We start from the raw sequence: 56,677 nt of genomic DNA, 5'->3' as shown, positions 1-56,677 counted from the left end.
TCTTTGTAATATAGGAGGTACGTAAATAATGTTGTATACAGTAATCTTACCTGCCGCGGGAAGTGGAAAAAGGATGGGAGCAGGTCACAACAAACTTTTTATCGAATTAAGTAATATACCAGTTTTAATACATACGCTTAGAGTTTTTGAACAAGACCCTGACTGCGCTCATATTGTTTTAGCGATAAAAAAAGAAGAAAAATCATATATAGAACAGCTGCTTCAGCAATATTCCATCCAAAAGGTGTCAGCCATTGTAGAAGGCGGTTCTGAAAGACAGCATAGTGTATATGCGGGCTTGAAGGCTAGTCCTGCTAAAGGGATTGTATTGGTGCATGATGCTGCTAGACCGTTCATTCAGCAGGAAATCATTCATCAGCTAGTCCAAGCAGCTGAAAAATTTGGCGCAGCAGTTGCTGCAGTACGGGCAAAGGATACGATGAAAAAGGTTCACAATGGTATAATACAGGAAACGGTTGATCGAGAGAGTCTTTGGATTATCCAAACACCTCAAGCTTTTCAATATGATGTATTGGAGAAAGCCGAAAGACTCGCTGAGCAGGAATCCTTTTTAGGGACAGACGAGGCTATGCTAGTAGAGAAGCAAGGTGGAAATGTTCACATCGTGGAGAGTACCTATGATAACGTAAAGGTAACCACTCAAGAGGACTTATTGTTAGGAGAAGTAATTTTAAATAAACGAAAGCAGGAGGAAAAATAAATTGTTAAGAATAGGACAAGGCTTTGATGTACATGAATTTGCAGATAACCGCCCATTAATCATAGGTGGGATAACGATCCCTTATGAAAGAGGTTTAATAGGTCACTCGGATGCAGATGTGTTACTCCATACCATTACAGATGCAGCGCTAGGAGCAATTGGAGAAGGAGATATTGGAAGACATTTCCCTGATACGGATCCTGAATTTAAAGATGCAGATTCAGCGAAATTACTCGAGTATATTTGGAAGCTAGTAGATGCAAAAGGCTATAAGCTTGGAAATATAGATTGCACGATAATAGCTCAGATGCCTAAAATGGCCCCGTACATAGAGCAAATCCGCTCAAAAGTAGCAGAGCTTCTGCAAGCTGATGTCTCTCAGGTCAATGTAAAGGCAACAACTACCGAAAAGCTAGGGTTTACTGGGCGTGGGGAAGGGATTGCTTCGATGGCAACTATCCTTTTAATGAAAAAAGACTAGCTTTAAAAATGCTACACGCAGTGGTAGAATAGATAAAGTTTACTACTTTAGCGAAACAGGCAACAATCACGTTGTCTATCAACGGTTTAATTCCACTTTCCAGATAACGGTTTAATTTAAACGTAAGATAATTAGGAGGATTTATAATGACACAAGAAGTTCGCGTACGCTATGCACCAAGTCCTACAGGAAATCTTCATATTGGAGGAGCACGTACTGCATTATTCAATTATTTATATGCTCGCCACCATAATGGGAAATTTATCGTTCGTATTGAAGACACAGATATTGAGCGAAATATTGAAGGCGGAGAATTATCACAGCTGGATAACTTAAAGTGGCTAGGAATGGAATACGATGAATCAGTAGATATCGGTGGACCTTATGCACCTTATCGCCAAATGGAGCGATTAGATATTTACACGAAATACGCAGAGGAAATGCTAGAAAAAGGCCATGCTTATAAATGTTTCTGTACTTCTGAGGAATTAGAAGCTGACCGTGAGCAACAAAAAGAAAATGGTGTAGCTGCTCCGATGTATAACGGAAAATGCCGACATCTATCCAAAGAAGAAGTACAAGAGAAGGAAGCGGCAGGAACACCTTATACGATTCGTATGCGTGTGCCTGAGAATGTAACGTATAAGTTTGACGATTTAGTTCGTGGAACTGTGTCCTTTGAATCCAAAGACGTTGGTGACTGGGTTCTTGTCAAAGCAAATGGCATTCCAACCTATAACTACGCAGTAGTATTAGATGATCACTTAATGGAGATTACGCATGTATTCCGAGGTGAAGAGCATTTATCCAATACTCCAAAACAATTAATGGTATTTGACGTTTTCGGCTGGGAATATCCTAAGTACGGGCACATGACGTTAATCATCAACGAAAGCCGTAAAAAATTATCTAAACGTGATGAATCAATCATACAATTTGTAGCACAATATAAAGACCTAGGGTATCTTCCAGAAGCAATGTTCAACTTCTTTGCTCTATTAGGCTGGTCTCCTGAAGGAGAAGAAGAAATCTTCTCTAAAGAGGAATTCATTAAACAATTTGATGTAGCTCGTCTTTCCAAATCACCGTCAATGTTCGATAAGCAAAAACTAACTTGGATGAACAATCAATACATTAAGCAACTTCCACTAGAAAAAGTAGTAGAGCTTGCGTTGCCACATCTACAAAAAGAAGGACTTCTTCCAGAGGAATTATCTGAGGAGCAACAAGTATGGGCTACAAATTTAATAGGGCTTTACCATGATCAAATGAGCTTTGGAGCAGAAATTATTGAGTTGTCATCATTGTTCTTTAACGACGATGTTGCATATAATGAAGAAGCTCTTGAAGTATTGACTGGTGAACAAGTACCAGAGGTTATGGCTGCCTTTAAAGCACAGTTAGAGGCTCTAGAAACATTTGAACCAGCAGAAATTAAAGCATCGATTAAAGCAGTGCAAAAGGAAACGGGTCATAAGGGGAAAAACCTATTTATGCCTATCCGTGTCGTAACTACTGGCCAAACACATGGTCCGGAATTAGCGGATGCAATTAGCTTAATCGGTAAAGAAAAAGTAATTGCAAGAGTTTCCAAATACGCTAAACAATAAAATTGACTTTTCCACTACAAGGTGTGAAAATGAGTGTAATTCATGAACGAAGTAAAGAAAGCTAAGAAGAGGAGAAGTACGTAACGCAAGTTCCTTAGAGAGGACCATCACCGGCTGAAAGTGGTCTGAACCTATGAGTTATGGAAATGCACCTCGGAGCGCCAAGCCGAACGATTAGTAGGCTGGACGTATCATCTGCGTTAAAGATGTGAAGCGGGAAAGATAAACATCTTTCCAATCAGAGTGGAACCGCGCAAAACAGCGTCTCTGTCTATATTTATAGACAGAGACTTTTTTTATGGAAAAAAGGAGTGATTAACGTGTTTGAGCGGATGAAAGAAGATATAGAGGTAGTGTTTGAACAGGATCCCGCTGCTACTAGTAAGTTGGAGGTTATATTAACCTATGCAGGTTTACATGCAGTTTGGAGCCATAGGTTAGCACATGTCTTTTATAAGAGGAAATGGTTTTTCCTTGCAAGGCTAATCTCCCAAATCAGCAGGTTCTTTACAGGTATAGAAATCCATCCTGGAGCGGTGATAGGCAGACGCTTCTTCATCGACCATGGTTCAGGGGTGGTTATTGGAGAAACCTGTGAGATAGGAGACGATTGTACGATCTATCAAGGTGTTACCTTAGGGGGAACTGGTAAAGAAAAAGGAAAGCGTCACCCTACTCTTAAGAATAATGTCTTAGTAGCTACTGGAGCTAAGGTGTTGGGGTCTATCACAATCGGCGACAACAGTAAGGTAGGAGCAGGCTCCGTCGTCCTAAAGGATGTACCAGAAGATTCTACGGTAGTTGGCATACCTGGTGTAGTCGTTATTCAAAATGGTAAAAAGGTAAAAAGAAACTTAGATCATCAAGATCTTCCTGATCCATTTGCAGATCGGTGCAAGGAAATGGAAGATAAGATTAAGCAGCTACAGGAAGAAATAGTTCGATTGCTAGAGGAAAAGGAGAGAGCCAAACGCCATGACAATTCAAATCTTTAATTCACTAAAACGTGAGAAGGAACCATTTGTGCCAATAGAAGAAGGAAAGGTAAAAATGTATGTATGCGGTCCAACGGTATACAATTACATTCATATCGGTAATGCACGACCGGTTATCGTATATGACACGGTCCGAAAGTATTTGCAATATCGTGGATACGATGTGACATTCGTAAGTAACTTTACTGATGTAGACGACAAGATTATTAAAGCGGCCAACGAACTCGGTGAAGATGTATCAGAGCTTACGGATCGCTTTATTAAAGCTTATTATGCAGACGTAGAGGCACTAGGGTGCACAAAGGCAGACTCCCATCCTCGTGTAACGGAACATATGGATGAAATTATAGATTTTATTAAAGTGCTAGTAGAAAAAGGCTATGCTTATGAATCACAAGGTGACGTTTACTACCGTACGAGAAAGTTTGAAGGGTACGGAAAGCTTTCACATCAGTCCGTAGATGACTTAAAGGTAGGAGCACGCATTGAGCGTGGAGAGAAGAAAGAAGACGCATTAGACTTCGCTCTATGGAAAGCTGCAAAGCCAGGTGAGATATTCTGGGAAAGTCCATGGGGGCAAGGTCGACCAGGTTGGCATATTGAGTGCTCTGTTATGGCACGTGAGATTTTAGGAGACACAATTGATATACACGCTGGTGGTCAGGATTTAACTTTCCCTCACCATGAAAACGAGATTGCTCAATCTGAGGCTAGAACTGGAAAAACCTTTGCTAGGTATTGGATGCATAACGGTTATATCAATATAGACAATGAAAAAATGTCTAAGTCACTTGGTAACTTTGTATTGGTGAATGACATTCGCAAGCAAATTAACCCGCAGGTGCTCCGATTCTTTATGCTAAGTGTTCATTACCGTAACCCAATTAACTATTCTCAAGAGCTTGTAGAGCAGGCAGAGGCAGGATTAGAACGTATTCGTACTTCATATGAAAATGTACTTCACCGTTTGAATACAACAGCGGATTTAGGTGACCAGCATGATATATGGCTGCACAAAATACAAGAGGTTAAGCAACAATTTGAAATGGCAATGGATGATGATTTTAATACTGCCAATGGGATAGCTGCATTATTTGAATTATCTAAGCTAGCGAATACTTATCTATTAGAAAAGCAAACATCTGAAGAAGTATTAAATCAATTTATATCCGTTTTGGATTTATTAACTGCAGTTCTTGGAATTACTCTTTCAAAGGAGCAAGAGGTGTTGGATGAAGAAATTGATGCGCTGATCGAAGAACGTAACCAAGCGAGAAAAGATCGAAATTTTGCTCGTGCGGATGAAATTAGAGATCAGCTGAAGGAAATGAATATTATTTTAGAAGATACTGCCCAAGGTATCCGATGGAAGCGTGGGTGACCCTCGTGGAATTTAAATTATCTGATGTAAAGCAACTTAACTCTTTAGCCTTAGCTTATATGGGTGATGCGGTGTTCGAACAAGTAGTTCGAGAACACCTCATCCGCTCAGGGCGGGTTAGACCAAACATCCTTCACAAAGAAGCAACAAATTACGTGTCTGCCAAGGCACAAGCAACAATCGTTAAAGAAATGTTAAACACTAATTTCTTAACTGAGGAAGAAGAGGCTGTCTTAAGAAGAGGAAGAAATGCCAAATCTGGAACGGTTCCTAAAAATACAGATGTTTTGACGTATCATTACAGTACAGCGTTTGAAGCTGTTATTGGTAGCTTATACTTAAGTGAGCAAGCAGATCGTTTGCAAGAGGTGCTGCGATTTTCCATTGAATTTATCGATGGGCAAAAGGGAGAGAAAAAATAATGATAGAGAAATCCGAACAAACTGGTGAAATTATTGCTGGTAAAAATCCAGTCGTAGAAGCACTGCGCTCTGGAAGAGACATGAATAAGGTCTGGATAGCTGAAGGTATTCAAAAAAGTGGCGTTACAGAAATCATACAATTGGCGAAGGAAGCAGGAATTATCGTTCAGTTTGTCCCAAAGAAAAAGCTGGATAATCTAACCGATGCAAATCATCAAGGGATTGTAGCTTCAGTTGCTGCTTACAAATATGCAGAATTAGATGATTTATTTAATCTAGCTGCAAGTAAAAAAGAGGATCCACTTTTTATCATTTTAGATGAAATTGAGGACCCACATAACCTAGGTTCTATTATGCGTACTGCGGATGCAGTAGGAGCACATGGTATTATCATTCCGAAGAGAAGAGCTGTTGGGTTAACAGCAGTAGTAGCCAAAGCATCTACAGGTGCAATTGAGCATGTGCCAGTTTATCGTGCCGGGAACTTGGCTCAAACAGTGGACGAGCTTAAAGAGCGCGGAGTGTGGATTGCAGGAACAGATGCTGCGAAGTCAACAGATTATAGAAATATGGATGCTACCCTCCCGTTAGCACTCATTATTGGAAGTGAAGGAAAAGGGATGAGTCGATTATTAAAAGATAAATGCGACTTTCTTTACCATTTGCCGATGGTTGGTCATGTAACTAGCTTGAATGCGTCCGTTGCTACGTCAATCCTTCTATACGAAGTTTTGCGCGTAAGAAACCCGCTTAAACAATAAAATCATGCAGATTCTACTTGTCGATGGTTATAATATCATCGGCGCATGGAGCGAGTTAAGAAAACTAAAAAATGATAAATTACTAGATGCTAGAGATAGACTAATCGAGCAAATGGCAGAATATAAAGCATTTACTGGTATACGAGTAATTGTAGTGTTTGATGCCCACCTAGTACCGGGTATAGAAAACAAAAAGAAACAGTATGATGTGGAAATTATCTTTACAAGAAAAAATGAAACAGCAGACGAGCGAATTGAAAAGATGACTCGGGAGTTAAGTGGTAGACGCGTACAAATTTATGTTGCTACCTCTGATATGACAGAGCAACGAGTCATATTTGGACAAGGTGCGCTAAGAAAATCTGCAAGAGAGTTAGAAATTGAAATGATTTCTATTTCCTCGAATATTACGAAAAAAGTGAAGGATATCCAAGAAGCTAAGCCGTCTTCGACCATTGATTTATCAGAAGAAGTAGCGGAAATTTTCGAAAAATGGCGAAGAGGAATGAAATGACTCATTGACGCTATAAATTTGAATCCTGTATACTGATGGTAAATATGTCTAATTTAGCTGAGGTGACTTCATTGGAAAAGACAGAGCTGAATCTACAACAATTGGATAGTTTACTAGATGAAGAGCTTGTAGAAATGGTTCATCAAGGAAACACCGAAGCGCTAGATTATTTAATAACGAAATACCGTTCATTTGTGAGAATGAAAGGTAGATCCTATTTTTTAATAGGTGCGGATAAGGAAGATATACTTCAAGAAGGAATGATTGGACTATATAAGGCGATTCGTGATTTCAAAGAGGAAAAGCTTTCTTCTTTTAGGGCATTTGCTGAATTATGTATTACAAGGCAGATTATTACTGCTATTAAAACAGCTACCAGGCAAAAGCATATTCCGCTCAATTCATATATTTCCTTGGACAAGCCGATCTATGATGAAGAATCGGACCGTACACTTATGGATATTATCGCAGGATCTGTGGTAGACGACCCAGAGGAGTTAATCATAAACAGAGAAAACTATGATTACATGGAAGGTAAAATGGGTGAAATTTTAAGCGAGCTTGAGCAGCAGGTGCTCTCCTTATATCTAGATGGCCAATCCTATCAAGAGATATCCGAGGAATTGAATAGACATGTTAAGTCTATCGATAATGCCTTGCAAAGAGTAAAGCGTAAGCTAGAGCGTTATATGGAGATTGGAAGTAATTATGCATAATTTGGGATTTTGTTGACACAGTAAGTCTAAGGTGATAATCTTGAAAAAGACTTATACACCAAAAAGGTGAGATTATGACTAAAAAAATCGTCTTGAGTTGCGTAGAATGTGGTAATCGCAATTATACAGTTCCAGCGTCTAAAGAGAGCGGTTCTGTTCGTATAGAGAGAAAAATATACTGCACGCATTGTAATGCTCATACAGTACACAAACAAACATTATGAGTATGTAAGAAGATAGATATTCATGTGGAGGTTCAACTAAATGGCTAATATTAGTGGGTTTTTTAAAAACGTAGGGTCAGAAATGAGAAAAGTAAGTTGGCCAAAACGCAAAGAGCTAACACGGTACACAATCATTGTGCTTGCAACAGTAGCGGTAATGGCTGTATTCTTTGCAGTAGTGGACTTAGGTATTTCTGAATTGTTCCGTTGGTACTTGGAGTTATAAGTTTGTAGCATGTAAATATCTGAAAATAGCCCGTCTTAGTCAACGAACGGGTTTTTTCATTTGTCTTAGAAAAGGAGGGAAGGACGTCTAGTCCTGACACTATGGAAAAAAATTGGTATGTCGTTCATACGTACTCTGGGTATGAAAATAAAGTAAAAGCAAATTTAGAAAAGCGTGTAGAAACAATGGGGATGTCTGACAAGATATTCCGAGTGTTCATCCCGGAACAAGAAGAAACAGATTTTAAAGATGGAAAAAAACGTGTGGTTACAAGAAAAACATTCCCTGGGTATGTTTTTGTAGAGTTAATCATGACTGACGACGCTTGGTATGTAGTACGTAACACACCAGGAGTAACTGGATTCCTAGGTTCATCAGGTGGAGGGACAAAGCCTACACCGCTTGCTCCAGAAGAGGTTCAATCTATGCTGAAGCAAATGGGTATGAACGATCGCAAAGTCGAGGTAGATTTCTCAGTTGGAGAATTAGTAGAAGTACTAGAAGGGCCATTTGCTCATTTCCAAGGTAAAGTAGAAGCAATCGAGGCAGAAAAAGGAAAAGTTACTGTTTCTATAGATATGTTCGGACGCGAAACGAATATGGAGCTAGATTTCGAACAAGTAATTAAAGTATAATTTATACTTGCTAAAAAAATGGATAAGTGGTATCATTTCAAAGGTCAGACTGAAAAAAAGTCTGCATGAATTTTCTAAATGTTATCAGCGCAGAGCTGAGAGACAGATATTTGAGTGGGAGGGGCAACCCAATTACCACATCACGGACTTAAGGAGGTGTGTCTCGTGGCTAAAAAAGTGATTAAAGTTGTTAAATTACAAATTCCTGCTGGTAAAGCTAATCCAGCTCCACCGGTTGGTCCTGCATTAGGACAAGCAGGTGTTAATATCATGGGATTCTGTAAGGAGTTCAACGCACGTACTGCTGATCAAGCAGGTCTAATCATTCCGGTTGAAATTTCTGTATTTGAAGATCGTTCTTTTACATTCATTACAAAAACTCCGCCGGCAGCAGTGTTACTTAAAGTAGCAGCAGGAATTCAATCTGGATCAGGTGAACCGAACCGCGTTAAAGTGGCGACAGTTAAACGTGAAAAAGTTCGCGAAATCGCTGAACAAAAAATGCCAGATCTAAACGCTGCATCTGTTGAAACAGCTATGTTGATGGTTGAAGGTACAGCACGTAGCATGGGTATTACGATCGAAGACTAATACTTTATGTGATTTTGATATGAAGCAATTGTTTTTTGGAAGGTTGTAGTTGTTCCTTAGAATAACTGCAACCTTTACACGTGGGAGGTTTATTCCGCTAAAACCACTATCAAGGAGGACATTTTAAAATGGCTAACAAAGGTAAAAAGTTACAAGAAGCTGCTAAATTAGTTGACAAAAATACTACGTATTCAGCTAAAGAAGCAATTGAACTTGCTAAAAAAACTAGCACAGTTAATTTTGATGCAACAGTTGAAGTTGCTTTCCGTCTAGGAATTGATACTCGTAAAAACGACCAACAAATCCGTGGAGCAGTAGTACTTCCAAACGGAACTGGTAAAACTCAACGCGTATTAGTTTTTGCTAAAGGTGAAAAACTTAAAGAAGCTGAAGCTGCAGGTGCAGACTATGTAGGTGACGTGGAATATATCAACAAAATCCAACAAGGATGGTTTGACTTCGATGTAATCGTAGCTACTCCTGACATGATGGGTGAAGTTGGTAAAATCGGTCGAGTACTTGGACCAAAAGGTTTAATGCCAAACCCTAAAACTGGTACTGTTACATTTGATGTTACTAAAGCGATTGAAGAAATTAAAGCTGGTAAAGTAGAATACCGTGCTGACAAAGCAGGGATTATTCATGCACCTATCGGAAAAGTTTCTTTCGAAGACGACAAATTAGTAGAAAACTTCATGGCAGTATTTGAAGTAATTCAAAAAGCTAAACCAGCTGCATCAAAAGGTGTTTACATGAAATCTGTAAATGTAACAACTACAATGGGCCCAGCTATTAAAGTTGATGCTCAATCAGTAAAATAATAATTGACAACCTATAGTCTATCTGATAAGATGACTTTTGTTGTGTAATATACATTTGTACCGAAGACAGTAGGAGTGACTTGTCACTTAATATCCTACCGAGGACACGTAAATTCAGATTCTAATTAGATGATGACTTTCTGCCTCTGTGTCTATCCGTAGATCAGAGGCTTTTCTTTTGTCGGTATAAATGGCCAATTCTTATAGGAGGTGCCAAGATGAGCAAAGCAATCGAAACAAAAAAAGTAATTGTAGACGATATCGCTGGTAAATTTAAAGCTGCTGCTTCAGTAGTAGTTGTTGATTACCGTGGTTTAAACGTTGCACAAGTTACGGAATTACGTAAACAACTTCGTGAAGCTGGCGTTGAGTTCAAAGTTTATAAAAACTCACTTACACGTCGTGCTACTGAAATCGCGGGTGTTGATGCGATCAACGAATTCTTAGTTGGACCAAATGCTGTTGCATTCTCTAACGAAGACGTAGTTGCTCCTGCAAAAATCATCAACGATTTTGCTAAAAAGAACGAACAATTAGAAATTAAAGCAGGGATCATCGAAGGTAACGTATCTTCAGCTGAAGATGTAAAAGCACTTGCAGAACTTCCATCACGCGAAGGACTTCTTTCAATGCTTTTATCTGTACTTCAAGCTCCAGTGCGCAATTTCGCACTTGCAACAAAAGCTGTTGCAGAACAAAAAGAAGAACAAGGCGCATAATTCATTATGCAACTCTTCGACAAAAAACCGGCTAATAGCCTAACATACCCAATAATAGGAGGAAAATAAAATGAATAATGAGCAAATCTTAGAAGCTATCAAATCAATGACAGTTCTTGAATTAAACGACTTAGTAAAAGCAATCGAAGAAGAATTCGGTGTTACTGCTGCTGCACCTGTAGCTGCTGCAGCTGGTGGCGGTGCTGCTGCTGCTGAAGAGCAAACTGAATTTGACGTAATCCTTGCATCTGCAGGCGACCAAAAAATCAAAGTAATCAAAGTAGTTCGTGAAATCACTGGTCTTGGCTTGAAAGAAGCTAAAGAAGTAGTAGATAACGCTCCTAAAGCTATTAAAGAAGGCGTATCTAAAGAAGATGCAGAAGCTATGAAAGCTCAACTTGAAGAAGTAGGCGCTAACGTAGAAGTTAAGTAATTTCTGGTACAACTCGGGGAAAAAGCTCGTCTATATACGACGGGCTTTTCTTCGTATGTATGATGGAGGGTTAAACGGTGTCTGAACATTATTATTCTAGAAAACCTCAAACGGAAAGTAAGCCTCAACATTGGAATTTTAAATTACTTGGTCATAATTTTCGGTTTGAAACAGATGCTGGTGTATTTAGTAAGAGCGAAGTAGATTTTGGCTCCCGTGTATTAATTGATGCTTTTAGTGCCCCAGATCTCGAAGGAGATATATTGGATGTGGGCTGTGGGTACGGTCCAATTGGACTTGCCGTTGCAAAAGCAAATGAAGAAAGAACAGTTCATTTAGTAGATGTTAACACACGTGCAATCCAACTTGCAGTAAAAAATGCGGCTGCTAACGGGGTACAAAATGTGCGAATCTATGAAAGTGATGGGTTGTCAGCAGTGGAAACTGCAAACTTTGCGGCTATTATAACTAATCCACCTATTCGCGCTGGAAAAGAGACTATATTTCGTTTCTATAAGGATTCCTATGAAAAATTAGTTTCAGGGGGAGAATTGTGGGTTGTAATTCAAAAGAAACAAGGGGCACCATCTACTTTTAGTTTTTTAGAAGAGATTTTTGGTCAAGTAGAAGTTGTGAACAAAGAAAAAGGTTATTGGATTATAAAAGGTACAAAAGATTGACTTGACAAAATCGCTATGATATTATAATAAAATGCAAAAATATTATTTTGAGGACTTATGCCCTTTTGTATAAAAGCTATACTTTATGGGTATACTGGCCGAGAAAAGTTTGGTGAATCAAAAATGAGCTCTTATTAAGAACTCGTTTTCTTTTTGTCTTTCGATATCATACACCAAAATGTCTATATCGAAAAGACCTAATATCGCTTTAATTGAGGGGTGAATGAGTTGACAGGTCAACTAGTTCAGTACGGACAACACCGCCAGCGTAGAAGTTTTGCGCGTATTAGTGAGGTGCTAGAGTTACCGAATCTTATTGAGATTCAAACAGCATCTTATGAATGGTTCCTTGAAGAAGGTTTACGTGAAATGTTTAAAGATATTTCACCAATCGAGGATTTTACAGGCAATCTATCATTGGAATTTGTCGACTATAGTTTGAATGAACCAAAGTATTCAGTCGATGAATCAAAAGAACGTGACGCAACATACGCAGCACCACTACGCGTAAAAGTACGTCTTCATAACAAAGAAACGGATGAAGTGAAGGAACAGGATGTCTTTATGGGTGATTTCCCACTAATGACAGAAACCGGAACTTTCGTAATTAATGGTGCAGAGCGAGTAATCGTATCTCAGCTAGTCCGTTCACCAAGTGTGTACTTCCATGACAAAACTGACAAAAATGGTAAAAAAGGCTTTGGTGCTACAGTTATTCCTAACCGTGGTGCATGGCTGGAATACGAGATTGATGCAAAGGACGTAGTCTATGTTCGTATTGATAGAACTCGTAAATTACCAGTAACTGTTTTACTTCGTGCTTTAGGTTTCGGTTCAGATCAAGAAATCATTGATTTAATCGGTGACAATGAGTATTTACGTAACACGCTTGAAAAGGACAATACAGAAACTACTGAAAAAGCGTTATTAGAAATCTATGAACGCTTACGTCCTGGTGAGCCACCAACAGTGGAAAGTGCAAAGAGCTTGCTATACTCTCGCTTCTTTGACCCAAAACGCTATGACTTAGCTAATGTTGGTCGTTACAAAATGAACAAAAAATTGCATATTAAAAATCGTTTATTTAACCAAACGGTAGCAGAAACGCTAGTGGATCCTGAAACAGGTGAAATCTTAGTTGAAGCTGGTACGCTGATTGATCGTCGTGTATTAGACAGACTGATTCCACATCTGGAAAACGGAATTGGCTTTAAAACATTCTCTCAAGTAGGTGGAGTGTTAGAAGACGATATTACGGTTCAATCGATTAAAATTTATGCGCCAAATGATGAAGAGCAAAAAGAAATTAACGTAATTAGTAATGCGTATGTGGAAACAGAAGTTAAAAACATTACGCCTGCTGACATCGTTTCATCTATTGGTTACTTCTTTAACCTATTATTCAACGTTGGAAACACAGATGATATTGACCATCTTGGTAACCGTCGTTTACGTTCAGTTGGAGAGTTACTGCAAAACCAATTCCGTATTGGTCTTTCTCGTATGGAACGTGTAGTTCGTGAGCGTATGTCTATTAACGATACACAAGCAATTGTTCCACAACAGCTGATAAATATTCGTCCAGTTATTGCATCTATCAAGGAATTCTTTGGTAGCTCGCAGTTATCTCAGTTCATGGACCAAACAAACCCACTTGCAGAGTTGACTCATAAGCGTCGTCTATCTGCTTTAGGACCCGGTGGTTTAACGCGTGAGCGTGCAGGGTTCGAAGTACGTGACGTTCACTACTCTCACTATGGTCGTATGTGTCCGATTGAAACTCCTGAGGGACCAAACATTGGATTAATTAACTCACTTTCCAGTTTTGCGAAAGTAAATAAATTTGGATTTATCGAAACACCATACCGTCGTGTGGATCCTGAAACAGGTCTTGTGACTTCTCGTATTGACTACCTAACAGCTGATGAAGAGGACAACTACGTTGTTGCGCAAGCAAACTCGCCATTATCTGAAGATGGTGCTTTCAAAAACGAAGAAGTAGTTGGTCGTTTCCGTGGAGATAACACGGTATTTAGAAGAGATCAAATCGATTACATGGACGTTTCGCCGAAGCAAGTAGTTTCTGCAGCGACAGCATGTATTCCTTTCTTAGAAAATGATGACTCTAACCGTGCCCTAATGGGAGCGAACATGCAACGTCAAGCGGTTCCTCTTTTAAACCCAGAAGCTCCGTTTGTCGGAACTGGTATGGAACACGTCAATGCACGTGACTCTGGTGCAGCGGTTATTGCGAAATATCACGGAATTGTAGAACACGTAGAAGCGAAGGAAATTCGCGTGCGTCGAATTGAAGAAGTGGACGGAAAAGAAGTTAAAGGTGACTTAACAACTTATAAAGTACACAAATTTGAGCGTTCCAACCATGGTACATCTATTAACCAACGTCCAATTGTTAAAGTTGGAGATCGTGTTAAACCTTTAGATATTCTTGCAGATGGTCCATCTATGGAACAAGGAGAGCTTGCACTAGGACGTAACGTACTAGTAGCCTTCATGACATGGGACGGATACAACTACGAGGATGCTGTAATTATGAGTGAACGTCTTGTGAAAGATGATGTCTATACTTCTGTGCATATAGAAGAATACGAATCAGAATCACGTGACACGAAGCTTGGGCCAGAAGAAATCACTAGAGATATTCCAAACGTCGGAGAAGATGCATTACGTAACTTAGATGACCGTGGGATTATCCGTGTTGGTGCAGAAGTAAGAGACGGAGATATTTTAGTTGGTAAAGTAACACCTAAAGGGGTTACAGAACTTACTGCTGAAGAACGTTTACTTCATGCTATTTTCGGGGAAAAAGCGCGTGAAGTTCGCGATACATCTCTACGTGTACCTCATGGTGCAGGCGGAATTGTATTAGACGTTAAAGTCTTCAATCGTGAAGATGGCGATGAGTTATCACCTGGCGTTAACCAATTAGTACGTGCTTATATCGTTCAAAAACGTAAAATCTCTGTAGGGGATAAAATGGCCGGACGACATGGTAACAAAGGGGTAATCTCTCGTATACTACCGGAAGAAGATATGCCTTTCCTTCCAGACGGAACACCAGTAGATATTATGTTAAATCCACTAGGGGTACCTTCTCGTATGAATATCGGGCAAGTATTAGAGCTTCACTTAGGTATGGCTTCTAGACTTCTTGGTGTACACATGGCTTCACCAGTATTTGATGGTGCCAACGAGGAAGATGTTTGGAACACAATGGAAGAAGCAGGCTTAAACCGTGATGGTAAAACGACTCTATATGATGGTCGTTCAGGTGAACCATTTGATAACCGCGTATCTGTAGGGGTTATGTATATGATCAAACTTGCCCACATGGTTGATGATAAGCTTCATGCTCGTTCAACAGGACCTTATTCACTTGTTACGCAACAGCCTCTTGGAGGTAAAGCGCAATTCGGTGGACAACGTTTTGGTGAGATGGAAGTATGGGCACTAGAAGCTTATGGTGCTGCTTATACATTACAAGAAATCTTAACAGTTAAATCTGATGACGTGGTTGGACGTGTGAAAACATATGAAGCGATCGTTAAAGGAGAAAGCGTTCCTGAACCAGGTGTTCCTGAATCATTCAAAGTATTGATTAAAGAACTTCAAAGTTTAGGTATGGATGTTAAGATGTTAACAATTGACGAAGAAGAAATTGAACTTCGCGATTTAGATGAAGATGACGATATTCCGGCAGCTGATGCGCTTGGTTTATTACCACTAGCTAATGAAGAAGAGCCAGTTGGAAACTTAGAGTAAGGCAAAGCAGGAATAATTGATTAGATAAAAAATCGGACAGGTGATGCCTGTCCGTATTTCCGTATTAAATTGCATGATGCAGAGCTACTTGGAAGGTCTTTCTAAAGACTCAAGACTAAAGGGAGGTAGGCTCCTTGATAGACGTTAATAATTTTGAGTATATGAAAATTGGTTTAGCTTCACCAGATAAAATTCGTTCATGGTCTTATGGAGAAGTAAAAAAACCTGAAACAATTAACTATCGTACACTAAAACCTGAAAAAGATGGGTTATTCTGTGAGCGTATTTTCGGTCCAACTAAAGACTGGGAATGTCATTGTGGTAAATACAAACGTGTTCGTTATAAAGGCGTAGTTTGTGATCGATGTGGAGTTGAGGTTACGCGTTCGAAAGTCCGTCGTGAGCGTATGGGACACATTGAATTGGCAGCTCCTGTATCACATATTTGGTATTTCAAAGGTATTCCAAGCCGTATGGGTCTGATTTTGGATATGTCTCCAAGATCACTTGAGGAAGTAATTTACTTTGCTTCGTACGTAGTAATCGAACCAGCGGATACACCTCTTGAAAAGAAACAATTACTTTCTGAAAAAGAATACCGTGCATACCGAGATAAGTTTGGCAGCAAATTCCAAGCAGCTATGGGTGCAGAGGCTATTAAGCGTCTATTATCAGAAATAGATCTAGAAAGTGAAACTGAACACCTAAAAGAAGAGTTGAAAACAGCTCAAGGTCAACGTCGTACACGTGCGATTAAACGTTTAGAAGTAGTTGAATCATTCCGTAACTCAGGGAATAAGCCAGATTGGATGATCTTAGATGTTCTTCCGGTAATTCCACCAGAATTACGTCCGATGGTTCAATTAGATGGTGGACGCTTTGCTACATCTGATTTAAATGATCTATACCGTCGTGTAATCAACCGTAATAACCGTTTAAAACGCTTATTAGACTTAGGTGCTCCAAGCATCATCGTTCAAAATGAAAAGCGTATGCTACAAGAAGCAGTAGATGCATTGATTGATAATGGTCGTCGTGGCCGTCCGGTAACAGGACCAGGTAACCGTCCGTTGAAATCACTTTCTCACATGCTTAAAGGGAAACAAGGTCGTTTCCGTCAAAACTTACTTGGTAAACGTGTAGACTATTCTGGTCGTTCGGTTATCGTAGTAGGACCAAACTTAAAAATGTACCAATGTGGTCTTCCAAAAGAGATGGCAATCGAGTTATTTAAACCGTTTGTTATGAAAGAGCTAGTGGAACGCGGCTTGGCACATAATATTAAGAGTGCAAAACGCAAAATCGAGCGCATGCATCCAGAGGTTTGGGATGTACTAGAAGATGTAATCAAGGAGCATCCGGTTTTATTAAACCGCGCACCTACTCTTCACCGTCTAGGTATCCAGGCATTTGAACCAACATTAGTAGAAGGCCGTGCAATTCGTCTTCACCCTCTAGTATGTACAGCATATAACGCTGACTTTGATGGTGACCAAATGGCTGTTCACGTTCCTTTATCAGCAGAAGCACAAGCGGAAGCTCGTCTATTAATGCTTGCAGCACAAAACATTTTGAACCCTAAAGATGGTAAACCAGTTGTTACACCTTCTCAAGATATGGTATTAGGTAACTATTACTTAACACTAGAGCGTAAAGGTGCAATGGGTGAAGGTTCTACATTCTACGGTCCAGAAGAAGTGTTAATCGCTTATAACACTGGTCATGTACATTTGCATACTCGTATTGCAATTGCTGCATCATCATTAAAAAATCCGACGTTTACGGAAGAACAAAACAAGATGTTGTTATTAACTACTGTAGGTAAAGTTATTTTTAACGAAATACTTCCTGAAACGTTCCCGTACATTAACGAACCAACGGATTATAATTTACAAATTGAAACACCTGAAAAATATTTCATCTCTACTACAACAGATGTGAAAAAACATATTGAATCTATGGAACTTGTTCAACCATTCAAGAAGAAAATTTTAGGTAATATCATCGCTGAAGTATTTACACGTTTCCATATTACAGAAACTTCTAAAATGCTTGACCGTATGAAAGCACTTGGATTTAAGTACTCCACTAAGGCTGGTATAACTATCGGTATCTCTGATATCGTCGTACTTCCAGACAAAGGTGAGATTCTTGAAGAAGCACAAGGAAAAGTAGATAAAGTATTGAAACAATTCCGTCGTGGTCTAATAACAGAAGAAGAGCGTTATGCAAGCGTTATTGGACATTGGAGTAGAGCAAAAGAAGTTATTCAAGAAAAACTAATGAAATCATTAGATAATATGAACCCGATCTTCATGATGAGTGACTCTGGTGCCCGTGGTAACGCGTCCAACTTTACTCAACTTGCAGGTATGCGTGGTCTGATGGCCAATCCGGCTGGTCGAATTATCGAACTTCCGATCAAGTCATCGTTCCGTGAAGGTTTAACAGTACTTGAATATTTCATCTCTACACATGGTGCCCGTAAAGGTCTTGCCGATACAGCACTTAAAACAGCCGATTCAGGTTACCTGACTCGTCGTCTTGTTGATGTAGCGCAAGATGTAATCGTACGTGAGGATGACTGTGGTACTGACCGTGGCTTACTAATAGGTTCTCTTATGGAAGGAACGGAAGTTATTGAAGAGTTTGGCGAACGTATTGTTGGTCGTCATACGAAGAAAACAATTTTCCATCCTGAAAAAGGGCATGTTATTTTAGAAAGAGACGGCTTAATTACTAATGAAATCGCGCGTTTGATTGAAGATGCTGGAATTACTCAATTAACTATCCGCTCAGCATTTACTTGTAATACGAAACATGGTGTATGTAAAAAATGTTACGGCTTAAACTTAGCTACAGGTGACAAGGTAGAAGTAGGGGAAGCGGTAGGTATTATCGCTGCTCAATCTATCGGGGAACCAGGTACTCAGTTAACAATGCGTACATTCCATACAGGTGGGGTTGCCGGTGATGATATCACACAAGGTCTTCCACGTATTCAAGAGATCTTCGAAGCTCGTAATCCAAAAGGGCAAGCGGTTATTTCAGAGATTACAGGTACAGTTACTGAAATCGAAGAGATTAGAGAAGGACAAAAAGAAATTACAATTCAAGGTAATGTAGAGACTCGTAAATACTTAGCTCCATACAATGCTCGTCTAAAAGTTCAAGTTAATGACGTTATTCATCGTGGGCAAGTATTAACTGAAGGTTCTATTGATCCTAAAGAATTGTTAAAAGTAAAAGATGTTTCAACTGTTCAAGAGTACTTGTTAAAAGAAGTACAAAAAGTTTATCGTATGCAAGGGGTAGAAATTGGTGATAAGCATATCGAAGTAATGGTTCGCCAAATGCTTCGTAAAGTGCGCGTAATTGAAGCGGGAGAAACTGACTTGCTTCCTGGCTCACTATTAGATATTCATCAATTTGCTGAAGCGAACAAAGAAGCAGTACTACAAGGTAAGATTCCTGCAACTTGTCGCCCAGTTATCCTTGGTATTACAAAAGCTTCTCTTGAAACAGAATCATTCTTATCAGCAGCGTCATTCCAAGAAACGACTCGTGTCTTAACAGATGCAGCGATTAAAGGAAAACGTGATGAGTTACTTGGATTGAAAGAAAACGTAATTATTGGTAAACTAGTTCCTGCTGGTACTGGTATGCAACGTTACCGTCAAATCCAAATAACTAAAAACGAATCAGATGCACAAAAAGAAGCAGTAAACGCAGAGTAACTTTATATTAGGGAGAGTTAATAATAATTCTCCCTAATATTTTCTTGTTAAGTGTTGACACTTTTTGCAGGGAATGATAATATATTTAAGGTTGATAGTTATCGGACTTGTAGCTTTGGAGGATATGTAAATGTCTTATGAAAAAGTAAAACAAGCAGACAAAACGATCATAGGTACAAAGCAAGCAGTAAAAGCAATGAAAAAAGGGCTTGTCAAAGAAGTATATATTGCACTTGATGTAGAATTGAGAATCATTGAATTAGCACGTCAGACAGCAACAGAAAATGATGTACCAATTACCTATGTCGAGTCTAAAATAGACCTTGGTAGAGCCTGTGGATTGCGTTTAGGCGCTTCCGTTGTGGCTATTACTGTGTAACAGTTTTTGTGTGAAGCACAAAGACTTTGTTTTTACCCAAAAAATGAACCACCTGGATGTGTGGTATTAAAAGAACAAATGAAGGGAGGAATAATCGATGCCTACAATTAACCAATTGGTACGTAAGCCTCGTAAATCCAACATCACGAAATCAAAGTCTCCAGCATTAGGAAAAGGCTACAATAGCTTTAAAAAATCTGCTACAGATCTAAACTCGCCACAAAAGCGTGGGGTTTGTACTCGTGTTGGGACAATGACGCCGAAAAAACCAAACTCAGCACTTCGTAAATACGCTCGTGTACGTTTAACAAATACGTTAGAGGTAACAGCTTATATTCCAGGAGAAGGGCACAACCTACAAGAACATAGTGTTGTACTTATCCGCGGAGGACGTGTAAAAGATTTACCAGGGGTACGTTACCATATCGTACGTGGTGCTCTTGACACAGCTGGTGTTACTGGTCGTATGCAAAGCCGTTCTCTATACGGTGCAAAACGCCCTAAAGTTAAAAAATAATCTATTTAATAAATTGACATTCGTCGAAAGGAGGAAAACACATGCCTCGTAAAGGTCCTGTTTCCAAACGTGACGTGTTACCAGATCCAATATATAATTCGAAACTAGTAACTCGTTTAATTAATAAAATGATGATTGACGGTAAAAGAGGTACTTCTCAAAAAATTCTATACGGTGCGTTTGATCTTGTGAAAGAACGTTCTGGTAAAGATGCATTAGAAGTATTTGAAGCTGCATTAACTAACATTATGCCAGTTCTTGAAGTTCGTGCTCGTCGTGTTGGTGGTGCTAACTACCAAGTACCGGTTGAAGTACGTCCTGACCGTCGTTATACTTTAGGTCTTCGCTACCTAGTAAACTATTCACGTCTTCGTGGAGAAAAAACTATGGAAGAGCGTTTAGCTAATGAAATTCTTGATGCATCTAACAACACTGGTGCTTCTGTTAAGAAACGTGAAGATATGCATAAAATGGCGGAAGCTAACAAAGCATTTGCTCACTATCGTTGGTAAGATTCTAATACAATCATACTCTAATCCGAAATTGAAAGGAGAAATACAATATGGCTAGAGAGTTCTCCTTAGAAAAAACACGTAATATCGGTATCATGGCTCACATCGATGCTGGTAAAACGACTACTACGGAGCGTATTCTATACTACACTGGTAAAATCCACAAAATTGGGGAAACTCATGAGGGTGCTTCACAAATGGACTGGATGGAGCAAGAGCAAGAACGTGGTATCACTATCACTTCTGCTGCGACAACAGCTGCTTGGGATAATCACCGTGTAAATATTATCGATACACCTGGACACGTAGACTTCACTGTTGAAGTTGAACGTTCACTTCGTGTACTTGATGGTGCGGTTACAGTACTAGATGCTCAATCTGGTGTTGAACCACAAACTGAAACAGTATGGCGTCAAGCTACAACTTATGGCGTACCACGTATTGTTTTCGTAAACAAAATGGACAAAACAGGTGCGGATTTCTTATATTCTGTAGGAACTCTTCGTGACCGTTTACAAGCTAACGCTCACCCAATTCAGTTACCAATTGGTGCTGAAGATGAATTCAGCGGAATCATCGACCTAGTGTCAATGAAAGCTACTTTATACGGAAACGACTTAGGTACTGATATCCAAGAAGTTGAAATTCCAGAAGAATATAAAGCACAAGCTGAAGAATACCGTGAAAAACTAGTTGAAGCGGTAGCTGAGCTTGATGAAGATCTAATGGAAAAATATCTTGGTGGAGAAGAAATTACGAACGAAGAATTAGTTGCTGGTATCCGTAAAGGTACCCTTAACGTAGAATTCTACCCAGTAGTATGTGGTACAGCATTCAAAAACAAAGGTGTTCAAAAAGTTCTTGATGCAGTAGTTGCTTACCTTCCATCACCACTTGATATTCCAGCTATGAAAGGTATCGATCCAGATAGCGAAGAAGAAGTAGAACGTCACTCTGACGATTCTGAACCATTCTCTGCGTTAGCGTTTAAAGTTATGACTGACCCTTACGTTGGTAAATTAACTTTCTTCCGCGTATACTCTGGTACTCTTCAATCTGGTTCTTATGTACAAAACTCTACTAAAGGTAAGCGTGAGCGCGTAGGACGTATCCTACAAATGCATGCTAACTCTCGTGAAGAGATCTCACAAGTTTATGCTGGAGATATCGCTGCAGCAGTAGGCTTAAAAGATACAACAACTGGTGACACACTTTGTGATGAAAAATCTCTAGTAATTCTTGAGTCTATGGAATTCCCAGAGCCAGTTATCTCACTTTCAGTAGAACCTAAAACAAAAGCTGACCAAGATAAAATGGGTCAAGCTCTACAAAAATTAGCTGAAGAAGATCCAACATTCCGCGTACACACTGACCAAGAAACTGGTCAAGTAATCATCGCTGGTATGGGTGAACTTCACCTTGATATTCTAGTTGACCGTATGCGTCGCGAATTCAAAGTAGAAGCTAACGTAGGTGCTCCTCAAGTATCTTACCGTGAAACTTTCCGTTCATCGGCACAAGTTGAAGGTAAATTCGTTCGCCAATCTGGTGGACGTGGTCAATTCGGACACGTTTGGATTGAATTCTCACCAAACGAAGAAGGAAAAGGCTTTGAATTTGAAAATGCTATCGTTGGTGGGGTAGTACCACGTGAATATATCCCAGCTGTTGAAGCAGGTCTTCGTGACTCTCTTGACAACGGGGTAATCGCTGGATTCCCATTAATCGATATCAAAGCTAAATTATTCGACGGATCATACCATGATGTTGACTCGAATGAGATGGCATTTAAAATTGCAGCATCTATGGCATTGAAAAATGCTGTATCTAAAGTAAACCCTGCACTTCTTGAGCCAATCATGAAGGTAGAAGTTGTTATTCCTGAAGAATATTTAGGAGACATCATGGGTGATATCACATCTCGTCGTGGACGCGTTGAAGGTATGGACGCTCGTGGTAACGCACAAGTAGTACGTGCAATGGTTCCACTTGCTGAAATGTTTGGATATGCAACGTCATTACGTTCAAATACACAAGGTCGAGGAGTATTCTCGATGGTATTTGACCACTATGAAGATGTTCCAAAATCAATTGCTGAAGAAATTATCAAAAAACATAAAGGTGAATAATTAATTTTTCATCTTGATTCAAGCATAACTTTCTTGTAGTGTATGAATTATAGGGACTACTTGTCCCTATCTTTTATCATAAAAAAAACTAACAATTACTGAGGAGGATTTCTCTAATGGCTAAAGAAAAATTTGACCGTTCCAAAACACATGCTAACGTTGGTACAATCGGACACGTTGACCATGGTAAAACAACTTTAACTGCTGCAATCGCTACAGTTCTTTCTAAAAAAATGGGTGGAGTAGCGAAATCTTACGCTGACATCGATAACGCTCCTGAAGAAAAAGAGCGCGGAATTACAATCAACACTTCTCACGTTGAATATGAAACTGACACTCGTCACTACGCTCACGTAGACTGCCCAGGGCATGCTGACTATGTTAAAAACATGATCACAGGTGCAGCTCAAATGGACGGCGGGATCTTAGTAGTATCTGCTGCTGATGGCCCAATGCCACAAACTCGTGAACACATTCTTTTATCTAAACAAGTAGGTGTTCCATACCTAGTTGTATTCATGAACAAATGTGACATGGTAGACGACGAAGAATTACTTGAATTAGTTGAAATGGAAGTTCGTGACCTTCTTTCTGAATACGATTTCCCAGGCGACGACATTCCAGTAATCAAAGGTTCTGCTCTTAAAGCTCTTGAAGGAGAGCCAGAATGGGAAGAAAAAATCGTTGAATTAATGGACGCTGTAGATAGCTACATTCCAACACCAGAACGTCAAACTGACAAACCATTCATGATGCCAGTTGAGGATGTATTCTCAATCACTGGTCGTGGTACAGTTGCTACTGGACGTGTTGAGCGTGGACAAGTTAAAATCGGTGACGTTGTAGACATCATCGGTATTTCTGAAGAAGCGAAATCAACTACTGTAACAGGTGTTGAAATGTTCCGTAAACTTCTTGACTATGCAGAAGCTGGCGACAACATTGGTGCTCTTCTTCGTGGGGTTTCTCGTGAAGAGATCCAACGTGGTCAAGTATTAGCTAAACCAGGTTCAATTACACCACACACAGACTTCAAAGCTGAAGTTTATGTTCTTTCTAAAGAAGAGGGTGGACGTCATACTCCATTCTTCTCAAACTACCGTCCTCAGTTCTACTTCCGTACAACTGACGTAACAGGTGTTTGTAACTTACCAGAAGGCGTAGAAATGGTTATGCCTGGAGATAACATCGAAATGACTGTTTCTCTAATCTCTCCAATCGCTATCGAAGAAGGTACTAAATTCTCTATCCGTGAGGGTGGACGTACTGTAGGCGCTGGTGTAGTTGCTACTATCACTAAGTAATCTTATTTAAACTGTTAAAACCATCTCGTGACGACGAGATGGTTTTTTTTATGTGTATAATTGTGTACACTGGGTTTAGGAGGTAATTATATGCGAAAAATTATGCTAATAGAAGATGATGTTTCTATATTTAATTTATTAAAGGAAAAATTTCATCTATGGTCATTTGAAGTTATAGGCCCTACTGATTTTCAACAAGTACTTCCTAGTTTTTTAGAACAGAAACCCGAGTTAGTTATGATAGATATACAGCTGCCAGCATATGATGGTTTCCATTGGTGCCGAGAAATTCGAAGACATTCTAAAGTACCTATTATATTTCTTTCCTCACGAGATCACCCAATGGATATGGTCATGGCCATGCAGATGGGGGCGGATGACTTTGTTCAAAAGCCTTTCAATATGGAGGTTTTATTAGCAAAGGTTCAAGCTATTTTAAGAAGAACGTATGATTATGGAGAGGAACAGTCAGATATCGTTCATTGGAATGGTGCAATTATTGATTACTCTAGAAGTACAATTTCCAAAGAGGAACAAGAGGCTGAACTTACAAAGAATGAGTTATTTATCCTTAGAGTATTAGTCCAATCTGTAGATAAAATAGTATCGAGAGATGAACTCATGAGAAAGCTATGGGACGATGAAAAGTTTGTAAATGATAATACTCTTTCTGTAAATGTTAATAGATTGCGGTTAAAGTTAGAACAAATTGGATTAGATGAGGTTATTGTAACGAAGAAGGGATTAGGCTATCTAGCTGTTACTAAGGAGGAGCTATGAGGTTACTGTTATATTATATTAGAGAGCGAATTGCCTGGATTTTATTTTTTGGCTTTTTCCAGCTTTGGCTCAATATTCTCCTGACGGTTGACGTTGCCTTTACCAATACTTCGATTGTGTACTTGAATGGTACCAACCTACTTTTATTTTTAGTATTCTTTTTATGGCGATACTTTAGGGAAACAAAGTTTATAAAAAGTATTTTAAAGATTAATCAGGGTGACCCGACTTTCGATGAGCTTATAGCAAGACTACCAGAAGGACAATCACTTTTTGATAAAATGATTATAGAAGAGGTAGAAGTACTAATTTTAACCGGAAAACAAGAACTGAATGATTCCAATACCAGTTCTCTTGAAGAGAAGGATCAAACTCTTTCCTGGATACATGAGATGAAGACACCGCTAACCAGTATGAAACTAATGATAGACAATGTAGAAGATCCAACACTTAAGAAGCAATTAGAAGTAGAATGGCTTCGACTGCATATGCTCTTAGATCAACAGCTTCATAAAACACGACTTCCTTCAATTGAAAAGGATAATGTAATCGAGGAAGTAACTATACAAAGAGTAGTATTTCAGGAAATTAAAGAGTTGATGCCATGGTGTATACAACGAAATATAGGGTTTGAGGTTAGCGACTTGGAAAACGTCATACTAACAGATCAGAAATGGCTAGCGTTTATTCTAAGGCAGCTAATATCGAATGCAGTGAAATATAGTAATGAAAATAGTGAAATTCGAATTTTTACTTCTACAGATGATTTAGGCCACCTAATCCTTTCTATTCAAGATGAAGGAGTAGGAATCGCGCAATCGGATTTGCCAAGAATTTTTGAAAAGTCTTTTACTGGTAGGGTTGGCCGAGAGAGTGCTGCTTCAACTGGAATGGGTCTATACTTAGCAAAGAATTCCGCTGAAAAGCTAGGGATCAGGATCAACGTTGTTTCTGATATCGGTCAGGGTTCTACCTTCTCCTTACACTTTCCACTACAAAATGAGATGCAACAAATACTAGGTAGGTGACGAAAATGTCATCTACTTTCTTTGATTGTCACCTAAAACGAACGATTTTACTTAAATTAATGGGTAAAATGAAGTTAATAAAAGGTAGGAGGTAGACCATGGTAATTTTAAGAGGTCGCAAGATTAAAAAAGTATTTGGTAAAAAATCTAATACTCAGGAAGTATTAAAGGATATTGACATAGAAGTTCGAGAAGGAGAGTTTGTTGGAATTATGGGACCTTCGGGTTCAGGGAAAACAACGCTATTAAATGTCTTAGCTTCCATTGATAAAGTTACATCTGGATTAATCGAGATTAACAATAATAATCTTCAAAAAATGAAAGAACAGAAGCTTTCCAAATTTAGAAGAGAACAGTTAGGTTTTATCTTTCAGGATTATAATTTGTTGGATACACTAACAGTTAAAGAAAATATTTACCTACCATTATCTGTAGGAAAATCCTCTAAGAGCGAGGGGGAGGAAAAGATAAGGGAGATTACAACTCTGTTAGGAATTGAAGATATTCTAAACAAATATCCTAATGAGATATCTGGTGGACAAAAGCAACGAACATCGGCGGCAAGAGCACTAGTTGGTAATCCTTCAATTGTATTTGCAGACGAGCCCACTGGAGCTTTAGATTCTAAATCGGCTACGGCGTTGTTAAGTAATCTAGAAAAAATAAACAAAGAAAAGAAAGTTACGATTATGATGGTAACGCATGATTCTGTAGCTGCGAGCTTTTGTACACGTGTTCTATTTCTAAAGGACGGTCAAATATACTCGGAGTTGTATAAAGGTGATAAGGATCGCAAGCAATTTTTCCAAGAGATCATGAATACCCAAGGTGTATTAAGTGGTGATGGCTATGACGCTTAATCAATTAGTTCTAAGAAGTATGAGGAAAAATATAAAGAGTTATTATCTTTATGTCTTTGCTTTAGTCTTCAGTGTTTCATTATATTATTCCTTTGTCACATTACAGTATAATCCCGCAATCGTTAATGAAATCGGGACTGGAAGATCAGCAGCTGCATTAGAAACAGCTTCCTATTTATTATTATTTATTGTAACTTTCTTTGTACTCTATGCTAATAAGCTTTTTATGAACAGACGGAGCAAGGAAATAGGCTTGTACCAGCTAGTCGGAATGTCCAAGAGCCTAGTGGCTAGACTAATAGCAATAGAGAACATTATTCTCTGGTTCAGTGCGATTGTCATTGGTGTATTAGTAGGTTTACTTTCCTCCAGAATATTTGTCATGATTCTCTTAAAAATAGTAGAAAAGGATGCATTTGTCGAGCTCACATTTTCTATAGAAGCACTAATGACTACTGTAGTTGTTTTCTCCGTACTATTATTGATAGTTATTCTACAAACTGCAATAAGAATCAAAAGAGTAACTCTGCTAGCTCTCATTACAACTACTGCAGTCGCAGACGAGCGAGTCAAAAAGTTTAATGCCTTTCAGATGTTTTTAGGATTTATAGGGTTGATTTCTATAGGATATGGCTATTATTTATCGACGACACTATTAGATTTGGATAACTTACCATCTGCTAATGTACTGTTATTCAAAATGGTTTCTATCCTTGCTTTAACGATTGGCGGAACCTATTTTGTATTTCGATTCTCGGTAGCATTAATCTTAAATTTTGTAAGAAAAAGTAAAAAAGGTTTACTGTCTATTCAAGATGTATTGTCTTTATCCACAATCATGCACCGAATGAAGGCTAATGCCATGTCTCTGACTACTATTACAGTATTGTCAGCGACTACGCTAGCAATATTAACATTAACCTATATCTCTTACTATTCCACAGATTCAGTAGCAAAAGAGGCAGTACCTTATGATTATATAATGTATGAGGATACTGGCTTCGAATTGGTCGAGGAATTTGATAAAGAAGGTATTCAATATACCAGGTATGATATAGATTTACTAGAGGTTCCAGCAGATGTTCGCCCATTATTAGTCAAGGAGTCTGCATTAAATAAAAATTTATCCACCGAGCTAGGTATACAAGTTGTAAGCCTTAATGCGATTCAAAATAAGCTTCCTAATATTCAATTACAAGAAGGGGAAGGCTATATACTGGGTTATGATAGTTTGAGTGCAGAAAACATAAGAATAGAATCACAAAAACCTATCCAGTTCAATACTTCTACAGGAAAAGAGGAAATATTTATTAAAGAAGCGATGGAAGATCGGTTAGTACCGGATTATCATAATTATGGTTTATTTACAGTTGTAGTGTCCGATTCTTTTTTTCAAAAGCTACTTAATGACCCTCTTACTGTGAATCAAAAAATAGTTGGTATGGATTTGAAGGAAGAAAATCAATTAATAAAGGCGCAAGAAGTGTTTGAAGCCAATAAAGTGTCAGTTGAAATACCTATTCCAGGTAATGACCGAGCAACAAACACAATCAGTGTAGAATCTCAGGAAGATTATCGTATAAAGATGTTAGACTCACTTGGAATGACTATTTTTATAAGTGGATTTTTAGGCTTAGCGTTTTTAATAGCTACGGGTAGTATTCTGTACTTCAAGCAAATGTCTGAGGCAGATGAAGAGAAAGGTACCTATAAAGTTTTACGAAAAATGGGCTTCACTACTAATGAAATTATGAGTGGAATCCGACGTAAACAGCTGTTCAACTTCGGCTTTCCATTAATCATAGGGTTAGCACACAGTTATTTTGCAGTAAAATCGGGGTGGATTTTATTTGGCACCGAGTTGGTAGCTCCCTTATTGATCACGATGGGTATATATATTGTTCTATACTCCATCTTTGCAATTCTTTCTGCAGGGTACTATCGAAAAGTAGTCAAAGCTGCTTTATAAGAAAAAGCTTGATTTCCAATTGGAGGTCAGGCTTTTTTTTATATAGAAGCTAGTGGGCTACTGTAAAATGCTTGGATGTTAACTATTGGCATAGTATATTCTATTGACATTATAGAAAAAAGAATATAAACTTCTATCATATTAGCAATCTAGTGTGTGAAAGTGAGTGTGTAAAATGAATGCAGTACTAATGGCAGTTACAGTTATGTTAGTTCTGAGTCTACTTCGTATAAATGTAGTATTCTCATTGATTATAGGTGCATTGGTAGGAGGCCTCACAGCAGGCTTATCGGTCGCAGAAACGATAGAAGCGTTTACGGGCGGATTAGGTGCTGGAGCTACAATAGCGCTTAGCTACGGGCTTTTAGGAGGCTTTGCGGTGGCTATCTCCAAGACAGGAATACCAGAGCTATTAGTAGCAGCTATTCTTAAGCTTGTAAGAAGAGAAGGGGATTCCCAGAAGACTGGTCTAGCTAAGACATTAATATTCTTGTTATTACTGATGATGGCTATATTCTCGCAAAATTTAATCCCGATTCATATCGCATTTATCCCATTATTAGTTCCGCCAATTTTGAAAGTATTAAATATGCTTCAGATTGACCGTAGATTGATTGCAACTATTTTAGCGTTTGGATTGATTACACCATACATGTTGCTGCCATATGGTTTCGGTGCAATCTACCAAGAGATCGTAGCTACTCAGATGGGTTTATCTGGTCTAGCAATCAATTTAAATGATATTCCTCAAGCAATGGTAATACCAGCCCTAGGAATGGTGGCAGGACTAGTTATGGCGTTTGTATTATATAGAAAGCCAAGACAATACAAACAACAGGAAGTGGATGTAGAAGAATTACAACTGAACGTTAAAGTTAGTAGTGTGATTTTCACTATCATTTCCTTGATTGCTGCCTTGTATGTCCAAATTGCGACTGATTCAATGATAGCTGGGGCTTTAGCTGGTATCACAGTGCTGTATATTACAGGAGCGTTAAAATGGAAGGAAGCGGACCTACTATTAACAGAAGGTATGAGAATGATGGCCTTTGTAGGTTTTGTAATGATTACGGCAAATGGGTTTGCTGCAGTTATTAGTTCAACGGGACACATAGAAAGTCTAGTAGAGACATCTGCACAACTTTTAGAAGGAAACGTAAGCTTGGCTGTTTTAATAATGCTAGTAATTGGTTTAATCGTAACTTTAGGGATTGGTTCTTCTTTTGCTACGATTCCAATTATTGCAGCTATCTTTGTTCCTTTGGCATTAGAGCTGGGGTTAAGTCCTTTAGCCACTATAGCTCTAATAGGAACAGCTGGTGCACTAGGAGATGCTGGATCGCCAGCATCCGACTCCACGCTTGGACCAACTGCTGGGTTAAATGTTGACGGACAGCATAATCACATATGGGATACAGTAGTGCCTACATTTATTTGCTATAATATCCCACTAATCATTTTTAGCTGGTTTGGAATTGTATATATACTATAGAAGAGAGAGCTCCTAAGTGAGCTCTTTTTCTTTTGATGAGAAGAAGTATCAAACTCTTTATAGATGACACTCGTGGACAGGGATTTCTACCATTCATTTCATTTGTATTTTTAGTGATAATTTTATATACTAGAAAACGGCTAAAAAATGTATTGTTTAAATGAATATATATAAAGTTGAAGCATATAAAAAGAATTTGAGAAAAAGACTTGCATATTCTATTTTTATTGGATATAATGTTGAATGTTGGTCTTTGACTGCGATGAAACGAGAGGTTACCGACACACCCGGCCGCTTTGCCATGGCGAGTGTACGGAAAATTTTCGTGGAGAATGTCTAGAAAATAGGCGAAAAGGAGGGAAAATAATGGCAAAACAAAAAATTCGTATTCGTTTAAAAGCGTATGATCACAGAATCCTGGATCAATCTGCTGAGAAAATTGTAGAAACTGCTAAACGTTCAGGTGCAAGTGTATCGGGTCCGATTCCACTTCCGACTGAAAGATCTGTGTATACGATTCTTCGTGCTGTTCATAAGTATAAAGATTCTCGTGAGCAATTCGAAATGCGTACGCATAAACGTCTTATCGATATCGTTAACCCAACACCACAAACTGTTGATGCGTTAATGAAGCTTGACTTACCATCTGGCGTTGATATAGAAATCAAACTTTAATGGTAAAAGATAAAAAACAACAAATTATTATAGGAGGTGTGACGGATGACCAAAGGAATCTTAGGTAGAAAAATCGGTATGACGCAAGTATTTGCTGAGAACGGTGACTTAATCCCTGTAACAGTTATTGAAGCTACTCCAAACGTAGTACTTCAAAAGAAAACTGCTGAGACAGACGGATACGAAGCAATTCAGTTAGGTTTTGAAGATAAGCGCGAAAAGCTTTCTAACAAACCTGCTAAAGGACACGTAGCCAAAGCTAGCACCGCTCCTAAGCGCTTCATCCGCGAATTCCGCGGCTTGGATACAGCTAATTACGAGGTTGGTCAAGAAGTCAACGTAGAAAGTTTTGCAGAAGGCGATGTAATTGATGTAACAGGTATTACTAAAGGTAAAGGTTTCCAAGGTGTTATTAAACGCCACGGACAATCTCGTGGACCAATGGCCCATGGATCTCGTTACCACCGTCGTCCAGGTTCAATGGGGCCAGTTGCTCCGAACCGTGTATTCAAACAAAAGAAATTACCTGGTCAAATGGGTGGGCACACAGTAACAATCCAAAACTTACAAATCGTAAGAGTGGATGCTGAACGTAACCTACTATTAGTAAAAGGTAATGTTCCTGGTTCTCGTAAATCACTAGTAGTTGTTAAGGCTGCTATTAAATCGAAATAATTCTCTGAAGAAAGGAGGAAACAGGAATGACAAAGGTGTCTTTATTCAATCAAGCAGGATCTTCTGTTGGTGAAATCGAGTTAAACGATAAAGTTTTCGGAATTGAACCAAACGAATCTGTGCTATTTGAAGCTATCATTTCTCAACGTGCTTCACTACGTCAAGGTAATCATAAAGTGAAAAATCGTTCTGAAGTAGCTGGTGGTGGTCGTAAACCATGGAAGCAAAAAGGAACAGGTCGTGCTCGTCAAGGTTCGATCCGCTCTCCACAATGGCGTGGTGGTGGTACTGTATTCGGTCCAGTTCCACGTAGCTATAGCTATAAATTACCTAAGAAAGTACGTCGTCTAGCTCTTCTATCAGCTCTTTCATCTAAAGTGCGTGAAGAAAGCATCGTAGTACTTGAAGGTTTAGCATTTGATGCTCCAAAAACAAAAGAATTCGTGAAAGTGTTAACTAACCTTTCAATCAATAAAAAAGCGTTAGTAGTAACTGCTGATTTAGATGAAAACGTAGCATTAGCTGCTCGTAACATCCCTGGAATCACAGTTGTGTCTGCAACAGGCATTAACGTTTTAGATTTAGTTGGTCACGATAAATTAGTGATGACTAAAGCTGCAGTAGAAAAAGTAGAGGAGGTGCTTGGATAATGGAAGCACGTGATATTATTAAACGTCCGGTCATTACCGAGCGTTCTTCTGAAGTAATGGCAGATAAAAAGTACACTTTCGAAGTGGACACTCGCGCTAACAAAACTCAAGTTAAATATGCAGTAGAAGAAATCTTTGGAGTAGATGTTGAAAAAGTTAACATCATGAACTACAAAGGTAAATTCAAACGCGTAGGTAAATTTGGTGGGTTTACTAACAAACGTCGTAAAGCGATTGTTACATTAACTCAAGACAGCAAAGAAATCGAGTTATTCGAAATTTAATCCTTATATAAGGAATTAATAATCAAGAAGGAGGGAATAAAATGGCGATTAGAAAGTATAAACCAACGACAAACGGACGTCGTAACATGACTTCACTTGATTACGCTGAAATCACAACGAACAAGCCTGAGAAATCACTACTTGCTCCTGTTAAGCGTAAAGGCGGCCGTAACAATCAAGGTAAAATTACTGTTCGTCATCATGGTGGTGGACACAAACGCCAATACCGCGTAATTGATTTCAAACGAAACAAAGACGGTATTCCAGCACGTGTTGCTACTATTGAATATGATCCAAACCGTTCTGCAAACATCGCATTAGTAAATTATGCTGATGGGGAAAAACGCTATATCCTAGCTCCTAAAGGCTTAGAAGTGGGAATGACAATCGTGTCAGGACCAGAAGCTGATATTAAAGCAGGTAATGCACTTCCATTGCAAAACATCCCAATGGGTACTACTATCCATAATATCGAAATGAAACCTGGTAAAGGTGGTCAGTTAGTTCGTTCTGCTGGTACATCTGCTCAATTATTAGGTAAAGAAGGTAAGTACGTTATCGTACGTTTACAATCTGGTGAAGTACGTTTAATCCTAGGAGTTTGCCGCGCTACTATCGGTGAAGTAGGAAACGAACAACACGAACTTGTAAACATCGGTAAAGCAGGTCGTAATCGTTGGTTAGGTAAACGCCCAACTGTACGTGGATCTGTAATGAACCCGAACGACCATCCACATGGTGGTGGTGAAGGACGTACTCCAATCGGACGTAAGTCTCCAATGTCTCCATGGGGTAAACCAACTCTTGGATACAAAACTCGTAGCAAGAAAAACAAATCCGACAAACTTATCATTCGTCGTCGTAAAAAATAAAGTGGTTTTACTACGGTTCAAAGAACGAGCCGTGGTGCAATCACGGAGGGAGGTTTCAGCATGGGTCGTAGCTTGAAAAAAGGACCTTTCGCAGACGATCATTTATTGAAAAAGGTCGATGCACAAAAGGATTCTGAGAAAAAACAAGTGATTAAGACTTGGTCTCGCCGTTCAACAATTTTCCCAACTTTTATCGGGTTAACTATCGCTGTATATGACGGACGTAAACATGTTCCTGTATACGTGACTGAGGATATGGTAGGTCATAAACTAGGCGAGTTTGCACCAACACGCGCTTATAAAAGTCATGGTGCAGATGATAAGAAAACAAGACGCTAATTTGAGAGGAGGTCATTCAAATGTCACAAGCAAAAGCTATTGCTAAAACAGTGCGCATTGCTCCTCGTAAGGTAAGATTAGTCGTTGATTTAATCAGAGGTAAGCAAGTTGGCGAGGCAGTTGCAATTTTACAACTTACACCAAAAGCAGCATCACCTGTTGTTGAGAAAGTTTTAAAATCTGCTATTGCGAACGCAGAGCACAATTATGATTTAGATATTAACAACCTAGTTGTTTCTGAAGTATTTGTTGATGAAGGTCCAACACTAAAACGTTTCCGTCCACGTGCGATGGGTCGTGCAAGTGCTATCAACAAACGTACAAGCCACATTACGGTAGTGGTATCTGAGAAGAAGGAGGGATAATTCGTGGGTCAAAAAGTTCATCCAATAGGATTGCGAGTTGGGATCATTCGTGACTGGGAGTCAAGATGGTACGCTGGCAAAGACTATGCAAACTTACTTCATGAAGATTTAAAAATTCGTAAGTACATTGAAACTCGTTTAAAAGATGCTTCTGTTTCTACAGTAGAAATCGAGCGTGCTGCTAAACGTGTAAACATTACAATTCACACTGCGAAACCAGGAATGGTAATCGGTAAAGGTGGTACTGAAGTCGAAGCACTTCGTAAACACTTAAACGATATCACTGGCAAGCGTGTACACATCAACATCGTAGAAATTAAAAGAGCTGACCTTGATGCTAAATTAGTAGCAGAAAGTATCGCACGTCAATTAGAAGGCCGCGTATCTTTCCGTCGTGCTCAAAAACAAGCAATTCAACGCACAATGCGTTCTGGCGCTAAAGGTATTAAAACTCAAGTATCTGGACGCTTAGGCGGAGCAGACATCGCGCGTGCTGAACATTACAGCGAAGGAACTGTACCACTTCATACACTACGTGCAGATATTGATTATGCACATGCTGAAGCTGACACAACTTATGGTAAGTTAGGCGTTAAAGTATGGATCTATCGTGGTGAAGTCCTTCCAGTTAAGAAGAACTCTGAGGAAGGAGGCAAATAATATGTTAATGCCTAAACGCGTTAAATATCGTCGCGAACACCGTGGGAAAATGCGTGGTGAAGCAAAAGGCGGTAAAGAAATAGCTTTCGGTGAATTTGGTTTACAAGCAACTGAAGCTAGCTGGATTACAAGTCGTCAAATTGAATCAGCTCGTATTGCTATGACACGTTACATGAAACGTGGCGGTAAAGTATGGATTAAAATATTCCCGCATAAACCTTATACGAAAAAGCCTCTTGAGGTTCGTATGGGATCCGGTAAAGGTGCTCCTGAAGGTTGGGTAGCAGTCGTTAAACCAGGGAAAATTATGTTTGAAATTGCTGGCGTATCTGAAGAGGTAGCTCGCGAAGCATTGCGCTTAGCGTCTCATAAGCTTCCTATTAAGTGTAAAATAGTTAAACGTCAAGAAATTGGTGGTGAATCTAATGAAAGCTAATGACATCCGTGAACTTACTACTGCAGAAATAGAACAAAAGGTAAAATCACTGAAAGAAGAGCTTTTCAACCTTCGCTTCCAATTGGCGACTGGTCAATTAGAAAACACAGCTCGCATTCGTGAAGTTCGTAAAGCGATTGCACGTATGAAAACTGTAATTCGCGAAAGAGAAATCAGTGCAAACAACTGATAAAGGAGGTTTTCAGGCATGACTGAGCGTAATCAACGCAAAGTATACACTGGCCGTGTAGTTTCTGACAAAATGGATAAAACAATCACTGTTTTAGTTGAAACACATAAAAAACATAAATTATACGGTAAACGTGTTAAATATTCTAAGAAATTTAAGGCTCATGATGAGCAAAACGTAGCCCAAATCGGCGATATCGTCCGTATTATGGAAACTCGTCCGCTATCAGCTACAAAACGTTTCCGTTTATTGGAAGTTGTAGAAAAAGCGGTTATTATCTAATAATAAATTCGGAACTACTAATTTCCGGAGGGAGGTAACCTAAGTGATCCAACAAGAAACTCGTATGAAAGTTGCAGACAACTCAGGTGCACGTGAAGTTTTAACAATAAAAGTACTTGGTGGTACTGGACGTAAAACTGCTAATATCGGCGATATCGTCGTATGTACAGTTAAGAAAGCAACACCAGGTGGCGTTGTCAAGAAGGGTGACGTAGTTAAAGCTGTTATCGTTCGCACTAAAAGCGGCGTACGCCGTAAAGACGGAACTTATATCAAATTTGATGAAAACGCGTGCGTTATTATCAAAGACGATAAAGGACCGCGTGGAACTCGTATTTTCGGACCTGTTGCGCGTGAACTACGTGACAGCAACTTCATGAAAATCGTATCTTTAGCTCCAGAAGTTCTTTAATTATCATGAAAGTGCCAATCAAGGAGGTGCGACAGAATGCATGTTAAAAAAGGCGACAAAGTAATGGTGATCTCAGGTAAAGACAAAGGGAAAACAGGTGTTATCCTAACTGCTTACCCGAAGAAAGACCGTGTTTTAGTTGAAGGTGTAAACATCATCAAAAAACACATTAAGCCCAACCAAGCTAATCCGCAAGGAGGAATTGTAAGCCAAGAGGCTGCAATTCACGTATCGAATGTAATGTTAATCGACCCTAAAACTGGCGAGCCGACTCGCGTAGGTTATAAAGTAGAAGATGGCAAAAAAGTTCGTGTTGCGAAAAAATCTGGTGAAATTATTAAATAAGTAAAGAGAAAGGAGGTACACACATGAACCGCCTAAAAGAAAAGTATCTTAAGGAAGTTTCTCCTGCTCTAATGAGCAAGTTTGAATATAGTTCAGTAATGCAAGTTCCTCAAGTTGATAAAATTGTTATCAACATGGGTGTGGGTGATGCTGTATCTAACACAAAAGCACTTGATGCTGCTGTTGAAGAATTACAAATTATTTCAGGTCAAAAACCTGTAGTTACGAAAGCTAAAAAATCGATCGCTGGATTCCGTCTACGTGAAGGTATGCCAATCGGTGCAAAAGTTACTCTACGTGGTGAGCGTATGTACGACTTTTTGGATAAATTAATCTCTATCTCACTTCCTCGTGTACGTGACTTCCGCGGTGTTTCTAAAAAAGCATTCGACGGTCGCGGTAACTACACTCTAGGAGTAAAAGAGCAATTAATCTTCCCTGAAATCGATTATGATAAAGTTTCGAAAGTACGCGGTATGGACATCGTAATTGTAACAACTGCGAACTCTGACGAAGAAGCTCGTGAGTTATTAACACAGTTCGGTATGCCATTCCAAAAGTAAAATAAGGGAGGCGAAAACGTGGCTAAAAAATCAATGATCGTTAAACAACAACGTACGTCAAAGTTCAAAGTGCAAGAGTACACACGCTGCGAGCGTTGTGGTCGTCCGCACTCTGTATATCGTAAATTTAAGCTTTGCCGTATTTGTTTCCGTGAACTTGCATACAAGGGACAAATTCCTGGCGTTAAAAAAGCAAGCTGGTAATCCCCTATAACTGGGAAGGAGGTAAATGTAATGACAATGTCAGATCCAATTGCAGATATGCTAACACGCATTCGTAATGCTAACATGGTTCGTCACGAGAAATTAGAAGTTCCTGCTTCAAACATGAAAAAGGAAATCGCTGAAATTTTAAAACGCGAAGGTTTCGTACGTGATGTTGAATATGTAGAAGATAGCAAACAAGGAATCATCCGCATCTTCTTAAAATATGGTCAAAATGACGAGCGCGTTATTACTGGTTTGAAACGTATTTCAAAACCTGGTCTACGCGTTTACGCTAAAACAAACGAAGTACCTAGAGTATTGAACGGTTTAGGAATTGCTTTAGTTTCTACTTCAAATGGTTTATTAACAGATAAAGAAGCTCGCGCTAAACAAGTTGGCGGAGAAATCGTAGCTTACGTTTGGTAATAATCAACAAACGAATGGAGGTGCAACAAAATGTCTCGAGTAGGTAAAAAACCAATAGAGGTTCCTGCTAACGTTACAGTAACAGTTAACGCTGATAACACTGTGATCGTTAAAGGACCAAAAGGTGAATTAACAAATTCTTTTAACCAAGATATCAAGATTGAACAAGAAGGTAATGTTATTACTTTAGTTCGTCCTTCAGATTCTAAAGAACACCGTACAATCCATGGCACAACTCGTGCTTTATTAGCAAACATGATTACTGGTGTTTCTGAAGGATTTGCACGTGGACTTGAATTAGTTGGGGTTGGTTACCGTGCACAATTACAAGGTAAGAAACTTGTACTTAACGTAGGGTACTCTCATCCAGTTGAATTCACTCCTGAAGATGGACTTGAAGTTGAAGTTCCTTCTAATACAAAAATTATCGTTCGCGGTATTAACAAAGAACGCGTTGGTGCATTAGCATCTAACATCCGTCAAGTTCGCCCACCTGAGCCTTACAAAGGTAAAGGTATTCGCTATGAAGGTGAAGTTGTACGCCGCAAAGAAGGTAAAACAGGTAAATAATGCATTGCGCATTAGAAAGGAGTGACTACTGTGATTACGAAACAAGACAAAAATCAAGTTCGTAAGAAACGTCATGCACGTGTTCGTACAAAAATCACGGGTACTACTGAACGTCCTCGTTTAAATGTATTCCGTTCTAATAAACACTTATACGCTCAACTTATCGATGATACACAAGGTGTAACAATCGTAAGTGCGTCAACTATGGACAAAGATTTCAATGGAACAGCTGGAAACGTTGAAGCTGCTAAATTGATCGGTGAAACAATCGCTAAACGCGCTACTGAAAAGAACATTAAATCTGTTGTATTCGACCGTGGCGGTTACTTATATCATGGACGTGTTAAAGCGTTAGCTGAAGCTGCACGTGAAAACGGCTTAGAATTTTAAGAAGAAGGAGGGACATATTTCATGCGTGGTATTGACCCAAACAAACTTGAACTTGAAGAACGCGTAGTAACAATTAATCGTGTTGCTAAAGTTGTAAAAGGTGGACGTCGTTTCCGCTTTACTGCATTAGTAGTAGTTGGAGACAAAAACGGACATGTAGGATTTGGTACTGGGAAAGCTCAAGAGGTTCCTGATGCTATCCGTAAAGCAGTTGAAGATGCGAAGAAAAATCTAATCGAAGTACCAAGAGTTGGCGGAACTACTCCTCACCAAGTAATTGGTCGCTTTGGAGCTGGATCTATTCTAGTTAAACCAGCAGCACCAGGTACTGGAGTTATCGCTGGAGGACCAGTTCGTGCGGTTCTTGAGTTAGCTGGTATTACTGATATTCTATCGAAATCACTTGGATCTAACACACCAATTAACATGGTTCGTGCTACAGTACAAGGTTTAAATCAACTAAAACGTGCTGAGGACGTTGCTAAATTACGTGGTAAATCAGTAGAAGAACTGTTAGGATAAGGGGGGAAATTACAATGGCAACTAAATTAGAAATCACCCTTACTAAAAGCTTGATTGGTACTAAACCAAATCAACGCAAAACAGCAGAAGCTCTTGGATTACGTAAACTTCATCAAACAGTTGAGCACCAAGACAACGCCGCTATCCGCGGAATGGTTGGCAAAGTAGCTCACTTAGTAACTTTGAAAGAAATTTAAGGTTTATTTTAAGAATAAGGAGGTGCCACCATATGAAACTTCATGAGTTAAAACCAGCAGAAGGATCTCGTTCTACACGTAACCGCGTAGGTCGTGGTATCGGTTCTGGTAACGGTAAAACTGCAGGTAGAGGTCATAAAGGTCAAAATTCTCGTTCAGGCGGAGGAGTACGTCCAGGATTTGAAGGGGGTCAAAACCCTTTATTCCGTCGTTTACCAAAACGTGGATTTACTAACATCAACCGTAAAGAATATGCAATTGTAAACCTTGACACATTAAATCGTTTCGAAGAAGGCACAGAAGTTACACCTGCTCTATTAATAGAAACAGGTGTTGTGAGTAACGAAAAGTCTGGTATTAAGATCTTAGGTAATGGAACTCTTGAGAAGAAACTATCAGTAAAAGCTCACAAATTCTCTGCAACAGCAAAAGAAGCAATCGAGAATGCTGGCGGACAAACAGAGGTGGTTTAATGTTTCAGACAATCTCCAACTTTATGCGTGTGAGAGATATTCGAAATAAAATCATTTTTACATTATTAATGCTAATCGTGTTTCGTATTGGGACATTTGTTCCAGTACCTCACGTTAATGCAGATGTATTAAAGCAAACAGATGAACTAGGTTTAATCGGTTTCTTAAATACATTCGGTGGTGGAGCTCTTGCTAACTTTTCTATTTTAGCAATGGGTATCATGCCATACATTACAGCATCAATTATCGTTCAGTTGTTACAAATGGACGTTGTTCCGAAGTTTACTGAGTGGGCAAAACAAGGGGAAGTCGGAAGACGGAAACTTGCTCAATTTACTCGATACTTCACAATTGTGTTAGCTTTTATCCAAGCGATCGCCATGTCATACGGTTTCAACCAAATGTATAGTGGTTCTTTGATAAAAGACGATGGTATTCTAACGTATCTAACTATTGCGGTTGTATTAACTGCCGGTACTGCATTTTTAATGTGGTTAGGTGAACAAATCACTGCTTCAGGCGTTGGTAATGGTATTTCTGTCATTATCTTTGCAGGTATTGTTGCTGCTATCCCTAACGGAGTTAACCAATTGTATGCTCAACAAATCCAAGATGCTGGTGATGCATTATTCATCAACATCGTGATTATCATCTTGCTTTTATTGGCAATCATTGCAGTTACAGTAGGAGTTATTTATATTCAACAAGCGTTGCGTAAAATTCCTATTCAATATGCAAAACGTGTTGCTGGTTCTTCACAAACTGGAGGCCAACAAACACATTTACCTTTAAAAGTTAACGCTGCGGGAGTTATCCCAGTAATCTTTGCATCTGCGTTCCTTATGGCTCCGCAGTCTATCATTTTGTTCTTTGGTGAAAACAAAACAACAGAATTTATTAGAAACACGCTAGATTACACACAGCCAGTTGGTATGATCATCTATGTTGCTTTGATAGCTGCCTTTACTTATTTCTACGCATTCATTCAGGTGAATCCGGAAAATGTAGCAGATAACTTGAAAAAGCAAGGTGCATATATTCCAGGGATTCGTCCAGGAATAAACACACAAGATTACTTAACGAGCGTTTTATACCGTTTAACTTTTGTTGGAGCTATTTTCTTAGCAGTAATCTCTATTATGCCTCTATTATTTGTAAAGTTTGCTGGTTTACCACAATCGATACAAATTGGCGGAACAAGTCTGCTTATCATTGTTGGGGTAGCCCTTGAAACAATGAAACAATTAGAATCCCAATTAGTTAAACGTCACTATAAAGGCTTTATGAAATAATGTAGGTTTTTAGGAACGATAAGAGTTCCTAAAAATCAACAAATAGTCCTGGGGGGCATTTTCGTATGAATATCGTTTTAATGGGTCTGCCTGGTGCTGGTAAAGGCACTCAAGCAGATAAAATTGTTGAGAAGTACGCAATCCCTCATATTTCTACAGGCGACATGTTTCGTGCAGCTATTAAAGAAGGCACGGAGCTTGGTTTAAAAGCAAAATCGTTTATGGATCAAGGTGCATTAGTACCCGATGAAGTTACGATTGGTATTGTTCGTGAAAGATTAAGTAAACCAGATTGCGATCAAGGATTCCTATTAGATGGCTTCCCGCGTACGGTTCCTCAAGCTGAAGCATTAGATGCTTTACTTTCGGATCTAGGGAAATCTATTGAGCATGTGCTTAATATTCAAGTAGAACAAGAAGAATTGATTAAACGTCTAACAGGTCGTCGTATTTGTAAAGAATGCGGCACTGCTTATCATCTACTGTTCAACCCACCTGCTAAGGAGGGTGTTTGTGACAAAGATGGAGGAGAGCTTTATCAACGTGCGGACGATAATCCCGAAACGGTGACGAACCGTCTGGAAGTAAATATGAAGCAAACACAACCTTTGCTTGATTTTTATGAGAACAAAGGTGTTTTAAGTAATTTAGATGGCCAGCAGGATATTAAAGTAGTATTTGCTGACATCGATGCTCTGTTACAGGGCAACCGCATCTAAAGCCCGGTGCCCGTCGCAGACGACTGAATATCCGGGTAGTATGCAAAGAACGTAAACGTTTTTTTCGAGAGCTGCAAAAGCATATTGCGCCCGGTATACGAACTGGATGATTTTAAAATGTGTTAACAGCGAGGACCCCCTAGTCCACGTGCATTTTGATTTCTGAAAGGGTATAATGGGTTTCGTGGAAAGCATTAATCGAACGGGTACTATGGAACTCATCCAACACATTCGTACGAACATGTTGACATGAGGGAGACAGGTTTCTACCAGTCAGTCTACTCGGTGGATTGCGTTAAACGAAACCTTACGAGTGTCTTTCGAACATCTCTCATGATTTCCAAACATATGCTTAAAACGAATAGTTTCGTTTATTTTGAGGCTATACTACAGCAAATTACGTTTGATTATTGTTGAGAACCTGATTTGTATATAGAAGGGAGACAGGGTTGATGGCGAAAGATGATGTAATTGAAGTCGAAGGAACAGTTGTTGAGACTTTGCCAAACGCGATGTTTAAGGTAGAATTAGAAAACGGTCATACGATACTTGCGCATGTATCGGGTAAAATTCGTATGCACTTTATCCGCATTTTACCTGGAGATAAAGTCACAATTGAACTTTCTCCTTACGATTTAACTCGCGGTCGTATCACGTACCGTTTTAAATAAATCTTTTGCACTCCGGACTACTAAGGAGGTTGGGTTAGATGAAAGTGAGACCATCTGTGAAGCCGATCTGCGAAAAATGTAAAGTAATTCGCCGACGCGGTAAAGTAATGGTAATCTGTGAAAATCCTAAACACAAACAAAGACAAGGATAATAAGAAGGAGGTGCACGACACATATGGCACGTATTGCTGGTGTTGACATTCCACGCGATAAACGCGTTGTTATTGCATTAACATATATTTTCGGAATTGGTAAAACTACGTCACAAAAAGTATTAGCGGAAGCTGGGATCTCAGAAGAGACTCGCGTTCGTGATTTAACTGAAGACGAGCTTAACAAAATCCGTGAACAAATCGGTGTATACAAAGTAGAAGGTGACCTTCGTCGTGAAGTATCACTAAACATTAAACGTCTGATGGAAATCGGTTCATTCCGAGGAATCCGTCATCGTCGCGGCTTACCAGTACGCGGACAAAACACGAAGAACAATGCTCGTACTCGTAAAGGTCCACGTAAAACAGTAGCTAACAAGAAAAAATAATCGGTAAAGGAGGTTTCTTCTTAACATGGCACGTAAACAACAAACACGTAAGCGTCGTGTGAAAAAGAATATCGAATCCGGTATTGCTCACATTCGCTCAACATTTAACAACACTATTGTGACTATAACAGACATGCAAGGTAATGCAATTTCTTGGTCAAGTGCTGGAGCTCTTGGATTCAGAGGTTCTCGTAAATCTACTCCATTCGCTGCACAAATGGCTGCTGAAACTGCTGCTAAAACTTCAATGGAACATGGTTTAAAAACTTTAGAAGTAACTGTTAAAGGTCCTGGTGCTGGTCGTGAAGCGGCAATCCGCGCACTACAAGCTGCAGGTCTAGAAGTTACAGCAATTAAAGACGTAACACCAGTACCACATAATGGTTGCCGTCCACCAAAACGTCGTCGCGTTTAATAGGTGATCCTCAATATGTTTGAGAACATCATTTATTGTACAGACTGAGGTTGTGCAACACAGCAATCAGTTAAACGATCGAATTCATGATGGAAAGAACCTATACATTCGATGTTTTGAGGGAGGGTAAATTGGAATGATCGAAATTGAAAAACCAAAGATTGAAAGTGTAGAAATCAGCGAAAGTGCCAAATTTGGTAAATTTGTTGTAGAACCGCTTGAACGTGGCTATGGAAATACTTTGGGTAATTCTTTACGTCGTATCCTTCTGTCTTCTTTACCAGGAGCTGCAGTTACTTCTATTCAAATCGATGGCGTTTTACACGAGTTTTCAACTATTGAAGGCGTAGTGGAAGATGTAGCATCTATTATTATGAATGTGAAAAAGCTAGCTCTTAAAATCTACTCTGATGAAGAAAAAGTCATAGAGATAGATGTTAAAGGAGAAGGAACGATTACAGCAGCTGACATTACTCATGACAGCGATGTGGAGATTTTAAATCCTGAACTTTATATTGCTACAATCGGCAAAAATGGTCATTTCCGTATGCGTATGTACGCAGGGAGAGGCCGTGGCTACACTCCTGCTGATCAAAACAAACGTGAGGATCTTCCTATCGGCGTAATCCCGATCGACTCTATTTATACTCCAGTTTCACGCGTTAATTTTCAAGTGGAAAACACTCGTGTTGGACAAATGTCTAACTACGATAAATTAACTCTTGATGTGTGGACAGATGGCAGCACCGGTCCAAAAGAGGCGATTTCTCTTGGAGCAAAAATACTAACAGAGCACTTGAACATTTTTGTAGGGATGACAGATGAGGCACAAACTGCTGAAATCATGGTTGAAAAAGAAGAAGATCAAAAAGAAAAAGTTTTAGAGATGACTATTGAAGAACTTGATCTTTCTGTTCGTTCTTATAACTGCTTGAAGCGCGCAGGTATTAATACAGTACTTGAGCTAGCTAGCAAGTCAGAAGACGACATGATGAAAGTAAGAAACCTTGGACGTAAATCTTTAGAAGAAGTAAGAGCTAAGTTAGATGAGCTTGGCTTAGGATTACGTAAAGAAGACTAAGCGAATTTTGATATAGCTAGATATGAATATTCACCAAAGGAGGGAAACATCCATGGGTTACAGAAAACTTGGACGTACAAGTTCTCAACGTAAAGCGATGTTACGTGACTTAACGACTGACCTAATTATTCATGAGCGTCTTCAAACAACTGAAGCACGTGCAAAAGAATTACGTTCTGTTGTTGAAAAAATGATCACTTTAGGTAAACGCGGAGACTTGCATGCTCGTCGTCAAGCAGCTGCTTACATTCGTCGTGAAGTAGTTACTACTACAAACGAAGAAGGCGAAGAATCAACAACTTTTGCTTTGCAAAAATTGTTTGATGATGTTGCACCACGTTATGCAGATCGCCAAGGCGGTTACACTCGTATTATGAAAGTTGGACCTCGTCGCGGAGACGGAGCACCAGTTGTAGTAATTGAGTTAGTTTAATTTAATGGATCAGTCGTTTGATCGATTGCTAAATTAAAATCCAAAGCTGAAGAGGGATGTTGGTGTTGCTACCACCCTCTTCTTTTTTCAAACAGATTTATACGACATTATAAAAGCAGAGTGTTATGATGAGCGGACTTTCATTAGTGGCGTCTCGTCTAGCTCTACGCACCTCATTTTCTGACTGGTCTTGAGCAACCAGTCAAGAAATAAGTTATAGAAGAGCGCATTTCTCCAAATGAGGTGCGCGCTTTTTTAATTTGTCCATAAAATTTGTTAGGATAGAGTTAAGCCGAGCAGAGTTTAGTTAAGGGAGGTTAAGTGGTTGAAAAAAGAAATTATATCCTTACAGAATGTAACCTTTACATATGCTGAAGAGGAGTCTATTATACGGCCAGCTATACATAATGTGTCATTTTCTATTAAGGAAGGTGAATGGGTCGCCATTGTAGGTCATAATGGTTCTGGTAAATCGACGTTAGCCCGACTAATGAATGGTCTTCTATTTCCTCAGGAGGGAACAGTACGTGTTTTTGGTGACTCCTTGTCACAAGACAATCTTTGGGAAACAAGATCGAAAATGGGGATGGTTTTTCAAAATCCCGATAACCAATTCGTCGGGGCTACTGTTCAGGATGATGTAGCATTTGCCCTTGAGAATAACGGAATCCCCTTTGAGGAAATGGTAGAACGAGTTAGACATTCGCTAGCAAAGGTCAATATGCAAGATTTTATGAATAGCGAACCTCATCATCTATCCGGCGGTCAGAAGCAAAGAGTGGCGATAGCAGGCGCTATTGCGATGCAACCTCGAATCTTACTGTTAGACGAAGCAACCTCTATGTTAGACCCGCAAGGAAAGGAAGAGGTGTTAACGACTGTCAGACAGTTAAGAGAAGAAACAGATTTAACTGTTATCTCTATCACCCATGATTTAGAGGAAACATTGCTTGCGGATAGAGTAATAATGATGAATCAAGGAGAAAAGTATGTGGAGGATACTCCTAAAGGGATTTTTGAACGTGGTCAAGAATTGGTGGATTTAGGCTTAGATTTACCTTTCGCCATGAAAATGTCCAAGCTCCTAAAAGCTGAAGGGATATCCCTAACTGCAGAACATATGACAGAAGAAGAGTTGGTGAATGATTTATGGACATCATACTTCAACAAGTAAGCTACGCTTATGCTAAAGATACGCCCTTTGAAAAGAGAGCCCTGTTTAGCGTAAACATGCATATTTCATCTGGCTCTTATCAAGCAATTATAGGGCATACAGGGTCGGGCAAATCCACTGTATTACAGCACTTGAATGCATTGTTAAAGCCTACGGATGGCACAGTTAAAATAGGAAACGTAGAAGTGAAGGCAGATAAGAAAAATAAGCAGCTACGCTCAGTCAGACAAAGGGTAGGCATTGTTTTTCAATTTCCAGAGCATCAATTATTCGATGAGACTGTTCTGAAAGATATTATGTTTGGGCCTATGAATTACGGAGTATCAGAGGCAGAAGCCAAAGCTCGGGCCATCGAATTAATTCGACTATTAGGTCTACCAGATGAAGTCATGGATAAGTCTCCATTTGATCTATCAGGAGGCCAAATGAGACGAGTTGCTATAGCGGGGGTTCTGGCGATGAACCCAGATGTCCTTGTGTTAGACGAGCCTACTGCAGGACTTGATCCTAGAGGCCGGAAAGAGATTATGGACCTCTTCTATCAAATCCATCAAGAGACGGGGCTCACGACCATCCTCGTGACGCACAGCATGGAGGATGCAGCTAGATATGCAGATCAAATAGCAATTATGCATAAAGGGAAATGTGTAGTTCAAGGAACTCCAGAAGAAATATTTCAAAATGAAACTCAATTAAAGGACTACCGTTTAGAGCTACCTCAAACAGTAAAGTTTCAGCGGAAGCTAGAACAAATGATGGGTAAAAGGCTACCGAACCTCTGCTTAACGGAGGAAGTGTTAGCGAAAGAATTGGCACACCTGTTAAAGGAAGGGTGTGAGGATGAATGTTAGAAAAAATGATTTTTGGAAGATATATTCCGGGAGATTCGTTTATCCATCGTTTAGATGCTCGAGCTAAACTAATCTTTGTTTTTCTTTTTATTGCCGTAGTTTTCATCGCAAATAACTGGATTACATATGGGATATTAGTGTTATTTACTTTTTTAATCATTCGTATGTCCAAAATTAGATTATACTTTTTAATCAACGGATTAAAGCCAGTCGTTTTTCTAATTATCTTTACGTTCCTGCTGCACATGATATTTACCCGAGAGGGAGCTATTATTTTTGAATGGAAGTTTATAAAGATTTATGAAGAAGGCTTGAAGCAAGGGATATTTATATCTATTCGTTTCTTCGTCCTTGTTATACTAACGTCCATTCTAACGCTCACTACAACCCCTATATCGATTACAGATGCTTTAGAGATACTTCTGAATCCCCTAAAGAAATGGAAGCTCCCAGTGCATGAATTAGCGCTTATGATGTCAATCTCTTTAAGGTTCATCCCAACTCTTATGGATGAAACTGACAAGATTATGAAAGCACAGATGGCAAGGGGGTCGGATATGACGTCGGGAAGTATGAAGCAGCGCATGAATGCTATTGTACCGCTGCTCATTCCACTATTTGTGAGTGCATTTAAGCGAGCAGAAGATTTAGCAACAGCTATGGAGGTTCGCGGCTATAAAGGTGGAGAAGGAAGGACAAGATATCGCAAGCTTGAGTGGAGGAAGAAGGATACGTCAATTTTAGTCGTTCTTGTCCTACTGGCTGCTATCCTTGTTTATTTTAGACAGTAAATGGAGGTAACCGTATGCGTTTAAGAGCTGTAATAAGCTATGACGGGAGTCAATTTTCGGGTTATCAAATCCAACCGGGAAAAAGAACCGTACAGTTAGAGCTTGAACGAGTTCTACAAACAATCCATAAAGGAGAGCTAGTAAAGGTAGTAGCAAGTGGACGAACGGATGCTGGGGTTCATGCTACAGGGCAGGTAATCCATTTTGATAGTCCCTTTACTTTATCTATGGACAGCTGGAGAACTGCTTTAAATGTTCAACTCCCAAAGGATATCCGAATACTTTTCGTAGAAGAAGTGGCTGCCGACTTTCATGCTAGATACCATGCAGCGGGTAAAACGTATCGTTATAAATGGTCGCTTGAAGAGATTCAAAGTCCCTTTGAGCGTAACTATACGGTCCATGTAGATAGATATAAGCCTAACGTAGAATTGATGAAGGAAGCTTCTGTTCACCTTTTAGGAACGCATGATTTTTCAAGCTTCTGTGCATCTAAAACTAGTGTGAAAGATTTTATTCGAACGGTACGATCGATAGAATTTGAATGGAAGGAAGAATCTAATCAGCTGCATATGGTGATTAACGGCAGTGGTTTTTTATATAATATGGTCCGAATTATTGCAGGCACTTTATGGGAAGTGGCAATAGGAAAAAAAAATGTAGACGAGCTACCGGGAATTCTTCAATCTTGCGATAGAAAAAAAGCTGGGAAAACCGCTCCAGCACACGGTTTATACCTAGAAAAAGTAGAGTATTCATGATATAGCAACTTTTCCAGGTGTTTATGGAAAAATACTTGACTATTAAGCGACGGCGGGTTATGATGATGTATGGTATTTTCATTAGCCCCACAATATAAGCCCCGAAACTTATTGTTATGAGGATATAGAAAATTATAGATCGATTATGATTGAATTAGGAGGACAAAATACATGCGTACAACATTCATGGCTAAAGGTCACGAAGTAGAACGTAAATGGTTAGTTATCGACGCTGAAGGCCAAACTCTTGGTCGTCTTGCTTCTGAAGTAGCAGCTATTTTACGTGGAAAAAACAAACCAACATTCACACCGAATGTTGACACTGGTGATCATGTGATCATTATCAATGCAGAAAAAATTCATTTAACTGGGAACAAGTTAAACGACAAAATTTACTACCGTCACACTCAATTTGCTGGTGGACTTAAACAACGTACTGCTTTAGAAATGCGTACTAAGTACCCAACAAAAATGATCGAATTAGCGATCAAAGGAATGCTTCCTAAAAACACTTTAGGTCGTCAAATGTTCGGAAAACTTCACGTTTACGCTGGAGCAGAACATCCACATGCAGCACAACAACCAGAAGCATTTGAGCTTCGCGGATAATAATTAAGAGGAGGACATACACTTGGCACAAGTTCAATATATCGGCACTGGTCGCCGTAAAAGCTCAGTAGCACGCGTACGTTTAGTACCAGGCGAAGGAAAAATCGTTATCAACAAACGTGACGTAGAAGATTACGTACCATACGAAACTTTACGTGAAATCATTAAACAACCATTAGTAACTACTCAAACTTTAGGTAGCTACGATGTTCATGTAAACGTTAATGGTGGTGGATTCACAGGTCAAGCAGGAGCAATCCGTCACGGTATTGCACGTGCACTACTTACAGTAGATCCTGATTTCCGTCCAGCTTTAAAATCAGCAGGATTCTTAACACGTGACCCACGTATGAAAGAACGTAAAAAACCAGGACTTAAAGGCGCTCGTCGTGCACCTCAGTTCTCAAAACGTTAATATCGAATTTACAACCCTTTCCCAATTTGGGAGAGGGTTTTTTCGTGGAAAAATAAACATTGGCGTATTGGACAGGTATGGACGAATGCTAAGAGTTTATTAGAAACAAATAAAATAATTGTTTATATACTAACTGCAACACAGCGGAGTCAGATGCTTGTGAAATAGCTCCAGTGAAATCTTGTAATATTTGATTTCTAAGGAGTTGTTTTATTATAAAAAAAGACTACGTAATTTATATAAGTTAAAATTGAACAAAGAACGTGGAGAGGGGAATGTTGGCATGGAAATTATAAAGCAATGGAATCAGGCGGATAGTGATTATATACGACAAAAGGTTATCGAGCATAATATGGCCAATGTTCCTGAAGAAGTGAAGCACCCGAAACAACAGATCAGTTACATACTGCGTGATGAACATCAAAAAATTCTCGGAGGAATTACAGGGATAATTTTTTGGTACCACCTTCATATAGACTTCCTATGGGTGGATGACTCATTGAGAGGGCAGGGTCACGGTAAAGAGCTGCTAACTAGGATAGAAGAATTTGCGATAGAACATGGCTGTAAGCTTATACAATTAGATACCTTTAGCTTTCAAGCCCCGAATTTTTATAAAAAATTTGGTTACGAAGAAATTGGGATTGTGGATGATTTTCCTGCGAAGGATAGTAAACAATATTACTTAGTAAAAAAAATAGGTTAACGAAAAAGGTAGATTGGGTCTTCAGCACCTTAATCTACCTTTTATTCGTAATGGAAAAATTTATTACCTGGGAAATTATTATTTAATAACAAATTATTAAGAAAAATTTATCTTCTGCCGAAATAGTGATTGTAGCATAAATTGCGAAGGTGTATATTAAGTTAGCAATTATACATATTGGAGGTGGGGGAATTGTTTTCATCTGAACGATTAATGTTCCGTTCTTATACAGAGGATGACTTTAAATTTCTATATTCGATGCTATCGGATGAGAAAATGATGAGGTTTATAGGGAGTGGAAAGCCAAGAAACCGGGAGGAATCCGTAAATTTCTTACAATGGATATTCCAACATTATGAGCTAAACAAGGAGTATGGATTAAAGCTACTTGTCCGTAAAACGGATGGAGTACCTATTGGGCATGCAGGAATTGTCCCACAGGTGATAGAGGGAAGAGAAGAATTAGAAGTTGGTTATTGGATTGCTAGAGAGCATTGGAGAAATGGTTATGCAAGTGAAGCTGCAAAATCTTTGTTAGAAAGAGGGTTGAGCCAGCTAGGAGAAGATAGATATATATCGCTTGTTCAGAAGGGAAACCTAGCATCTAGGAAGGTAGCAGAGAAGACAGGAATGAGACTAGCAAAAGAAATAATCTTGGGTGACAAGCAAGTTTGCTTATATGAATACGAAAAATAGAGAGAAGCAGGGTTGAAATGAGAAAAAAATTTAATGTTGTTACCTCCACCATTTTGGTGAGCATTTTCTTAGCGAGATTTGGAACATTTTTAGTTATTCCATACCTAACTTTATTTTTATTGAATGAGTTTGACTATACGGGCATGCAAATTGGAGCTATACTTTCCACTCTTGCATTTTCAGGACTTATTATGAGTTTTTTTATTGGTCCTTATATTGATAAATTTCCTAAAAATAAAGTAATCATTACGGGCTTAGCTGGGTATCTTGCGTGTTATATATATTTTCCATTTATAGATCAATACGCAGGATTTATCATTTTTGCTATTGTTCTTGGGATGAGTCAATCGATTGTAGAACCGACCTATCGTGTTCTATTGAGTCTTTATACGGAGCCAGAGAATAGAAGACTAATTTTTAATATCCGATATTTCTTGATTAATATTTCTGCTGCTGTAGCTCCCCTTACTTCTGTCTATTTTCAGCGTTTTGGGCTAGAGAATATATTCTTTGGAGTAGGTTTTATCTTTTTAATTAACATTATTACATTTTTAGTGTTGTTTAAGAAGTATCCAATGGTGAGGCCAGTGGCTAGTGCAAGTAAATCATCTATTTTTCAATCTTTTTATGTATTTAAAAAAGATTATGCGTTTAGCATTTTTGTACTAGCTCTTATTTTTGTAACCTTTGGATACAGTCAGTTTGATTCGACCTTCAGCCAATATCTCGGAAGGACGTTTGACGCTGAGCTTGCTGTACAATATTTTGCATGGTTGATCACTACGAACGCTATTACGGTTCTTATCATTCAATATTTTGTTTATAAGCTTGGAGAGCGGATTAGTACGACTACTTCTCTCATGATAGGAAGTGGGATGTTATCCTTAGGGTTATTAATATTTGGCCAAAGTCCTAATATTATTGTTTTGATTGGAGCAATGATAATCTTCACTGCTGGAGAGGTGCTCGTATTTACAATGGTAGATATACATATAGACAGTATGTGTGAGGACCATGAGAAAGGAACTTACTTCGCTCTAACCGGAGTTAAGTCTATAGGAAGAATAATTGCTCCTAGTTTGGGAGGCATACTTTTAGACAACATAGGAGCTGGAGCAGTCGTGTTCTTTATCATATCTATTATTACTGTTTTATCAGTTCCCTCGTTTTGGATAAGTTCTAAAATGAAGCCTAGAATCTAATCATACTCTTTGTCCCTCGTACGTATAATGAGTGAAAAAGGGGCGATTAATCTGAAGAAATGGTTAACAATTGGGGTTTTATTTTTTGTCACTCTATTAGCTGTAACGTACAGTACGAGAGCAAGTGATATTGGTTTCTTCCTACCAGAGCCTTTGAGTGGGGTAAAGATTGTGATTGATCCAGGCCATGGTGGTATGGATGGCGGCGCTAGTTATGGAGAAATAGTGGAAAGAGATATTACATTAGCTATGTCTCTTAAACTAGAGAAGTTATTGAAGTCTCAAGGTGCAACCGTTGTTATGACAAGAACTAAAGAAGGAGACGCTGTAGCTGAACATTCACCAGATGAGGACTTTCCAACTACAAGAGCTAGAAAACGAGCTGACCTTCTGCTTCGTGAGGAGATAATGAATAACTCTGAGCCGGATATGGTTATTAGTATGCACGTGAATGCTGTGCCAGAGGAAAGATGGAGAGGTGCTCAAGTTTTCTACCACGCAGAAGGACATGAGGGTGGTCAGCTGTTGGCTAAGTCTATTCAGTCTTCCATTAGAACAAATATAGGAAATACAGAACGAGAAGCTCTAGCTATTAAACAAGTATACATTTTAAAGAAAGCAAAAGCCCCAGCGGTATTAGTAGAAACAGGGTTTATAAGTAATACAGAGGAAAGAGAGTTACTTACATCAGACAAATATCAAAATGAGATGGTAAATGCTATAGCTAAAGGGATAGGTGTATTTGTAGAAGAAAGCATTTATTGAGCCGTTGATGGGATGGTAGACACTCGTATATGGTATACTATATTGCGAATAGTTAACTAAAGGGGAGTGTCTACACAATGATTAATGAGAATCAAGTTCGTACATTACTTGGGGAATTAAACGATCCGTTTTTACATAGAACGCTTGAAGAAACGAATGGTATCTCTCAAGTTTCAATAAAAGAAGAAAAGAATCATGTTAGCGTTAAGCTTGCAATCGCTAAGATCAACTCTGCGGAGCAGATGCAATTACAAACAAAAGTGGTTGAAGTGTTAAAAAACGCTGGTGCAAATACTGTAGGTATTCGTTTTGAGGAGCTTCCTAAAGAAGTATTGGAGCAGTTCAGAGGAAAAGGGAAAGAAAGCGATAGCGAAGATATTCTTTCTCCAAACAGTAAAGTAAAAATCATCTCGATTGCATCGGGTAAAGGTGGAGTAGGTAAATCTACAGTCTCCGTAAACCTTGCTGTTGCTCTAGCAAGATTAGGTAAAAAAGTTGCATTAGTAGATGCAGATATTTACGGCTTCAGTGTGCCTGATATGATGGGTGTTAAAGACGTGCCACAGATTAAAGAGGATCGAATTATTCCAGTGGAACGCAAAGGCGTAAAAGTAATATCCATGGGATTTTTCGTAGAGAACAATACTCCAGTAGTTTGGCGTGGACCAATGTTAGGGAAAGTGTTAGACCAATTCTTTAAAGACGTAGAGTGGGGAGAGTTAGATTTCTTGCTACTAGATTTACCGCCCGGAACTGGTGACGTCGCGTTAGACATACACCAAATGCTACCGGCTTCTAAAGAGATCGTTGTAACCACTCCTCACCCTACAGCTGCGTTTGTAGCAGCGCGTGCAGGTGCAATGGCATTACAGACGGACCACGAAATTCTAGGTGTTATTGAAAATATGTCCTGGTATGAATCTAAATCTACAGGCGAAAAGGAATTTGTTTTTGGAAAAGGTGGAGGACCAAAACTTGCGGATGAGCTTCGTACCGAGCTTCTTGGTCAAATTCCATTAGGTCAGCCTGACTGGAACGACATTGACTTTGCTCCTTCTGTATACGGCGAAACGCATGATACTGGGAAGCTATATTTAGAAATAGCTGAAAAAGTAATAGAAAAAGCATAAAGAAAAGGCCGTTTCCATAGAGGAGCGGCCTATTTTTCTTCTTCTTTTTTACCTCCCTCTTCTTTAGAGCCACCTTCTTCTTTAGAAGCACCGGCTTCTTCCACTAGCTTCTGCCATTTTGCTTGGAGAGACGGACTTTGAATAGTTTCTTCCACAACCTTTTGAATTTCTTTTCTCATATCACTCGATTTCAATGTTTTCTCTAATTCTTTTTTCATCTCGTCTGAGCTAAAGAATGTTTCTAAGTCTTTCAGATACTCTGGATCCTTCATCATGCTTTTCATTAAGTCTTCTTGTTGCTTCTTCATACTCTTAGCCATGGTCTCAGAAAATTTAGGATCTTGGTAAATTTCTTTCCAGAACTCCTCGGCTTCCTTAGAAAGCATGGTTTGTTCTACTGATTTTTTTACTTGCTCACTGTCTATTACAAGCATTTCTTGAAACTTTGGATCCTCTAAAAGAGTTCGAATCGCTTTTTTACCATCCTCTGTCTGTAAAGCATCGATTAACATTTTTTTGTTTTCTTCATATGAAGGAGTACTAGAAGAGTCATTACAACCAGCTAGTAAACCAATACTTAATAAAATCAGGGCGAAATACTTCATTGATTCCTCACCATCCTTTTCAATTATTGTTCACAATTAGTACGGAAATATGTATTGATATTATGAAGAAATAGATTTTTTGGCAAATCGTTGTTACAATTGAAGGATGAAATAGAGTAGATGGAGGCAACCTAGCTGTGACAATACGAAATTGGTTTAAATTTTTTATCAATTCCATGCTCATCGGTGGTTTAATAACAGGAGTTTTAGGTCTATTTATCCGTTGGGATGATGCCTTTGCTAAATACTTTGAAGCAGGCCAATGGAGTGAGTTTCTTGCTGCCTTTGCTTTTATGGTAGTAATGGGCTTTACCGTAAGTGTTATTACTCAAATGGGATTTTTCGCATATTTAACGATTCACCAAATGGGTGTAAATATATTTAGAACCCTAACTTTATGGAATTGGGTACAGTTATTAATCATTGCATTTGTCATATTTGATTTAATAATGTTCCGTTTCCGTCCAAACGCGGATACTACTTCGCAAGTTTGGCTATACGCTTTCTTGTTAGTCGTTCTAATCGGAACAGGAGTAGTGGTGGCGCTTATCAAAGCAAATAAAACGAAAAAACACGTGTTAATCTCTGCATTGTTCTTTATGATTGTAATTTCAACAATAGAGTGGCTTCCTGTCTTAATGGTTAATGCAGATAACGTCGATAGCTGGGTTACTTTATTATTGTTCCCAATTCTAGCGGTTAATGCATATCAGTTATTGGCTTTACCAAAATACAACGCTAAATCTGATGAAGACCGATTAAAACTAGAAGCGCGGAGAAAAGCGAGAAGAGAAGCCGAGGCAAAGGTTAAATAAGAAAACTGCTCTGACTATTAGTCGGAGCAGTTTTTTATTATAGAAGAATAGTTGAATTCTCTACGCTATTAGGGATAACTTTTGGTTTTCATTTTCATGTTAAATATATTTTGTTCAATACTAACAAAAGATTGTGATCTTAAATATTTTGCAAGCTGGATTGTATCAACTCTTTCTTCCTGGTGGAGAGGAACGGTAAGTATATCTCCCTTCGTAAGCTTAGGCACAGTATTTCCTAAAACTAAAGTAGAGCCTAAAAGATTTACTTCCTCCTTCCAGGCATCTTTTTGAAGTTCAACAGGGAACTCGTAATCAGAAGTTCGAAACCAATCTGGCTTCACACCAATAGCCTCTTCAAATCTATCTATTTCTTTTTTAAATAGACTCCGGTCCTCTATATACAGTAAGCCCTCTTTACCCAACAGACTAATAGGGATTTTTTTATCCTGCATAATTTTAATAATGGGCTCAGATCGCTCAATCCATTCAATGCTAATGAAAAAATGAGGATAAGGAGCTTTCAAACCTTCTACTAGGGTTTCTACATCCTCTCTACCAAATGATAGGTCGATAGTTACCGTATTCCCATAGGTTCCCTTCGATATAACACTTGGTTTTTCGGTTACTTGGAACACGGGAAGAAGTGTAGAATAAGTATTGGGCGCGAAGAGTAACAGCAAGAATAACAGTATAGAAGTGATGGTTATTAAGAGCTTTGTTTTCAAGGAAACACACACCTTTTCAATTTGTTTTAATAAATTTTATGATTAAGTGTTGACATTCATGTTAAAACGATGTTAAGATACAAAGGTCGCTAAAACAAAACGACAAAATACATTATATGAACATTGAAAACTGAACATGCAAAACGTTAAGACATACAGCATCAACAAGCTTCGGCTTGATTGACGCAAAACAATTTTTGACATCATTTAATGATGATGCCAGCAAAACAAAATGAGCTTTTTAAGTTCTCTATTATGGAGAGTTTGATCCTGGCTCAGGACGAACGCTGGCGGCGTGCCTAATACATGCAAGTCGAGCGGATGATG

At 39.0% G+C, this 56,677-nt stretch carries 72 protein-coding genes, 1 rRNA gene and 2 other annotated features; of the genes, 71 read left to right on the top strand and 2 right to left on the bottom strand.

What is annotated here, in order from left to right; translation table 11 throughout:
- Positions 1-28: 28 nt before the first annotated feature.
- From ispD to HF876_RS06890, 69 genes are all read left to right on the top strand, one after another.
- The gene (ispD, locus tag HF876_RS07230; protein WP_169359393.1) at positions 29-721 is read left to right on the top strand and encodes a 2-C-methyl-D-erythritol 4-phosphate cytidylyltransferase; all 693 of its coding nucleotides are present in this window, start codon (positions 29-31) and stop codon (positions 719-721) included.
- A gap of 1 nt (position 722) precedes the next feature.
- Entirely contained in the window at positions 723-1,202 is a 480-nt protein-coding gene (ispF, locus tag HF876_RS07225) for a 2-C-methyl-D-erythritol 2,4-cyclodiphosphate synthase (protein WP_169359392.1), read from the top strand.
- 146 nt (positions 1,203-1,348) lie between these two features.
- Positions 1,349-2,812: a glutamate--tRNA ligase gene (gltX, locus tag HF876_RS07220; RefSeq protein ID WP_169359391.1), complete on the top strand. Its 1,464-nt coding sequence runs from the start codon at positions 1,349-1,351 to the stop codon at positions 2,810-2,812.
- 54 nt (positions 2,813-2,866) lie between these two features.
- Positions 2,867-3,084, top strand: a binding site (T-box leader).
- 48 nt (positions 3,085-3,132) lie between these two features.
- Positions 3,133-3,807 (top strand): serine O-acetyltransferase, encoded by a 675-nt coding sequence (cysE, locus tag HF876_RS07215; protein WP_169359390.1) that lies wholly within the window; start codon positions 3,133-3,135, stop codon positions 3,805-3,807.
- Complete coding sequence (gene cysS, locus HF876_RS07210) at positions 3,788-5,188, top strand: cysteine--tRNA ligase (RefSeq protein ID WP_169359389.1); 1,401 nt, start codon at positions 3,788-3,790, stop codon at positions 5,186-5,188. The genes cysE and cysS overlap by 20 nt, the downstream gene beginning before the upstream one ends.
- 59 nt (positions 5,189-5,247) lie before the next feature.
- Positions 5,248-5,610 (top strand): Mini-ribonuclease 3, encoded by a 363-nt coding sequence (locus HF876_RS07205; protein WP_445678204.1) that lies wholly within the window; start codon positions 5,248-5,250, stop codon positions 5,608-5,610.
- On the top strand, positions 5,610-6,371 hold the full coding sequence (gene rlmB / locus HF876_RS07200) for a 23S rRNA (guanosine(2251)-2'-O)-methyltransferase RlmB (protein ID WP_169359387.1): 762 nt from the start codon (positions 5,610-5,612) through the stop codon (positions 6,369-6,371). Before HF876_RS07205 ends, rlmB begins: the two co-directional genes overlap by 1 nt.
- 4 nt (positions 6,372-6,375) lie before the next feature.
- A complete protein-coding gene (locus HF876_RS07195; protein ID WP_169359386.1) occupies positions 6,376-6,885 on the top strand; it encodes an NYN domain-containing protein in 510 nt (169 codons plus the stop codon).
- Between the two features lie 44 nt (positions 6,886-6,929).
- Positions 6,930-7,601 carry an RNA polymerase sporulation sigma factor SigH gene (sigH, locus tag HF876_RS07190; RefSeq protein WP_169359385.1) on the top strand — a complete coding sequence of 224 codons (672 nt, stop codon included), beginning with the start codon at positions 6,930-6,932 and terminating at the stop codon, positions 7,599-7,601.
- Between the two features lie 74 nt (positions 7,602-7,675).
- Positions 7,676-7,825, top strand: coding sequence for a 50S ribosomal protein L33 (gene rpmG, locus HF876_RS07185; protein ID WP_169359384.1), 150 nt, complete (start codon positions 7,676-7,678; stop codon positions 7,823-7,825).
- Between the two features lie 40 nt (positions 7,826-7,865).
- On the top strand, positions 7,866-8,051 hold the full coding sequence (secE, locus tag HF876_RS07180) for a preprotein translocase subunit SecE (RefSeq protein WP_169359383.1): 186 nt from the start codon (positions 7,866-7,868) through the stop codon (positions 8,049-8,051).
- Between the two features lie 101 nt (positions 8,052-8,152).
- Positions 8,153-8,686 (top strand): transcription termination/antitermination protein NusG, encoded by a 534-nt coding sequence (gene nusG / locus HF876_RS07175; protein ID WP_169359382.1) that lies wholly within the window; start codon positions 8,153-8,155, stop codon positions 8,684-8,686.
- Between the two features lie 165 nt (positions 8,687-8,851).
- Positions 8,852-9,277, top strand: coding sequence for a 50S ribosomal protein L11 (rplK, locus tag HF876_RS07170; RefSeq protein WP_169359381.1), 426 nt, complete (start codon positions 8,852-8,854; stop codon positions 9,275-9,277).
- 128 nt (positions 9,278-9,405) lie between these two features.
- Positions 9,406-10,098, top strand: a complete 693-nt coding sequence (gene rplA, locus HF876_RS07165; RefSeq protein WP_169359380.1) for a 50S ribosomal protein L1 — start codon at positions 9,406-9,408, stop codon at positions 10,096-10,098.
- 42 nt (positions 10,099-10,140) lie between these two features.
- Positions 10,141-10,284 (top strand) — a sequence feature (ribosomal protein L10 leader region).
- Between the two features lie 32 nt (positions 10,285-10,316).
- Positions 10,317-10,817: a 50S ribosomal protein L10 gene (gene rplJ, locus HF876_RS07160; RefSeq protein WP_169359379.1), complete on the top strand. Its 501-nt coding sequence runs from the start codon at positions 10,317-10,319 to the stop codon at positions 10,815-10,817.
- Positions 10,818-10,887: 70 nt separating this feature from the next.
- Positions 10,888-11,250, top strand: a complete 363-nt coding sequence (gene rplL, locus HF876_RS07155) for a 50S ribosomal protein L7/L12 (RefSeq protein ID WP_169359378.1) — start codon at positions 10,888-10,890, stop codon at positions 11,248-11,250.
- A gap of 77 nt (positions 11,251-11,327) precedes the next feature.
- A complete protein-coding gene (locus HF876_RS07150) occupies positions 11,328-11,930 on the top strand; it encodes a class I SAM-dependent methyltransferase (RefSeq protein ID WP_169359377.1) in 603 nt (200 codons plus the stop codon).
- A 228-nt stretch (positions 11,931-12,158) separates the two neighbouring features.
- Positions 12,159-15,713 (top strand): DNA-directed RNA polymerase subunit beta, encoded by a 3,555-nt coding sequence (gene rpoB / locus HF876_RS07145; RefSeq protein ID WP_169359376.1) that lies wholly within the window; start codon positions 12,159-12,161, stop codon positions 15,711-15,713.
- 134 nt (positions 15,714-15,847) lie between these two features.
- Positions 15,848-19,450, top strand: coding sequence for a DNA-directed RNA polymerase subunit beta' (gene rpoC / locus HF876_RS07140; RefSeq protein ID WP_169359375.1), 3,603 nt, complete (start codon positions 15,848-15,850; stop codon positions 19,448-19,450).
- A 130-nt stretch (positions 19,451-19,580) separates the two neighbouring features.
- Positions 19,581-19,829, top strand: coding sequence for a ribosomal L7Ae/L30e/S12e/Gadd45 family protein (locus tag HF876_RS07135; protein ID WP_169359374.1), 249 nt, complete (start codon positions 19,581-19,583; stop codon positions 19,827-19,829).
- 97 nt (positions 19,830-19,926) lie between these two features.
- Positions 19,927-20,346 carry a 30S ribosomal protein S12 gene (rpsL, locus tag HF876_RS07130; RefSeq protein WP_169359373.1) on the top strand — a complete coding sequence of 140 codons (420 nt, stop codon included), beginning with the start codon at positions 19,927-19,929 and terminating at the stop codon, positions 20,344-20,346.
- Positions 20,347-20,387: 41 nt separating this feature from the next.
- A complete protein-coding gene (gene rpsG / locus HF876_RS07125; RefSeq protein WP_169359372.1) occupies positions 20,388-20,858 on the top strand; it encodes a 30S ribosomal protein S7 in 471 nt (156 codons plus the stop codon).
- Positions 20,859-20,908: 50 nt separating this feature from the next.
- Positions 20,909-22,987, top strand: coding sequence for an elongation factor G (gene fusA / locus HF876_RS07120; protein ID WP_169359371.1), 2,079 nt, complete (start codon positions 20,909-20,911; stop codon positions 22,985-22,987).
- Positions 22,988-23,103: 116 nt separating this feature from the next.
- Positions 23,104-24,291, top strand: a complete 1,188-nt coding sequence (gene tuf, locus HF876_RS07115) for an elongation factor Tu (protein ID WP_169359370.1) — start codon at positions 23,104-23,106, stop codon at positions 24,289-24,291.
- A gap of 90 nt (positions 24,292-24,381) precedes the next feature.
- On the top strand, positions 24,382-25,071 hold the full coding sequence (locus HF876_RS07110) for a response regulator transcription factor (protein ID WP_169359369.1): 690 nt from the start codon (positions 24,382-24,384) through the stop codon (positions 25,069-25,071).
- The gene (locus tag HF876_RS07105) at positions 25,068-26,099 is read left to right on the top strand and encodes a sensor histidine kinase (RefSeq protein ID WP_169359368.1); all 1,032 of its coding nucleotides are present in this window, start codon (positions 25,068-25,070) and stop codon (positions 26,097-26,099) included. The genes HF876_RS07110 and HF876_RS07105 overlap by 4 nt, the downstream gene beginning before the upstream one ends.
- 98 nt (positions 26,100-26,197) lie before the next feature.
- Complete coding sequence (locus tag HF876_RS07100) at positions 26,198-26,959, top strand: ABC transporter ATP-binding protein (RefSeq protein WP_169359367.1); 762 nt, start codon at positions 26,198-26,200, stop codon at positions 26,957-26,959.
- Positions 26,949-28,928 carry an ABC transporter permease gene (locus HF876_RS07095; protein WP_169359366.1) on the top strand — a complete coding sequence of 660 codons (1,980 nt, stop codon included), beginning with the start codon at positions 26,949-26,951 and terminating at the stop codon, positions 28,926-28,928. The genes HF876_RS07100 and HF876_RS07095 overlap by 11 nt, the downstream gene beginning before the upstream one ends.
- Before the next feature lie 175 nt (positions 28,929-29,103).
- Positions 29,104-30,420: a Na+/H+ antiporter family protein gene (locus HF876_RS07090; protein ID WP_169359365.1), complete on the top strand. Its 1,317-nt coding sequence runs from the start codon at positions 29,104-29,106 to the stop codon at positions 30,418-30,420.
- 366 nt (positions 30,421-30,786) lie between these two features.
- Entirely contained in the window at positions 30,787-31,095 is a 309-nt protein-coding gene (rpsJ, locus tag HF876_RS07085) for a 30S ribosomal protein S10 (protein WP_042478628.1), read from the top strand.
- 45 nt (positions 31,096-31,140) lie between these two features.
- Positions 31,141-31,770 carry a 50S ribosomal protein L3 gene (rplC, locus tag HF876_RS07080; RefSeq protein ID WP_144540976.1) on the top strand — a complete coding sequence of 210 codons (630 nt, stop codon included), beginning with the start codon at positions 31,141-31,143 and terminating at the stop codon, positions 31,768-31,770.
- A gap of 26 nt (positions 31,771-31,796) precedes the next feature.
- On the top strand, positions 31,797-32,420 hold the full coding sequence (rplD, locus tag HF876_RS07075) for a 50S ribosomal protein L4 (RefSeq protein WP_169359364.1): 624 nt from the start codon (positions 31,797-31,799) through the stop codon (positions 32,418-32,420).
- Positions 32,420-32,704 carry a 50S ribosomal protein L23 gene (gene rplW, locus HF876_RS07070; protein ID WP_169359363.1) on the top strand — a complete coding sequence of 95 codons (285 nt, stop codon included), beginning with the start codon at positions 32,420-32,422 and terminating at the stop codon, positions 32,702-32,704. The genes rplD and rplW overlap by 1 nt, the downstream gene beginning before the upstream one ends.
- Before the next feature lie 41 nt (positions 32,705-32,745).
- Complete coding sequence (rplB, locus tag HF876_RS07065; RefSeq protein WP_169359362.1) at positions 32,746-33,576, top strand: 50S ribosomal protein L2; 831 nt, start codon at positions 32,746-32,748, stop codon at positions 33,574-33,576.
- Between the two features lie 60 nt (positions 33,577-33,636).
- Positions 33,637-33,915 carry a 30S ribosomal protein S19 gene (gene rpsS / locus HF876_RS07060; RefSeq protein WP_090567829.1) on the top strand — a complete coding sequence of 93 codons (279 nt, stop codon included), beginning with the start codon at positions 33,637-33,639 and terminating at the stop codon, positions 33,913-33,915.
- Between the two features lie 20 nt (positions 33,916-33,935).
- Entirely contained in the window at positions 33,936-34,280 is a 345-nt protein-coding gene (rplV, locus tag HF876_RS07055) for a 50S ribosomal protein L22 (protein ID WP_144540983.1), read from the top strand.
- A gap of 3 nt (positions 34,281-34,283) precedes the next feature.
- The gene (gene rpsC, locus HF876_RS07050; RefSeq protein ID WP_169359361.1) at positions 34,284-34,940 is read left to right on the top strand and encodes a 30S ribosomal protein S3; all 657 of its coding nucleotides are present in this window, start codon (positions 34,284-34,286) and stop codon (positions 34,938-34,940) included.
- A 1-nt stretch (position 34,941) separates the two neighbouring features.
- Positions 34,942-35,376, top strand: a complete 435-nt coding sequence (gene rplP / locus HF876_RS07045) for a 50S ribosomal protein L16 (RefSeq protein ID WP_144540987.1) — start codon at positions 34,942-34,944, stop codon at positions 35,374-35,376.
- Positions 35,366-35,566 (top strand): 50S ribosomal protein L29, encoded by a 201-nt coding sequence (gene rpmC / locus HF876_RS07040; protein ID WP_053591325.1) that lies wholly within the window; start codon positions 35,366-35,368, stop codon positions 35,564-35,566. The genes rplP and rpmC overlap by 11 nt, the downstream gene beginning before the upstream one ends.
- Before the next feature lie 18 nt (positions 35,567-35,584).
- Positions 35,585-35,848: a 30S ribosomal protein S17 gene (rpsQ, locus tag HF876_RS07035; RefSeq protein WP_169359360.1), complete on the top strand. Its 264-nt coding sequence runs from the start codon at positions 35,585-35,587 to the stop codon at positions 35,846-35,848.
- Positions 35,849-35,891: 43 nt separating this feature from the next.
- The gene (gene rplN, locus HF876_RS07030; RefSeq protein ID WP_053591327.1) at positions 35,892-36,260 is read left to right on the top strand and encodes a 50S ribosomal protein L14; all 369 of its coding nucleotides are present in this window, start codon (positions 35,892-35,894) and stop codon (positions 36,258-36,260) included.
- A gap of 36 nt (positions 36,261-36,296) precedes the next feature.
- Complete coding sequence (rplX, locus tag HF876_RS07025) at positions 36,297-36,605, top strand: 50S ribosomal protein L24 (RefSeq protein ID WP_169359359.1); 309 nt, start codon at positions 36,297-36,299, stop codon at positions 36,603-36,605.
- Positions 36,606-36,628: 23 nt separating this feature from the next.
- Positions 36,629-37,168 (top strand): 50S ribosomal protein L5, encoded by a 540-nt coding sequence (gene rplE / locus HF876_RS07020; RefSeq protein ID WP_169359358.1) that lies wholly within the window; start codon positions 36,629-36,631, stop codon positions 37,166-37,168.
- Positions 37,169-37,186: 18 nt separating this feature from the next.
- Positions 37,187-37,372, top strand: a complete 186-nt coding sequence (rpsN, locus tag HF876_RS07015; protein ID WP_169359357.1) for a 30S ribosomal protein S14 — start codon at positions 37,187-37,189, stop codon at positions 37,370-37,372.
- 30 nt (positions 37,373-37,402) lie between these two features.
- Positions 37,403-37,801 (top strand): 30S ribosomal protein S8, encoded by a 399-nt coding sequence (rpsH, locus tag HF876_RS07010; RefSeq protein ID WP_169359356.1) that lies wholly within the window; start codon positions 37,403-37,405, stop codon positions 37,799-37,801.
- Positions 37,802-37,831: 30 nt separating this feature from the next.
- Positions 37,832-38,371: a 50S ribosomal protein L6 gene (rplF, locus tag HF876_RS07005; RefSeq protein ID WP_169359355.1), complete on the top strand. Its 540-nt coding sequence runs from the start codon at positions 37,832-37,834 to the stop codon at positions 38,369-38,371.
- A 30-nt stretch (positions 38,372-38,401) separates the two neighbouring features.
- Entirely contained in the window at positions 38,402-38,761 is a 360-nt protein-coding gene (gene rplR, locus HF876_RS07000; RefSeq protein WP_169359354.1) for a 50S ribosomal protein L18, read from the top strand.
- Positions 38,762-38,782: 21 nt separating this feature from the next.
- Entirely contained in the window at positions 38,783-39,283 is a 501-nt protein-coding gene (gene rpsE / locus HF876_RS06995) for a 30S ribosomal protein S5 (protein WP_144541001.1), read from the top strand.
- Positions 39,284-39,297: 14 nt separating this feature from the next.
- Positions 39,298-39,480 carry a 50S ribosomal protein L30 gene (gene rpmD / locus HF876_RS06990; RefSeq protein ID WP_142538201.1) on the top strand — a complete coding sequence of 61 codons (183 nt, stop codon included), beginning with the start codon at positions 39,298-39,300 and terminating at the stop codon, positions 39,478-39,480.
- 32 nt (positions 39,481-39,512) lie between these two features.
- Positions 39,513-39,953 carry a 50S ribosomal protein L15 gene (gene rplO, locus HF876_RS06985; RefSeq protein WP_169359353.1) on the top strand — a complete coding sequence of 147 codons (441 nt, stop codon included), beginning with the start codon at positions 39,513-39,515 and terminating at the stop codon, positions 39,951-39,953.
- Positions 39,953-41,245: a preprotein translocase subunit SecY gene (gene secY / locus HF876_RS06980; RefSeq protein WP_169359352.1), complete on the top strand. Its 1,293-nt coding sequence runs from the start codon at positions 39,953-39,955 to the stop codon at positions 41,243-41,245. The genes rplO and secY overlap by 1 nt, the downstream gene beginning before the upstream one ends.
- A 65-nt stretch (positions 41,246-41,310) precedes the next feature.
- A complete protein-coding gene (locus HF876_RS06975) occupies positions 41,311-41,964 on the top strand; it encodes an adenylate kinase (RefSeq protein WP_169359351.1) in 654 nt (217 codons plus the stop codon).
- Between the two features lie 452 nt (positions 41,965-42,416).
- Positions 42,417-42,635, top strand: a complete 219-nt coding sequence (infA, locus tag HF876_RS06970) for a translation initiation factor IF-1 (protein WP_016429904.1) — start codon at positions 42,417-42,419, stop codon at positions 42,633-42,635.
- Between the two features lie 38 nt (positions 42,636-42,673).
- The gene (rpmJ, locus tag HF876_RS06965) at positions 42,674-42,787 is read left to right on the top strand and encodes a 50S ribosomal protein L36 (protein ID WP_003247619.1); all 114 of its coding nucleotides are present in this window, start codon (positions 42,674-42,676) and stop codon (positions 42,785-42,787) included.
- A 23-nt stretch (positions 42,788-42,810) separates the two neighbouring features.
- Positions 42,811-43,176 (top strand): 30S ribosomal protein S13, encoded by a 366-nt coding sequence (rpsM, locus tag HF876_RS06960; RefSeq protein WP_090567879.1) that lies wholly within the window; start codon positions 42,811-42,813, stop codon positions 43,174-43,176.
- Between the two features lie 25 nt (positions 43,177-43,201).
- Positions 43,202-43,591, top strand: a complete 390-nt coding sequence (gene rpsK / locus HF876_RS06955) for a 30S ribosomal protein S11 (protein ID WP_169359350.1) — start codon at positions 43,202-43,204, stop codon at positions 43,589-43,591.
- Positions 43,592-43,727: 136 nt separating this feature from the next.
- Positions 43,728-44,672, top strand: a complete 945-nt coding sequence (locus HF876_RS06950; protein WP_169359349.1) for a DNA-directed RNA polymerase subunit alpha — start codon at positions 43,728-43,730, stop codon at positions 44,670-44,672.
- A 52-nt stretch (positions 44,673-44,724) separates the two neighbouring features.
- Positions 44,725-45,105 (top strand): 50S ribosomal protein L17, encoded by a 381-nt coding sequence (gene rplQ, locus HF876_RS06945; protein ID WP_169359348.1) that lies wholly within the window; start codon positions 44,725-44,727, stop codon positions 45,103-45,105.
- A 325-nt stretch (positions 45,106-45,430) separates the two neighbouring features.
- Positions 45,431-46,279, top strand: a complete 849-nt coding sequence (locus HF876_RS06940; RefSeq protein ID WP_169359347.1) for an energy-coupling factor ABC transporter ATP-binding protein — start codon at positions 45,431-45,433, stop codon at positions 46,277-46,279.
- Entirely contained in the window at positions 46,255-47,130 is an 876-nt protein-coding gene (locus HF876_RS06935; protein ID WP_169359346.1) for an energy-coupling factor ABC transporter ATP-binding protein, read from the top strand. Before HF876_RS06940 ends, HF876_RS06935 begins: the two co-directional genes overlap by 25 nt.
- Entirely contained in the window at positions 47,124-47,921 is a 798-nt protein-coding gene (locus HF876_RS06930) for an energy-coupling factor transporter transmembrane component T family protein (RefSeq protein WP_169359345.1), read from the top strand. Before HF876_RS06935 ends, HF876_RS06930 begins: the two co-directional genes overlap by 7 nt.
- Positions 47,922-47,935: 14 nt before the next feature.
- Entirely contained in the window at positions 47,936-48,682 is a 747-nt protein-coding gene (gene truA / locus HF876_RS06925) for a tRNA pseudouridine(38-40) synthase TruA (protein ID WP_169359344.1), read from the top strand.
- Between the two features lie 171 nt (positions 48,683-48,853).
- The gene (gene rplM / locus HF876_RS06920) at positions 48,854-49,291 is read left to right on the top strand and encodes a 50S ribosomal protein L13 (protein ID WP_151112062.1); all 438 of its coding nucleotides are present in this window, start codon (positions 48,854-48,856) and stop codon (positions 49,289-49,291) included.
- 22 nt (positions 49,292-49,313) lie between these two features.
- The gene (rpsI, locus tag HF876_RS06915) at positions 49,314-49,706 is read left to right on the top strand and encodes a 30S ribosomal protein S9 (protein WP_144512714.1); all 393 of its coding nucleotides are present in this window, start codon (positions 49,314-49,316) and stop codon (positions 49,704-49,706) included.
- Between the two features lie 283 nt (positions 49,707-49,989).
- The gene (locus tag HF876_RS06910) at positions 49,990-50,412 is read left to right on the top strand and encodes a GNAT family N-acetyltransferase (protein WP_169359343.1); all 423 of its coding nucleotides are present in this window, start codon (positions 49,990-49,992) and stop codon (positions 50,410-50,412) included.
- Between the two features lie 192 nt (positions 50,413-50,604).
- A complete protein-coding gene (locus HF876_RS06905; RefSeq protein WP_240949690.1) occupies positions 50,605-51,108 on the top strand; it encodes a GNAT family N-acetyltransferase in 504 nt (167 codons plus the stop codon).
- Positions 51,109-51,125: 17 nt separating this feature from the next.
- Positions 51,126-52,310 (top strand): MFS transporter, encoded by a 1,185-nt coding sequence (locus HF876_RS06900; RefSeq protein ID WP_169359342.1) that lies wholly within the window; start codon positions 51,126-51,128, stop codon positions 52,308-52,310.
- Between the two features lie 51 nt (positions 52,311-52,361).
- On the top strand, positions 52,362-53,075 hold the full coding sequence (locus HF876_RS06895; protein ID WP_169359429.1) for an N-acetylmuramoyl-L-alanine amidase: 714 nt from the start codon (positions 52,362-52,364) through the stop codon (positions 53,073-53,075).
- 77 nt (positions 53,076-53,152) lie between these two features.
- Positions 53,153-54,205, top strand: a complete 1,053-nt coding sequence (locus HF876_RS06890; RefSeq protein ID WP_169359341.1) for an Mrp/NBP35 family ATP-binding protein — start codon at positions 53,153-53,155, stop codon at positions 54,203-54,205.
- Positions 54,206-54,234: 29 nt separating this feature from the next.
- On the opposite strand, the gene gerD is transcribed toward HF876_RS06890, so the two are convergent.
- On the bottom strand, positions 54,235-54,810 hold the full coding sequence (gerD, locus tag HF876_RS06885; RefSeq protein WP_169359340.1) for a spore germination lipoprotein GerD: 576 nt from the start codon (positions 54,808-54,810) through the stop codon (positions 54,235-54,237).
- A gap of 137 nt (positions 54,811-54,947) precedes the next feature.
- Here gerD and HF876_RS06880 point away from each other — a divergent pair, with 137 nt between their 5' ends.
- Positions 54,948-55,625 (top strand): KinB-signaling pathway activation protein, encoded by a 678-nt coding sequence (locus HF876_RS06880; protein ID WP_169359339.1) that lies wholly within the window; start codon positions 54,948-54,950, stop codon positions 55,623-55,625.
- 68 nt (positions 55,626-55,693) lie between these two features.
- Here HF876_RS06880 and HF876_RS06875 read toward each other — a convergent pair whose 3' ends face one another.
- On the bottom strand, positions 55,694-56,350 hold the full coding sequence (locus tag HF876_RS06875) for a polysaccharide deacetylase family protein (protein WP_169359338.1): 657 nt from the start codon (positions 56,348-56,350) through the stop codon (positions 55,694-55,696).
- A gap of 252 nt (positions 56,351-56,602) precedes the next feature.
- Here HF876_RS06875 and HF876_RS06870 point away from each other — a divergent pair.
- Positions 56,603-56,677: ribosomal RNA gene (locus HF876_RS06870) — 16S ribosomal RNA — on the top strand; the annotation flags it as partial.

Source organism: Psychrobacillus sp. BL-248-WT-3 (assembly GCF_012843435.1).
GTDB lineage: Bacteria > Bacillota > Bacilli > Bacillales_A > Planococcaceae > Psychrobacillus.
This window is presented reverse-complemented; position numbering and strand designations above follow the sequence as displayed.

Bases quoted from the DNA above. Each gene is read 5' to 3' on its own strand.
- ispD (WP_169359393.1), top strand. From the start codon at position 29: ATGTTGTATACAGTAATCTTACCTGCCGCGGGAAGTGGAAAAAGGATG.
- gltX (WP_169359391.1), top strand. From the start codon at position 1,349: ATGACACAAGAAGTTCGCGTACGCTATGCACCAAGTCCTACAGGAAAT.
- cysS (WP_169359389.1), top strand. From the start codon at position 3,788: ATGACAATTCAAATCTTTAATTCACTAAAACGTGAGAAGGAACCATTT.
- HF876_RS07205 (WP_445678204.1), top strand. From the start codon at position 5,248: ATGGGTGATGCGGTGTTCGAACAAGTAGTTCGAGAACACCTCATCCGC.
- rlmB (WP_169359387.1), top strand. From the start codon at position 5,610: ATGATAGAGAAATCCGAACAAACTGGTGAAATTATTGCTGGTAAAAAT.
- HF876_RS07195 (WP_169359386.1), top strand. From the start codon at position 6,376: ATGCAGATTCTACTTGTCGATGGTTATAATATCATCGGCGCATGGAGC.
- sigH (WP_169359385.1), top strand. From the start codon at position 6,930: ATGTCTAATTTAGCTGAGGTGACTTCATTGGAAAAGACAGAGCTGAAT.
- rpmG (WP_169359384.1), top strand. From the start codon at position 7,676: ATGACTAAAAAAATCGTCTTGAGTTGCGTAGAATGTGGTAATCGCAAT.
- secE (WP_169359383.1), top strand. From the start codon at position 7,866: ATGGCTAATATTAGTGGGTTTTTTAAAAACGTAGGGTCAGAAATGAGA.
- nusG (WP_169359382.1), top strand. From the start codon at position 8,153: ATGGAAAAAAATTGGTATGTCGTTCATACGTACTCTGGGTATGAAAAT.
- rplA (WP_169359380.1), top strand. From the start codon at position 9,406: ATGGCTAACAAAGGTAAAAAGTTACAAGAAGCTGCTAAATTAGTTGAC.
- rplJ (WP_169359379.1), top strand. From the start codon at position 10,317: ATGAGCAAAGCAATCGAAACAAAAAAAGTAATTGTAGACGATATCGCT.
- rplL (WP_169359378.1), top strand. From the start codon at position 10,888: ATGAATAATGAGCAAATCTTAGAAGCTATCAAATCAATGACAGTTCTT.
- HF876_RS07135 (WP_169359374.1), top strand. From the start codon at position 19,581: ATGTCTTATGAAAAAGTAAAACAAGCAGACAAAACGATCATAGGTACA.
- rpsL (WP_169359373.1), top strand. From the start codon at position 19,927: ATGCCTACAATTAACCAATTGGTACGTAAGCCTCGTAAATCCAACATC.
- rpsG (WP_169359372.1), top strand. From the start codon at position 20,388: ATGCCTCGTAAAGGTCCTGTTTCCAAACGTGACGTGTTACCAGATCCA.
- fusA (WP_169359371.1), top strand. From the start codon at position 20,909: ATGGCTAGAGAGTTCTCCTTAGAAAAAACACGTAATATCGGTATCATG.
- tuf (WP_169359370.1), top strand. From the start codon at position 23,104: ATGGCTAAAGAAAAATTTGACCGTTCCAAAACACATGCTAACGTTGGT.
- HF876_RS07110 (WP_169359369.1), top strand. From the start codon at position 24,382: ATGCGAAAAATTATGCTAATAGAAGATGATGTTTCTATATTTAATTTA.
- HF876_RS07105 (WP_169359368.1), top strand. From the start codon at position 25,068: ATGAGGTTACTGTTATATTATATTAGAGAGCGAATTGCCTGGATTTTA.
- HF876_RS07100 (WP_169359367.1), top strand. From the start codon at position 26,198: ATGGTAATTTTAAGAGGTCGCAAGATTAAAAAAGTATTTGGTAAAAAA.
- HF876_RS07095 (WP_169359366.1), top strand. From the start codon at position 26,949: ATGACGCTTAATCAATTAGTTCTAAGAAGTATGAGGAAAAATATAAAG.
- HF876_RS07090 (WP_169359365.1), top strand. From the start codon at position 29,104: ATGAATGCAGTACTAATGGCAGTTACAGTTATGTTAGTTCTGAGTCTA.
- rpsJ (WP_042478628.1), top strand. From the start codon at position 30,787: ATGGCAAAACAAAAAATTCGTATTCGTTTAAAAGCGTATGATCACAGA.
- rplC (WP_144540976.1), top strand. From the start codon at position 31,141: ATGACCAAAGGAATCTTAGGTAGAAAAATCGGTATGACGCAAGTATTT.
- rplD (WP_169359364.1), top strand. From the start codon at position 31,797: ATGACAAAGGTGTCTTTATTCAATCAAGCAGGATCTTCTGTTGGTGAA.
- rplW (WP_169359363.1), top strand. From the start codon at position 32,420: ATGGAAGCACGTGATATTATTAAACGTCCGGTCATTACCGAGCGTTCT.
- rplB (WP_169359362.1), top strand. From the start codon at position 32,746: ATGGCGATTAGAAAGTATAAACCAACGACAAACGGACGTCGTAACATG.
- rpsS (WP_090567829.1), top strand. From the start codon at position 33,637: ATGGGTCGTAGCTTGAAAAAAGGACCTTTCGCAGACGATCATTTATTG.
- rplV (WP_144540983.1), top strand. From the start codon at position 33,936: ATGTCACAAGCAAAAGCTATTGCTAAAACAGTGCGCATTGCTCCTCGT.
- rplP (WP_144540987.1), top strand. From the start codon at position 34,942: ATGTTAATGCCTAAACGCGTTAAATATCGTCGCGAACACCGTGGGAAA.
- rpmC (WP_053591325.1), top strand. From the start codon at position 35,366: ATGAAAGCTAATGACATCCGTGAACTTACTACTGCAGAAATAGAACAA.
- rpsQ (WP_169359360.1), top strand. From the start codon at position 35,585: ATGACTGAGCGTAATCAACGCAAAGTATACACTGGCCGTGTAGTTTCT.
- rplX (WP_169359359.1), top strand. From the start codon at position 36,297: ATGCATGTTAAAAAAGGCGACAAAGTAATGGTGATCTCAGGTAAAGAC.
- rplE (WP_169359358.1), top strand. From the start codon at position 36,629: ATGAACCGCCTAAAAGAAAAGTATCTTAAGGAAGTTTCTCCTGCTCTA.
- rpsH (WP_169359356.1), top strand. From the start codon at position 37,403: ATGACAATGTCAGATCCAATTGCAGATATGCTAACACGCATTCGTAAT.
- rplF (WP_169359355.1), top strand. From the start codon at position 37,832: ATGTCTCGAGTAGGTAAAAAACCAATAGAGGTTCCTGCTAACGTTACA.
- rpsE (WP_144541001.1), top strand. From the start codon at position 38,783: ATGCGTGGTATTGACCCAAACAAACTTGAACTTGAAGAACGCGTAGTA.
- rpmD (WP_142538201.1), top strand. From the start codon at position 39,298: ATGGCAACTAAATTAGAAATCACCCTTACTAAAAGCTTGATTGGTACT.
- rplO (WP_169359353.1), top strand. From the start codon at position 39,513: ATGAAACTTCATGAGTTAAAACCAGCAGAAGGATCTCGTTCTACACGT.
- secY (WP_169359352.1), top strand. From the start codon at position 39,953: ATGTTTCAGACAATCTCCAACTTTATGCGTGTGAGAGATATTCGAAAT.
- HF876_RS06975 (WP_169359351.1), top strand. From the start codon at position 41,311: ATGAATATCGTTTTAATGGGTCTGCCTGGTGCTGGTAAAGGCACTCAA.
- infA (WP_016429904.1), top strand. From the start codon at position 42,417: ATGGCGAAAGATGATGTAATTGAAGTCGAAGGAACAGTTGTTGAGACT.
- rpmJ (WP_003247619.1), top strand. From the start codon at position 42,674: ATGAAAGTGAGACCATCTGTGAAGCCGATCTGCGAAAAATGTAAAGTA.
- rpsM (WP_090567879.1), top strand. From the start codon at position 42,811: ATGGCACGTATTGCTGGTGTTGACATTCCACGCGATAAACGCGTTGTT.
- rpsK (WP_169359350.1), top strand. From the start codon at position 43,202: ATGGCACGTAAACAACAAACACGTAAGCGTCGTGTGAAAAAGAATATC.
- HF876_RS06950 (WP_169359349.1), top strand. From the start codon at position 43,728: ATGATCGAAATTGAAAAACCAAAGATTGAAAGTGTAGAAATCAGCGAA.
- rplQ (WP_169359348.1), top strand. From the start codon at position 44,725: ATGGGTTACAGAAAACTTGGACGTACAAGTTCTCAACGTAAAGCGATG.
- HF876_RS06935 (WP_169359346.1), top strand. From the start codon at position 46,255: ATGGACATCATACTTCAACAAGTAAGCTACGCTTATGCTAAAGATACG.
- HF876_RS06930 (WP_169359345.1), top strand. From the start codon at position 47,124: ATGTTAGAAAAAATGATTTTTGGAAGATATATTCCGGGAGATTCGTTT.
- truA (WP_169359344.1), top strand. From the start codon at position 47,936: ATGCGTTTAAGAGCTGTAATAAGCTATGACGGGAGTCAATTTTCGGGT.
- rplM (WP_151112062.1), top strand. From the start codon at position 48,854: ATGCGTACAACATTCATGGCTAAAGGTCACGAAGTAGAACGTAAATGG.
- HF876_RS06910 (WP_169359343.1), top strand. From the start codon at position 49,990: ATGGAAATTATAAAGCAATGGAATCAGGCGGATAGTGATTATATACGA.
- HF876_RS06900 (WP_169359342.1), top strand. From the start codon at position 51,126: ATGAGAAAAAAATTTAATGTTGTTACCTCCACCATTTTGGTGAGCATT.
- HF876_RS06890 (WP_169359341.1), top strand. From the start codon at position 53,153: ATGATTAATGAGAATCAAGTTCGTACATTACTTGGGGAATTAAACGAT.
- gerD (WP_169359340.1), bottom strand. From the start codon at position 54,810: ATGAAGTATTTCGCCCTGATTTTATTAAGTATTGGTTTACTAGCTGGT.